Annotated in this window: 46 protein-coding genes, 3 rRNA genes and 1 pseudogene (2 of these 50 cut by a window edge); 26 read left to right on the plus strand and 24 right to left on the minus strand. The window is 46.4% G+C overall.

The genetic code is table 11. The features are described 5' to 3' along the window. On the minus strand, positions 1 to 266 hold the 5' portion of the coding sequence (gene lptF / locus FXV75_RS01620; protein ID WP_148830877.1) for an LPS export ABC transporter permease LptF. It extends 856 nt beyond the left edge of the window; the window shows 266 of its 1,122 coding nt (coding positions 1–266); the start codon lies at positions 264 to 266; its stop codon lies beyond the left edge, outside the window. A gap of 129 nt (positions 267 to 395) precedes the next feature. Between lptF and FXV75_RS01625 the strand changes: the two genes are divergently transcribed. The 4 genes from FXV75_RS01625 (at position 396) to FXV75_RS01640 (ending at position 5,835) form a co-directional block, all read left to right on the plus strand. Continuing rightward, entirely contained in the window at positions 396 to 1,859 is a 1,464-nt protein-coding gene (locus tag FXV75_RS01625; RefSeq protein ID WP_148830878.1) for a leucyl aminopeptidase, read from the plus strand. A gap of 255 nt (positions 1,860 to 2,114) precedes the next feature. Next, positions 2,115 to 2,603 (plus strand): hypothetical protein, encoded by a 489-nt coding sequence (locus FXV75_RS01630; protein WP_148830879.1) that lies wholly within the window; start codon positions 2,115 to 2,117, stop codon positions 2,601 to 2,603. A 91-nt stretch (positions 2,604 to 2,694) separates the two neighbouring features. Continuing rightward, entirely contained in the window at positions 2,695 to 5,478 is a 2,784-nt protein-coding gene (locus tag FXV75_RS01635; RefSeq protein ID WP_148830880.1) for a valine--tRNA ligase, read from the plus strand. Positions 5,479 to 5,577: 99 nt separating this feature from the next. Continuing rightward, complete coding sequence (locus tag FXV75_RS01640) at positions 5,578 to 5,835, plus strand: cold-shock protein (RefSeq protein ID WP_148830881.1); 258 nt, start codon at positions 5,578 to 5,580, stop codon at positions 5,833 to 5,835. A 7-nt stretch (positions 5,836 to 5,842) separates the two neighbouring features. Here FXV75_RS01640 and FXV75_RS01645 read toward each other — a convergent pair whose 3' ends face one another. Beyond that, positions 5,843 to 6,265: a CBS domain-containing protein gene (locus tag FXV75_RS01645; RefSeq protein ID WP_148830882.1), complete on the minus strand. Its 423-nt coding sequence runs from the start codon at positions 6,263 to 6,265 to the stop codon at positions 5,843 to 5,845. A 176-nt stretch (positions 6,266 to 6,441) separates the two neighbouring features. Here FXV75_RS01645 and tadA point away from each other — a divergent pair, with 176 nt between their 5' ends. After that, positions 6,442 to 6,930 carry a tRNA adenosine(34) deaminase TadA gene (gene tadA / locus FXV75_RS01650; RefSeq protein WP_148830883.1) on the plus strand — a complete coding sequence of 163 codons (489 nt, stop codon included), beginning with the start codon at positions 6,442 to 6,444 and terminating at the stop codon, positions 6,928 to 6,930. 116 nt (positions 6,931 to 7,046) lie between these two features. Next, the gene (purL, locus tag FXV75_RS01655) at positions 7,047 to 10,946 is read left to right on the plus strand and encodes a phosphoribosylformylglycinamidine synthase (RefSeq protein ID WP_148830884.1); all 3,900 of its coding nucleotides are present in this window, start codon (positions 7,047 to 7,049) and stop codon (positions 10,944 to 10,946) included. Positions 10,947 to 11,006: 60 nt separating this feature from the next. Here purL and FXV75_RS01660 read toward each other — a convergent pair whose 3' ends face one another. Further along, positions 11,007 to 11,867, minus strand: coding sequence for a LysR family transcriptional regulator (locus FXV75_RS01660; RefSeq protein WP_148830885.1), 861 nt, complete (start codon positions 11,865 to 11,867; stop codon positions 11,007 to 11,009). A 106-nt stretch (positions 11,868 to 11,973) separates the two neighbouring features. On the opposite strand from FXV75_RS01660, the gene FXV75_RS01665 reads away from it, so the two are divergent. From FXV75_RS01665 to rrf, 4 genes are all read left to right on the plus strand, one after another. After that, complete coding sequence (locus tag FXV75_RS01665) at positions 11,974 to 12,837, plus strand: urea carboxylase-associated family protein (protein WP_148830886.1); 864 nt, start codon at positions 11,974 to 11,976, stop codon at positions 12,835 to 12,837. 418 nt (positions 12,838 to 13,255) lie between these two features. Beyond that, positions 13,256 to 14,797, plus strand: a 16S ribosomal RNA gene (locus FXV75_RS01670). Between the two features lie 374 nt (positions 14,798 to 15,171). Next, positions 15,172 to 18,082: ribosomal RNA gene (locus tag FXV75_RS01675) — 23S ribosomal RNA — on the plus strand. A 183-nt stretch (positions 18,083 to 18,265) separates the two neighbouring features. Then, positions 18,266 to 18,380 (plus strand): 5S ribosomal RNA (rrf, locus tag FXV75_RS01680). Together the 16S, 23S and 5S rRNA genes form the textbook arrangement of a ribosomal RNA operon. 223 nt (positions 18,381 to 18,603) lie before the next feature. Here the strand turns inward: rrf and trxC are convergent. The 4 genes from trxC to FXV75_RS01700 form a co-directional block, all read right to left on the minus strand. Further along, positions 18,604 to 18,993: a thioredoxin TrxC gene (trxC, locus tag FXV75_RS01685; RefSeq protein WP_148830887.1), complete on the minus strand. Its 390-nt coding sequence runs from the start codon at positions 18,991 to 18,993 to the stop codon at positions 18,604 to 18,606. Between the two features lie 17 nt (positions 18,994 to 19,010). After that, entirely contained in the window at positions 19,011 to 21,227 is a 2,217-nt protein-coding gene (gene ppk1 / locus FXV75_RS01690) for a polyphosphate kinase 1 (protein WP_148830888.1), read from the minus strand. Positions 21,228 to 21,378: 151 nt separating this feature from the next. Continuing rightward, positions 21,379 to 22,377: a porphobilinogen synthase gene (hemB, locus tag FXV75_RS01695; protein WP_148830889.1), complete on the minus strand. Its 999-nt coding sequence runs from the start codon at positions 22,375 to 22,377 to the stop codon at positions 21,379 to 21,381. Between the two features lie 78 nt (positions 22,378 to 22,455). Further along, positions 22,456 to 24,381, minus strand: coding sequence for an ABC-F family ATP-binding cassette domain-containing protein (locus tag FXV75_RS01700; protein WP_148830890.1), 1,926 nt, complete (start codon positions 24,379 to 24,381; stop codon positions 22,456 to 22,458). Positions 24,382 to 24,637: 256 nt separating this feature from the next. Here FXV75_RS01700 and hslO point away from each other — a divergent pair, with 256 nt between their 5' ends. Next, positions 24,638 to 25,513, plus strand: coding sequence for an Hsp33 family molecular chaperone HslO (gene hslO, locus FXV75_RS01705; protein WP_148830891.1), 876 nt, complete (start codon positions 24,638 to 24,640; stop codon positions 25,511 to 25,513). Between the two features lies 1 nt (position 25,514). Here the strand turns inward: hslO and FXV75_RS01710 are convergent, their stop codons facing one another. After that, entirely contained in the window at positions 25,515 to 25,916 is a 402-nt protein-coding gene (locus FXV75_RS01710; RefSeq protein WP_148830892.1) for a CBS domain-containing protein, read from the minus strand. Positions 25,917 to 26,314: 398 nt separating this feature from the next. Here FXV75_RS01710 and mqo point away from each other — a divergent pair, with 398 nt between their 5' ends. Then, positions 26,315 to 27,811 (plus strand): malate dehydrogenase (quinone), encoded by a 1,497-nt coding sequence (mqo, locus tag FXV75_RS01715; protein WP_148830893.1) that lies wholly within the window; start codon positions 26,315 to 26,317, stop codon positions 27,809 to 27,811. A 102-nt stretch (positions 27,812 to 27,913) separates the two neighbouring features. Next, positions 27,914 to 28,186, plus strand: coding sequence for a hypothetical protein (locus FXV75_RS01720; RefSeq protein ID WP_148830894.1), 273 nt, complete (start codon positions 27,914 to 27,916; stop codon positions 28,184 to 28,186). An 89-nt stretch (positions 28,187 to 28,275) separates the two neighbouring features. Here FXV75_RS01720 and FXV75_RS01725 read toward each other — a convergent pair whose 3' ends face one another. Beyond that, positions 28,276 to 29,004: an NAD(P)H-flavin reductase gene (locus FXV75_RS01725; RefSeq protein ID WP_148830895.1), complete on the minus strand. Its 729-nt coding sequence runs from the start codon at positions 29,002 to 29,004 to the stop codon at positions 28,276 to 28,278. Positions 29,005 to 29,126: 122 nt separating this feature from the next. Next, a complete protein-coding gene (gene rho, locus FXV75_RS01730) occupies positions 29,127 to 30,392 on the minus strand; it encodes a transcription termination factor Rho (RefSeq protein ID WP_148830896.1) in 1,266 nt (421 codons plus the stop codon). A gap of 524 nt (positions 30,393 to 30,916) precedes the next feature. Here rho and ppx point away from each other — a divergent pair. Then, positions 30,917 to 32,434: an exopolyphosphatase gene (ppx, locus tag FXV75_RS01735; protein WP_148830897.1), complete on the plus strand. Its 1,518-nt coding sequence runs from the start codon at positions 30,917 to 30,919 to the stop codon at positions 32,432 to 32,434. Between the two features lie 12 nt (positions 32,435 to 32,446). On the opposite strand, the gene FXV75_RS01740 is transcribed toward ppx, so the two are convergent. The 9 genes and pseudogenes from FXV75_RS01740 to FXV75_RS16690 form a co-directional block, all read right to left on the minus strand. Next, on the minus strand, positions 32,447 to 32,692 hold the full coding sequence (locus FXV75_RS01740) for a hypothetical protein (protein WP_148830898.1): 246 nt from the start codon (positions 32,690 to 32,692) through the stop codon (positions 32,447 to 32,449). A gap of 174 nt (positions 32,693 to 32,866) precedes the next feature. Continuing rightward, the gene (locus tag FXV75_RS01745) at positions 32,867 to 33,235 is read right to left on the minus strand and encodes a Na+/H+ antiporter subunit G (protein WP_148830899.1); all 369 of its coding nucleotides are present in this window, start codon (positions 33,233 to 33,235) and stop codon (positions 32,867 to 32,869) included. A 9-nt stretch (positions 33,236 to 33,244) separates the two neighbouring features. Beyond that, on the minus strand, positions 33,245 to 33,514 hold the full coding sequence (locus FXV75_RS01750) for a K+/H+ antiporter subunit F (RefSeq protein WP_148830900.1): 270 nt from the start codon (positions 33,512 to 33,514) through the stop codon (positions 33,245 to 33,247). Next, positions 33,508 to 33,993: a Na+/H+ antiporter subunit E gene (locus tag FXV75_RS01755; protein WP_148830901.1), complete on the minus strand. Its 486-nt coding sequence runs from the start codon at positions 33,991 to 33,993 to the stop codon at positions 33,508 to 33,510. Before FXV75_RS01755 ends, FXV75_RS01750 begins: the two co-directional genes overlap by 7 nt. Further along, positions 33,990 to 35,501: a monovalent cation/H+ antiporter subunit D gene (locus tag FXV75_RS01760; protein ID WP_148830902.1), complete on the minus strand. Its 1,512-nt coding sequence runs from the start codon at positions 35,499 to 35,501 to the stop codon at positions 33,990 to 33,992. Before FXV75_RS01760 ends, FXV75_RS01755 begins: the two co-directional genes overlap by 4 nt. Next, complete coding sequence (locus tag FXV75_RS01765) at positions 35,502 to 35,867, minus strand: Na+/H+ antiporter subunit C (protein WP_148830903.1); 366 nt, start codon at positions 35,865 to 35,867, stop codon at positions 35,502 to 35,504. Next, positions 35,867 to 38,665, minus strand: a complete 2,799-nt coding sequence (locus FXV75_RS01770; RefSeq protein ID WP_148830904.1) for a monovalent cation/H+ antiporter subunit A — start codon at positions 38,663 to 38,665, stop codon at positions 35,867 to 35,869. The genes FXV75_RS01765 and FXV75_RS01770 overlap by 1 nt, the downstream gene beginning before the upstream one ends. Positions 38,666 to 38,995: 330 nt before the next feature. Continuing rightward, entirely contained in the window at positions 38,996 to 39,442 is a 447-nt protein-coding gene (locus FXV75_RS16685; RefSeq protein ID WP_410428249.1) for a CZB domain-containing protein, read from the minus strand. Further along, a pseudogene (locus FXV75_RS16690) lies at positions 39,422 to 40,087 on the minus strand (methyl-accepting chemotaxis protein); the annotation flags it as partial. The gene FXV75_RS16685 and the pseudogene FXV75_RS16690, both read right to left, overlap by 21 nt. Positions 40,088 to 40,307: 220 nt before the next feature. Here FXV75_RS16690 and FXV75_RS01780 point away from each other — a divergent pair. The 6 genes from FXV75_RS01780 to FXV75_RS01805 all read left to right on the plus strand — a co-directional run bounded on the left by FXV75_RS01780 (position 40,308) and on the right by FXV75_RS01805 (position 46,388). Then, positions 40,308 to 41,069: an EAL domain-containing protein gene (locus FXV75_RS01780; protein WP_148830906.1), complete on the plus strand. Its 762-nt coding sequence runs from the start codon at positions 40,308 to 40,310 to the stop codon at positions 41,067 to 41,069. Positions 41,070 to 41,222: 153 nt separating this feature from the next. Next, positions 41,223 to 42,308 carry a TRAP transporter substrate-binding protein gene (locus FXV75_RS01785; protein ID WP_148830907.1) on the plus strand — a complete coding sequence of 362 codons (1,086 nt, stop codon included), beginning with the start codon at positions 41,223 to 41,225 and terminating at the stop codon, positions 42,306 to 42,308. A 57-nt stretch (positions 42,309 to 42,365) separates the two neighbouring features. Beyond that, on the plus strand, positions 42,366 to 42,905 hold the full coding sequence (locus tag FXV75_RS01790) for a TRAP transporter small permease subunit (RefSeq protein WP_148830908.1): 540 nt from the start codon (positions 42,366 to 42,368) through the stop codon (positions 42,903 to 42,905). Between the two features lie 33 nt (positions 42,906 to 42,938). Further along, positions 42,939 to 44,228, plus strand: coding sequence for a TRAP transporter large permease subunit (locus FXV75_RS01795; RefSeq protein WP_148830909.1), 1,290 nt, complete (start codon positions 42,939 to 42,941; stop codon positions 44,226 to 44,228). Positions 44,229 to 44,375: 147 nt separating this feature from the next. Then, complete coding sequence (locus FXV75_RS01800) at positions 44,376 to 45,731, plus strand: cache domain-containing protein (RefSeq protein WP_148830910.1); 1,356 nt, start codon at positions 44,376 to 44,378, stop codon at positions 45,729 to 45,731. Between the two features lie 24 nt (positions 45,732 to 45,755). Next, complete coding sequence (locus FXV75_RS01805) at positions 45,756 to 46,388, plus strand: response regulator transcription factor (protein ID WP_148830911.1); 633 nt, start codon at positions 45,756 to 45,758, stop codon at positions 46,386 to 46,388. A 31-nt stretch (positions 46,389 to 46,419) separates the two neighbouring features. Here the strand turns inward: FXV75_RS01805 and gntR are convergent, their stop codons facing one another. The 5 genes from gntR to FXV75_RS01830 all read right to left on the minus strand — a co-directional run bounded on the left by gntR (position 46,420) and on the right by FXV75_RS01830 (position 51,200). Continuing rightward, positions 46,420 to 47,442 carry a gluconate operon transcriptional repressor GntR gene (gntR, locus tag FXV75_RS01810; RefSeq protein ID WP_410428250.1) on the minus strand — a complete coding sequence of 341 codons (1,023 nt, stop codon included), beginning with the start codon at positions 47,440 to 47,442 and terminating at the stop codon, positions 46,420 to 46,422. 197 nt (positions 47,443 to 47,639) lie between these two features. After that, positions 47,640 to 48,131 carry a gluconokinase gene (locus FXV75_RS01815; RefSeq protein ID WP_148830912.1) on the minus strand — a complete coding sequence of 164 codons (492 nt, stop codon included), beginning with the start codon at positions 48,129 to 48,131 and terminating at the stop codon, positions 47,640 to 47,642. Between the two features lie 83 nt (positions 48,132 to 48,214). Then, on the minus strand, positions 48,215 to 49,531 hold the full coding sequence (locus FXV75_RS01820) for a TRAP transporter large permease subunit (RefSeq protein WP_148830913.1): 1,317 nt from the start codon (positions 49,529 to 49,531) through the stop codon (positions 48,215 to 48,217). After that, the gene (locus FXV75_RS01825; protein ID WP_148830914.1) at positions 49,524 to 50,081 is read right to left on the minus strand and encodes a TRAP transporter small permease subunit; all 558 of its coding nucleotides are present in this window, start codon (positions 50,079 to 50,081) and stop codon (positions 49,524 to 49,526) included. The genes FXV75_RS01820 and FXV75_RS01825 overlap by 8 nt, the downstream gene beginning before the upstream one ends. Before the next feature lie 102 nt (positions 50,082 to 50,183). Beyond that, on the minus strand, positions 50,184 to 51,200 hold the full coding sequence (locus tag FXV75_RS01830) for a TRAP transporter substrate-binding protein (protein ID WP_148830915.1): 1,017 nt from the start codon (positions 51,198 to 51,200) through the stop codon (positions 50,184 to 50,186). Positions 51,201 to 51,504: 304 nt separating this feature from the next. On the opposite strand from FXV75_RS01830, the gene siaA reads away from it, so the two are divergent. The 6 genes in view from siaA to FXV75_RS01860 are tightly spaced (at most 57 nt apart) and all read left to right on the plus strand, a layout consistent with a single transcriptional unit that may run on beyond the window. Then, entirely contained in the window at positions 51,505 to 53,508 is a 2,004-nt protein-coding gene (siaA, locus tag FXV75_RS01835; protein ID WP_148830916.1) for a biofilm regulation protein phosphatase SiaA, read from the plus strand. Positions 53,509 to 53,516: 8 nt separating this feature from the next. Then, positions 53,517 to 54,053, plus strand: coding sequence for a biofilm regulation protein kinase SiaB (gene siaB / locus FXV75_RS01840; RefSeq protein WP_148830917.1), 537 nt, complete (start codon positions 53,517 to 53,519; stop codon positions 54,051 to 54,053). Between the two features lie 10 nt (positions 54,054 to 54,063). After that, positions 54,064 to 54,438, plus strand: a complete 375-nt coding sequence (gene siaC / locus FXV75_RS01845) for a biofilm regulation phosphoprotein SiaC (RefSeq protein WP_148830918.1) — start codon at positions 54,064 to 54,066, stop codon at positions 54,436 to 54,438. Beyond that, complete coding sequence (locus FXV75_RS01850) at positions 54,439 to 55,242, plus strand: diguanylate cyclase domain-containing protein (protein WP_148830919.1); 804 nt, start codon at positions 54,439 to 54,441, stop codon at positions 55,240 to 55,242. Between the two features lie 57 nt (positions 55,243 to 55,299). Next, on the plus strand, positions 55,300 to 57,165 hold the full coding sequence (locus tag FXV75_RS01855) for a DUF294 nucleotidyltransferase-like domain-containing protein (protein ID WP_148830920.1): 1,866 nt from the start codon (positions 55,300 to 55,302) through the stop codon (positions 57,163 to 57,165). Positions 57,166 to 57,168: 3 nt separating this feature from the next. After that, positions 57,169 to 57,671 carry the 5' portion of a 3'-5' exonuclease gene (locus tag FXV75_RS01860; protein ID WP_148830921.1) on the plus strand. It continues 160 nt past the right edge of the window, so the window shows 503 of its 663 coding nt (coding positions 1–503); the start codon lies at positions 57,169 to 57,171; its stop codon lies off the right edge, out of view.

Consider the following 57,671-nt stretch of genomic DNA (forward strand, 5'->3'; position numbering starts at 1 on the left):
AACAGAACGGCCATTTCGTTTTCAATATACAAACGCCCGAATGCCAATAGCAGTGCCAAGAAAAACGCCAGAGGCAGGATCATTTGTACAAAACTGGGAATATGATAACCAAGGATAATAAACAGAAATTCGAAGGTCATCTTGCCCTCCGCAATACGCCCTAAGTAATTAGAAAGGCGGCCGCTTAGAATAACAAGCAGGAGAATTAGCGTCACGCCGGCGGTTGACACCAGCACTTCTTTCGCTAAATATCTGAATAGTCTCAAAGTTACCTCTGGATGAACGCCGCCTTTGTAAAGCGTGGAGTTGATTACGTGTCTAAAGCCCCCATTATCTCGTGGTAAGAAGGACATTATCCAGTTTTTTTTAAAAAGTTATTGCTTGAGGGTTTTTTCATGAATATGGCGTTATTTGATCGTTTCTCTACCGTGCAAGCCGACTTGCTTGTGGCGTTTGTTCCGAGTGAAGGGGCATTTTTTGAATCGACTGCTTGGATTGACGAGAACGCCCATGGGCATCTCTCTCAGTTACGCGAAACCGGTGTTTTTAAAGGCGGCGTAGCGCAAACCTTGCTGTTGCCTGGCGTGTCTCAAGAGTTTGCCCACGCGGTGTTGCTGGTGGGGATTGGTAAAAACGCCGTATTGAGTGACATGCAAGCGCGCAAAGTAATGGCGGCGGTGGCGGCACAGATCAAAAGCTTACCGTTCGAGTCAGTAGCGATTGCCAGTGCAGAACTTGCGTTAAAAGATCGTTCGCACAGTGAGGTGTTGGCGTTGGTTGCTCAGTGGATCAACGAAGGCTTTTATAACTTCCTTGGTTTCAAACAAGACGATGCTGAAAAAGCGACAAAGGTGACAAGCATTCAATTGCAAGGTACCGATGCCGCTGCATTGGCGATTGGTACCGCGACCGCAGAAGGTTCTGCGTTTGCTCGTCAGTTGGGTAATTTACCAGGCAATGTGTGTACGCCAAGTTATTTGGCGTCTAAAGCGCAGCAGTTAGGGGAAGACTACCATATCGACGTTGAATTGTTAGACGAAGCTAAGATGGACGAATTGGGCATGCATTGTCTGTTGTCTGTCGGTCATGGTAGCGCGCAACCCAGTTACTTAATTGTGATGCATTACCGTGGCGGTGAAGAAGGCGATGCGCCCCACGTGTTGCTTGGTAAAGGCATTACCTTTGACACGGGCGGCATTTCGTTGAAGCCTGGCGCGAAAATGGATGAAATGAAGTACGACATGTGTGGCGCGGCCAGTGTGTTTGGTACTATGAAGGCCATTTGCGAATTGAAGCCGAAAGTGAATTTTACGGCGGTGATTGCAGCGGCTGAAAATATGCCAAGCAGCCGTGCTACGAAGCCTGGTGACATTGTGAAAACCATGTCGGGTCAAACGGTGGAGATCTTGAATACTGACGCCGAAGGGCGCTTGGTATTGTGTGATGCGTTGACCTACATTGAGCGCTTTAAGCCAAAATCCGTCGTGGATATTGCCACACTAACGGGCGCGTGTGTTGTTGCCTTGGGCAGCGTGAACTCAGGTATGTACGCCAATAATGATGATTTGGCGGCCGAGCTGAAAGTGGCTAGCCAAACGTCGGCCGATAAAATTTGGCAAATGCCATTAGACGAAGAGTATCAGCAGCAGTTAGACAGCAACTTTGCGGACATTGGTAACATCGGTGGCCCAGAAGCCGGATCGGTGACCGCGGCCTGTTTCTTGTCTCGCTTTACTGGCTCTTACCCTTGGGCGCATTTGGACATTGCCGGTACCGCATGGGCGGGTGGCGCAGCGAAAGGGGCCAGTGGTCGCCCTGTCGCCTTGTTAACGCGTTATTTGTTGAGTAAAAATGCATAACGCAATGTATTAAACAGCGTTTTTTCGTTAAAGAATGAGCGATGTTAATAAAGTAAAATGACAAGGCAGCGGTTTTTGATCGCTGCTTTTTTTGTGTTGTTGTTCGGTTTTAAGCAAAATAACGTTTTCCCCTCTTTTATAGAGGGTAGACTTTTGTGTTCTTCAATGCGAAAGTGAGGCGTTATAGAGTGATAGATTGAATTTAATTGTCTGTCAGGTGCTTGTGTTTTTATCTTTTTATTATTGGTTTTTCCTATGTCAGATCTAGCCACTTCACAGGACGACGGTATTTTCGAGCCAGATGAAGAGACCTTGATGTCCGCGTTGCGCAATCAGGATGATATCCCCATTTTGATGGATATTGTGAGCGATGCTGACGCGTTCACAAGCCGCCAAGAAGCGTACTTACGTCAATCGTTTGACGACAATGCACCGGATAAGCCGCTTCCGTTGGAAGCACATCTTGCCCCAAGTTTGCCAACGTCCATATCAAATGAGCCAAGCCGAGAAAATGAGGTTGAAAGTGTCAGTAAAGACACGGTTTCGGTACCAACGCTTGCCGTATCTCAAGATCAAGTTGCCAGCGCCATCACGGCGGCATTAGAAAGACGCTTGCCAATTTTTATGGCTGAACTGGTAGCAGAAGTGATGCAGGATTTGCATGCTCCTTCGCTGCCTGTACAGCCTGCTGCGACTCAGGAAAACCCCGCACACAACACCGATACGCAGACTCAAACGCCTTAATTATGAGGCGGTTGTTCTTTATCTTGTGCTGACACGTTATAATTTCTTGTACTAAACATTGACCGCTACCTAAGAGCCTAAAGACATCATAATGGAAAAGACCTACCAACCTCAAAGCATCGAACAACCTATTTATCAACGTTGGGAAGAGGGTGGTTATTTCACACCTCAAGGCAACGGCACGCCTTTTTCGATCATGATTCCGCCTCCGAATGTCACCGGCAGTTTGCACATGGGGCATGCGTTTCAGCATACCTTAATGGACTCCATTATTCGCCGTGAACGCATGAAAGGCAGCCGCACACTTTGGCAGCCGGGCAGCGACCATGCGGGTATCGCGACACAAATGGTGGTAGAGCGTCAGCTTGCCGCACAAAATATCACGCGCCATGACTTAGGCCGTGAGAAGTTTCTAGAAAAAGTGTGGGAGTGGAAAGGCCAATCTGGCGGCACCATTTCTGATCAAATGCGCGTATTGGGTGATTCAGTCGATTGGGAGAAAGAGCGCTTTACTATGGACCCAGGCATGTCGGCCGCGGTGCAAGAGGTGTTCGTTCGCTTGTACGATGAAGGCATTATTTACCGCGGGCAACGCTTGGTAAACTGGGATCCTGTACTACACACGGCGATTTCTGACCTTGAAGTGGTGTCTGAAGAAGAAAATGGTTTTATGTGGTACTTCCGCTACCCTCTTGCTGATGGCGTCAAAACAGCCGATGGCAAGGATCACATTGTTGTTGCAACGACACGACCTGAAACTATGTTTGGTGATGCCGCCGTAGCGGTCGCGTTAGATGACGAACGCTTTACCAATCTGGTCGGAAAATTCGTCGAGTTACCCCTTGTTGGTCGTCGTATCCCGATTGTGGCGGATGAATACGTCGATAAAGAATTTGGTACCGGTTGCGTAAAAATCACCCCTGCGCACGATTTTAATGACTATGAAGTCGGCAAACGTCACGACATGCCCTTGATCAATATCTTCAACGACGACGCCGCGGTAAACGATGTTGCGCCAGAAAAGTACCGTGGTATGGATCGCTTTGTCGCTCGTAAAGCGGTAGTAGCGGATTTTGAAGCGCTGGGCTTGTTGGAAAAAGTTGCCGACCACAAACTAAAAGTGCCTCGTGGTGAGCGTGGCAATACCGTGATTGAGCCTTATTTGACACAACAATGGTATGTGGCAGTGGAATCGCTGGCGAAACCTGCTATTGAAGCCGTCGAAAACGGTGATATTCAGTTTGTGCCAAAACAATGGGAAAACACCTATTTTGCCTGGATGCGCGACTTAAACGACTGGTGTATTTCACGTCAACTTTGGTGGGGACACCAAATTCCCGCTTGGTACGACGCCGACGGCAAATTCTACGTGGGCAAAGATGAAGCGGACGTGCGCACTAAGTACAATTTAGCCGCTGATATGGCGCTGACTCAAGACGAAGACGTATTAGACACCTGGTTCTCTTCGGCGTTGTGGACCTTTGCCACGCAAGGTTGGCCGGAAGAAACGCAAGACTTTGCCGAATTCAGTGAGTCGGATGTGTTGGTAACGGGTTTCGATATCATCTTTTTCTGGGTCGCCAGAATGATCATGATGACGTTGAAATTCACTGATAAAGTCCCGTTCAAAACGGTTTACATTACGGGGCTGATTCGAGATGAGCGCGGCGATAAGATGTCGAAATCCAAAGGTAACGTGATTGACCCGTTGGATTTGATCAATGGTATTGATCTTGAGTCTTTGGTCGCCAAACGTACCTACGGCATGATGCAGCCACGCCTTGCTGAGAAAGTTGAAAAGAACACTCGCGACACTTACCCAGAGGGTATTCAAGCTTACGGCACCGATGCCTTACGCTTTACTTTATGCTCTTTGGCGTCGGGTGGCCGTGATATCAAGTTCGATTTGAATCGCTTGGAAGGCTATCGTAACTTCTGTAACAAAATTTGGAACGCGACCCGTTATGTGTTGATGAACACCGAAGATCAGGATTGTGGACAACACGGCGCTGACGTTGAATTGTCATTGGCGGATAAGTGGATTGTTTCACGCTTGCAGCACGCTGAAGACGCGGTGAACCGTGCGTTTGATACTCATCGTTTTGACTTGGCCGCGCAGGCGTTATATGAGTTTATGTGGCACGAATACTGTGATTGGTATTTGGAGTTGTCTAAGCCCGTGCTTTGGGACGAAAATGCCACCACGGCACAGCTTACTGGCACTCGTCGCACCTTGGTTCGTGTATTGGAAGCTTTTTTGCGCCTTGCGCATCCGATGATGCCGTTCCTGACCGAAGAAATTTGGCAGCGAGTTAAACCATTGGCTGGCGTGGAAGGCGACACCATTATGCTGAGTCAGTACCCTGTTGCGGATGAAAGTAGAAAAGACGAACAGGCCGAAGCCGATGTAGAATGGTTAAAAGGCGTAATCGAAGGCATTCGTAATATTCGTGGCGAGATGAACATTGCGCCGTCTAAGCCGCTGACGATTTTGTTGCGCAACGGCGCCGAGCAAGACAAAGCGCGTTTAGCAGCGAACGTGACCTTCTTGCAAACCTTAGCAAAACTAGAATCGGTGACTTGGTTAAATCCAGGCGACGAAGCGCCTATGTCAGCCACCGCTCTTGTCGGTGATATGGAAGTCTTGGTGCCAATGGCGGGATTGATCGATAAAGACGCGGAGTTGGCACGTTTACAGAAAGAAATCGACAAAGCCTCCAAAGACTTGCAACGTATACAAGGCAAATTGTCTAACGACAGCTTTGTTGCAAAAGCTCCTGCGGATGTGGTCGAGAAAGAGCGTGCGAAATGCGACGATTTGCAATTAGCCGTAAGTAAACTAGAAGAGCAAAAAATCAGCATCGCATCCTTGTAATTTAAAGTGCAAGAATGCAACAAGACAAAAGCCAGCCGTCTATTCGAACGTCTGGCTTTGCGCTTACTTTAAATAAAAATAAAAAAAGAGGCGACTATAATGGAAAGATTAAGTGGTAAGGTGAAGTGGTTTAACGACGCGAAAGGCGTGGGTTTTATTCAACGTGAAGAGGACTGTGATGTGTTTGTGCATTACAAATCGATTGTGTCTGATGGGCATAAAACGTTAAGAAAAGGCCAAGTCGTCAGCTTTGAACTGACGGATACGGATTTTGGAGTGCAAGCCATTGGTATTCAATTAGAGAAAGAGACTAAACCCGTCATCCCTTACTCTAATAAGCAGCGAGTCAATGCGTAAGCGGATACTAGGCGGTTTGGTTGAGCATGGTATGAGCCAATTTCACAAAATCTACCGGTGTTAAAATACCGACAAGCTTGTCATCTTGTGTCACTGGCAAGCAGCCATATTTGTTTTCAATGAAAAACTCAGCGGCCATGTCTAAATCTGTCTCTGGACTTAGGGTTAAGATGTCTTTGTTCATGGCGTGGCTGATAGGGGTTTGTTGCTCTTTTTTAGACATGAGTTGCGTGCCAAACTGGCTAACTAGATGAAAGGCATAACGCAAATATTCGCGTTGTGTCAGCATGCCTACGCATCGACCCTCGTCGTCTGTGATGGGGATGTTTCTGATGTTTCTTTCCTGCATGAGTTCTTTGGCTTTGGCTAAAGAGTCGTGTTCTTTTAAGGTCACCAAATTCGTTACCATTAAGTCTGCCACAGTGCGCATAAATGAGTCCTCTTGTGTGTGCAATATACAGTGTGCATTGTTTTTTAAACTAATAGCCAGTTTGTTACTATTAATTGTACTGCGATTAATCATATTGCTATTAAGTGTAGAGCGGAACCTATTCTAAAGGCAATCCTGTATTTTAGTCAGTATGGCTGTGTCGAGGTAGATCAGGAATGACAGATGAAAAATGGATGGCCAGGGCCATTGAATTGGCCGCCGAAGCAGGCCACAAAAGCGAAATTCCAGTCGGTGCGATTGTAGTCCTGAACGGTGAAATCATCGGCGAAGGTTATAATGCCCCCATTTCTTTGTGTGATCCGACGGCGCACGCTGAAATTCAAGCGATTCGCATGGCGTGTCAAAACACCCATAATTATCGACTCCCCGGTGCGACGTTATATGTGACTTTGGAGCCTTGCTCTATGTGCGCGGGCGCCATGGTTCATTCTCGTATTGAGCGTGTGGTCTATGGGGCGACGGAACCTAAAAGCGGTGTGGTGGAAAGTCAGGCGCGCTTTTTTGATGCGCCTTTTTTAAACCATAAGGTCGATGTTGTATCGGGCGTATTGGCTGAAATAGCCTCTGTGCAGCTCACACAATTCTTCCAATATCGTCGTGAACAAAAGAAGAAGCTTAAAGAGCAGGCGAAAAAGTCGATTTGATCCACTTATTCGCTCATTTTGTGTAGAAAATTCATACTCTGCTGGCCTCTATTTGCTTCCTTGATTTAAAATACCCCACCATTTCCCCAAAACTACCAAGTGAGGCAATACTCAACATGCTAACTCTGCATGGTTCCGCGGCGCTTTCTGCGTTTCGCAAGGCAAAATTATTAGCCAATATGACCGCATCGGTTGCGTCTGTGACGGACGTAGATGCGCAATTTCTCCATTTTGTGGAGCTGGCTGATGATCAAATGCTCACCGCCGAACAGGATTCTGTTCTTCAACGTGTGCTGGCCTATGGTCCTAAATCCTCCCAAGTCAGTTCATCGGATCAAAGTGTGCTGGTGGTTCCGCGTTTAGGAACGATCTCGCCTTGGTCTTCGAAAGCAACCGATATTCTTCATAACTGTGGCCTTGCGCCAGTGTCTCGAGTGGAGCGTGGCGTGGAATATTTTATCCACAGTTCTGCGTCGTTGAGCCTTGAAGAATTAGATATTTTGTCTGAGATGTTGCATGACCGCATGACAGAAAGCGTGCTTCCGGCATTGAGCGACGCGTCTGACATGTTTTCACACGCTGAGCCTGCACCGATGACATCAGTCGATGTATTAGGCGGTGGCCGAGCGGCCTTAGTTGAGGCAAACCAAACGCTAGGACTTGCGCTGGCTGAAGATGAAATCGACTATTTGGTTGAGTCTTTCATCGAGTTGGGGCGTAACCCCATTGACATCGAGCTGATGATGTTTGCGCAAGCCAACTCTGAGCATTGTCGTCATAAAATCTTTAATGCGTCTTGGACTATTGATGGCGAAGAGCAAGAACGCTCTTTGTTCAAAATGATCAAGAACACCCATGAACACAACCCAGATGGTACCTTGTCGGCGTACAAAGACAACGCGGCGGTGATGGAAGGCAGTGTTGCAGGGCGCTTTTTCCCAGCCCCTGGAACCTGTGAATACGATTTCAGCCAAGAAAATATCGACATCTTGATGAAAGTGGAAACACACAACCACCCGACCGCTATTTCGCCATTTTCTGGCGCGGCGACAGGCTCAGGCGGTGAAATTCGTGACGAAGGCGCAACGGGTATTGGTTCAAAACCCAAAGCGGGTCTGAGTGGTTACACGGTGTCTGATCTTAAGATCCCAGGTTTTGAGCAGCCGTGGGAAAGCTACTACGGCAAGCCGTCTCGCATTGTCACCCCGTTGGACATCATGATCGAAGGTCCTATTGGGGGTGCAGCATTTAACAACGAATTTGGTCGCCCGAACTTATTGGGATATTTCCGTACGTACGAACAAAAAATTCAGGGCGCGACAAAAGAAGAAGTCCGTGGTTACCACAAGCCCATTATGTTGGCGGGTGGTTTGGGCAATATTCGTCGTGAACACGTTGAGAAAAAAGAAATCAAAGTTGGCGCTAAGCTGATCGTGTTGGGTGGCCCAGCCATGTTGATCGGTTTGGGTGGCGGCGCGGCGTCTTCTATGGCGTCGGCAGACGGTAACGAAGATCTAGACTTTGCCTCTGTACAGCGCGGCAATCCAGAAATGGAGCGTCGTTGTCAGGAAGTGATCGATCGCTGCTGGCAGCTTGGTGACAATAACCCAATCAGCTTTATTCACGATGTGGGCGCGGGCGGTTTGTCCAATGCTTTGCCAGAATTGGTAAAAGACGGTGAGCGTGGCGGTAACTTTGATTTGCGCAAAGTGCTGAACGACGAACCCGGCATGTCGCCATTAGAAATTTGGTGTAACGAATCCCAAGAACGTTACGTGATGGCGGTATCGCCCGAGCGCATTGAAGAATTTACCGCCATTTGTGAGCGTGAGCGTTGCCCGTTTGCGATTGTGGGTGATGCCAAAGAAGCGCTTCATTTAGAAGTGGCTGATCCGCATTTTGGTAATAAACCTGTAGATCTACCTATGTCAGTTCTTTTCGGGAAAGCGCCGAAAATGCACCGTGAAGCGACCAAAGCAGTGATTGCAGGGGATGACTTTACGGCGGTTGATGTCGATTTGGCCGAGGCGGCGAACCGTGTGTTAAGTTTGCCAACCGTAGCGAGCAAAAACTTTTTGATCACCATTGGTGATCGCTCAATTACGGGTATGGTCGCTCGTGATCAAATGGTCGGTCCTTGGCAAGTACCTGTGGCGGATGTGGCGGTTACCACCTCGTCATTAGACAGCTATGCCGGTGAAGCCATGACCATGGGCGAGCGTACACCAATCGCCTTATTGGACGCTCCAGCTTCCGGTCGTATGGCAGTCGGTGAAGCTCTGACTAATTTAGCCGCAGCGCAAATTACTAAGCGTAAGCACATTAAGTTGTCCGCTAACTGGATGGCTGCAGCGGGTCATGAAGGCGAAGACGAAAAACTGTATCAAACCGTAAAAGCGGTGGGGATGGAGTTGTGTCCAGCATTGGATATTGCGATTCCAGTGGGCAAAGATTCCATGTCGATGAAGACAGTGTGGAAAGAAGGTGGCGAAGAAAAAGCCGTAACCTCTCCTTTGTCTTTGGTGATTACGGCGTTTGCTCCTGTGGCGGATGCACGTAAAACATTGACGCCTGAGTTACAAAACAAAGCGGATACGAGTTTGTTGCTTATCGACTTGGGTGCAGGTCAGAATCGCTTAGGCGGCTCTGTTATTGCTCAGGTTTACAATAAACTGGGTCAAACCGCACCGGATGTAGACGACGCTGCGGCGTTGGCAGGGTTCTTTGATACCACTCAAGCCTTAAATGCTGCCGGTAAATTGCTAGCCTATCATGACCGCTCTGATGGTGGTGTGTTTGCGACCTTGACAGAAATGTCTTTCGCCAGCCATTTGGGTTTGAATATTGATTTAGATGCGGTTGCTTCTGGTCGTGCACAGGTCGCTCCTGCTCTGTTCAGTGAAGAGCTGGGTGCGGTGATTCAGGTGAACAATAGTGATGTGGCGGACATTATTGCGGCTTACGAAAAAGTGAGCGTTAAGGTTGCATCAATTGCGACTCTATCCGGTGATGACAGCATTCGTGTGCGTTTTGCCGGTGAAATTCTTCTGGAAGAGCCCCGAATTAACTGGCAGCGTGTTTGGTCTGAAACCAGTTACCGTATACAAGCATTGCGTGATAATCCAGAGTCTGCGCAGCAAGAGTTTGATAACTTGTTAGATGCAAAAGACCCAGGGCTTGCAGCACAAGTAAGTTTCGACCAAAACGAAGACATAGTGGCTGCCTTTATTGCTTCTGGCGTGAAACCTAAGATCGCTGTATTGCGTGAACAGGGTGTGAATGGTCAAGTGGAAATGGCGGCGGCGTTTCATAAAGCGGGCTTTACGCCTGTTGATGTACACATGAGCGACATTTTATCAGGGCGTGTTACGTTGGACGGCTTTAGCGGTCTAGTGGCTTGTGGGGGATTCTCCTACGGTGATGTATTGGGTGCCGGTGAAGGTTGGGCGAAATCTATCCTGTTCAATCCAGTAGCCCGCGAGCAGTTCGAAGCTTTTTTCAATCGTCCTGATACATTCACCCTTGGTGTGTGTAACGGTTGTCAGATGTTGTCTAACTTACACGAGCTTATTCCGGGGGCGGGTCATTGGCCGAAATTTGTTCGTAACCAATCGGCTCAGTTTGAAGCTCGCCTTGTACAAGTAGAAGTTCAGAAGTCGAACTCGATCTTACTGGCTGGAATGGAAGGCTCGCGTATGCCGATTGCGGTTGCTCATGGTGAAGGTCAGACGGAATACCGTGATGACCAAGACATGGCGGCGCTCGCGGCAGCGAACCAAATCGCATTGCGCTATGTTGATAACTACGGACAAGCAACGGAGCGTTATCCATTTAATCCGAATGGTTCTGCAAGCGGCGTGACGGGGTTAACATCAGAAGATGGTCGAGTGACTATTATGATGCCTCACCCAGAGCGTGTTTATCGTACGGTTCAACACAGCTGGCACCCGAGCGAATGGCAAGAGCAAGCGCCTTGGTTGCGATTGTTTCAAAATGCAAGGAAGTGGTTAGGTTAATCGATTAGATTAATGCCTCTTTTTGATGAAAGCCCTCTAACGTAAGTTAGGGGGCTTTTTTTATGCTTGATCAAGACCAAGATGGTCGATCAACAAGCGAACATTGGAATGGGCGTAACGGTTTTGCTCTATTGCATAGTAGCGACCTATGTTGCCTTTTTGCGAGGATAGTGCGATGAGTGCGCCGCTTTTTAGGTCTTGTTGAATCAATATTTCTGGGCAAAGTGCAACGCCTTGTGCGGCAAGAGTGGCCATTTTTAACAAATGAAAGTCTTCATATAAGACTTTTGAGGAAGGTGGTGCGCTGAGGCCTTGCTTTAAAAACCAGTCGAACCAACTTGTTTCTGAATGGTCGTGTAATAGGTCGGCTTTTCGTAAGAGGCGTTCATCGGACAGTTCTGCGTGTTGGCTTAAATAAATGGGGCTGCAGACAGGGATGGTTTCGGCCGAAAAGAGAGTGTGTGTGAGATAAGGTGAATGGCTCTCTTTTTCATGGCTGCCGATTCTTAGGCAATGCTCATCTAAATAGTCTGGGGAAGAGGAGTGATAGCGAATAATCAAATTGTATTCTGGATAGTGTTGCTTGAACGTCAGTAATTTGGGGAGTAACCAGAGCTCTATTAAAGAAGGTAGACAATAAATGGTAATGGTGTTGTGTGCTTGCCTTTTAGTGTTTGAAAGCGTTTGGTCAATATGATCAAACGGGTGGGCTAGCTCCTGTGCAAGATGGGTTCCCTCTGGTGTGGTTTTAAGTTGTCTGCCTGATTTATAAAAAAGAGCGTAGCCCAATTGCGCTTCTAGACGTTTTATTTGATGGCTAACTGCGGATTCGGTTAAGTTTAAATGGTCTGCGGTTTGCTTTAGATTGCCAAACCGGACGGCGAGGTGAAAGGTGTGTAATGCAGTGTAGGGAAGACTCATAACGTCACTCTTAAATTTTTGTCATGTATTGAATATAAAAGTCTATTTTTTTCAGTGTTTGCTTTTTTTACTCTAAGTCAAACGGAAATACAATCTGGAGAGAAATATGGCCAATATAGAAGCGGCGTACAGGTCGGGTGAGGGGTCAGCACTTGCTGTCAATAAAGTATTTTATGATTCGTTAAAAGAAGGTGGTGCCAAACGTACTTTAGTTGAAACGGTTAAGGTTCCTATGCGTTCAGGGTTGGCGTGGAAGGTACCCGCAGGGCATGTGTTTCGTATCCGTGTTTCGGAAGGGCCGCAAGTAGGGGATTTCAATATGTGGAACTTGCATGACCCAAGAGAAAGAATGTGGGCGTCGCGCACTCGTCAATTGCAGCGTGCCCATGTGAGTACCTATGACAGATTATGGTCGACATTGCCTTTCTTGCGCCCTATGGCCACCATTATTGAAGATACTTTGGAAGATTATGGAAAGGATGAAGACGGCGGACGAGTACATGATTTATTAGGTACTCGTTGTGATCCATATATTAATTACCTACTTACAGGGGAAGATTTTGACTTCCATTGTCATTCAAACTTGGTTAGAGCCGTTCTTCCTCATGGTTTAACGGAGTTTGATGTGCATGACGTTTTGAATGTTTTTCAGTGTACCGGTCTAAATAATGACGATCAGTACTTTATGAAGCCATGCCCTGCTCAAAAAGGTGATTATCTCGAATTTTTTGCGGAGATCGATTTGTTATGCGCGATGTCTTGTTGTCCTGGGGGGGACTTGTCGGTCGATTTTCTTGGTCGGGATGGGGTGGATCCTCTTTCTACCTGTCATCCGCTTGAGGTGGATATCTACAAATTAGAGTCTGCTGCTTTGGTGCAATGGCAATCGCCAAAAAGTCCTGACTATAAAGGGCGCCATGGTTTACAGTCGCCTGCAACAGATTGGGAGAGCGCCAAACGAGGCTTGTGAGCCTCGTTTTGTTTGTTAAATGAGCAAAACGACATTGATTTGTTTGAAATTTGATCAGATATGATGGTTTTTCTATTATTTTGAAAAATTATTCGAAAAAGGGTTGCACAAAATCTGTAGATCCTTAATATATGCCCTCGCTGACACGGACAGGGCTTCACTCTCACAGAGAAATGAAGTGGCTTAAGTGTAACGGCAACGCTCTTTAAAATAGATAATCAGATAATTTGTGTGGGCGCTCGCTGGAGGCTTCAGAAGATTGACATGGTTGCTTAGTTTACTAAGTGGTTGTGAGCGATCAAAAAAATTGAAGTCTTACGAGAGTCTACAAGCAATCGCTTTATGTTGGTTTGTTGTCTTAGGATGATGGACTGATTAAGTTAAATTGTTAGTGTAAAGATTTGAGTGAGCAAACTTTTAACTGAAGAGTTTGATCATGGCTCAGATTGAACGCTGGCGGCAGGCTTAACACATGCAAGTCGAGCGGAAACGAAGGTAGCTTGCTACCAGGCGTCGAGCGGCGGACGGGTGAGTAACGCGTAGGAATCTGCCTAGTAGAGGGGGACAACATGTGGAAACGCATGCTAATACCGCATACGCCCTGAGGGGGAAAGGAGGGGATCACTTGTGACCTTCCGCTATTAGATGAGCCTGCGTGAGATTAGCTAGTTGGTAGGGTAAAGGCCTACCAAGGCGACGATCTCTAACTGGTCTGAGAGGATGACCAGTCACACTGGGACTGAGACACGGCCCAGACTCCTACGGGAGGCAGCAGTGGGGAATATTGGACAATGGGCGCAAGCCTGATCCAGCCATGCCGCGTGTGTGAAGAAGGCCTTAGGGTTGTAAAGCACTTTCAGGGGTGAGGAAGGGTGAGTCGCTAATATCGACTTATCTTGACGTTAGCCCCAGAAGAAGCACCGGCTAACTCTGTGCCAGCAGCCGCGGTAATACAGAGGGTGCAAGCGTTAATCGGAATTACTGGGCGTAAAGCGCGCGTAGGTGGTTTGTTAAGTCTGATGTGAAATCCCAGGGCTCAACCTTGGAATGGCACCGGATACTGGCTAGCTAGAGTATGGTAGAGGGGTGTGGAATTTCCTGTGTAGCGGTGAAATGCGTAGATATAGGAAGGAACATCAGTGGCGAAGGCGACACCCTGGACTAATACTGACACTGAGGTGCGAAAGCGTGGGGAGCAAACAGGATTAGATACCCTGGTAGTCCACGCCGTAAACGATGTCTACTAGCCGTTGGGTTGTAATGACTTAGTGGCGCAGCTAACGCAATAAGTAGACCGCCTGGGGAGTACGGCCGCAAGGTTAAAACTCAAATGAATTGACGGGGGCCCGCACAAGCGGTGGAGCATGTGGTTTAATTCGACGCAACGCGAAGAACCTTACCTACTCTTGACATCCACAGAAGCCGAAAGAGATTTTGGTGTGCCTTCGGGAACTGTGAGACAGGTGCTGCATGGCTGTCGTCAGCTCGTGTTGTGAAATGTTGGGTTAAGTCCCGTAACGAGCGCAACCCTTATCCTTATTTGCCAGCACTTCGGGTGGGAACTTTAAGGAGACTGCCGGTGACAAACCGGAGGAAGGTGGGGACGACGTCAAGTCATCATGGCCCTTACGAGTAGGGCTACACACGTGCTACAATGGCGTATACAGAGGGCGGCGAGCTAGCGATAGTGAGCGAATCCCAGAAAGTACGTCGTAGTCCGGATTGGAGTCTGCAACTCGACTCCATGAAGTCGGAATCGCTAGTAATCGTGGATCAGAATGCCACGGTGAATACGTTCCCGGGCCTTGTACACACCGCCCGTCACACCATGGGAGTTGATTGCTCCAGAAGTAGCTAGCTTAACCCTTCGGGGATGGCGGTTACCACGGAGTGGTCAATGACTGGGGTGAAGTCGTAACAAGGTAGCCCTAGGGGAACCTGGGGCTGGATCACCTCCTTAAACGATAGAAACCTCTGGTGAGCGTTCACACAAATTATCTGATGATACTCTTGATGAATGGTCTTATTCATCAGCCTGTATGATATCTATTTAAAGATTAGGATAGAGTCCTAAGCAAGACACTACGTCATCTTACGCCTTCGGTGTTGGGTGATTTTTAGTCTCTGACTTAGTGCTTTGCACTAAACTTGCTCTTTAACAATTCGAATTTTGAAATAACGATAAATCAAGCGTTAAACCGGTGGAAGCTCACTTTAACCTAGTGACTTCTATTATCGTAAATCCAGAGGGGTACAAAAGCCCTTTGGTATGTGATTCTAAAATACATAAGAACAAACCTTGTTTGATTTTATGAAAACTATTTTGGGTTATATGGTCAAGTGACCAAGCGTGCACGGTGGATGCCTTGGCAGTCAGAGGCGATGAAGGACGTGGTAATCTGCGAAAAGCTTGGGGGAGTCGATAAACAGACTGTGATCCCAAGATGTCCGAATGGGGAAACCCACTCTACTTGTAGAGTATCCCACAGTGAATACATAGCTGTGTGGAGGCGAACCCGGGGAACTGAAACATCTAAGTACCCGGAGGAAAAGAAATCAACCGAGATTCCCTAAGTAGCGGCGAGCGAAAGGGGATTAGCCCTTAAGTGGTTTTGGTGTTAGTAGAAGGCTCTGGAAAGAGTCGCCGTAGAGGGTGATAGCCCCGTATACGAAAACACCTTAATCATGAAAACGAGTAGGACGGGACACGTGTTATCCTGTCTGAATATGGGGGGACCATCCTCCAAGGCTAAATACTCCTGACTGACCGATAGTGAACCAGTACCGTGAGGGAAAGGCGAAAAGAACCCCTGTGAGGGGAGTGAAATAGATCCTGAAACCGTGTACGTACAAGCAGTGGGAGCGGACTTGTTCCGTGACTGCGTACCTTTTGTATAATGGGTCAACGACTTATTTTCAGTAGCAAGGTTAAGCATGTAGTGGAGCCGTAGGGAAACCGAGTCTTAATAGGGCGTTTAGTTGCTGGGAATAGACCCGAAACCGGGCGATCTATCCATGAGCAGGTTGAAGGTTGGGTAACACTAACTGGAGGACCGAACCCACATCCGTTGAAAAGGCTGGGGATGACTTGTGGATAGGAGTGAAAGGCTAATCAAGCTCGGAGATAGCTGGTTCTCCTCGAAAGCTATTTAGGTAGCGCCTCGTATCTCACCATTGGGGGTAGAGCACTGTTTGGGCTAGGGGGTCATCCCGACTTACCAACCCCATGCAAACTCCGAATACCAATGAGTGCAATTACGGGAGACACACAGCGGGTGCTAACGTCCGTTGTGGAAAGGGAAACAACCCAGACCGTCAGCTAAGGTCCCAAAGTTACAGTTAAGTGGGAAACGATGTGGGAAGGCTTAGACAGCTAGGAGGTTGGCTTAGAAGCAGCCATCCTTTAAAGAAAGCGTAATAGCTCACTAGTCGAGTCGGCCTGCGCGGAAGATATAACGGGGCTAAAACTGTACACCGAAGCTACGGATGCTTAATTGCTGTTTACAGTAATGGGCATGGTAGAGGAGCGTTCTGTAAGCCGTTGAAGGTCAAGCTGTAAGGCAGGCTGGAGGTATCAGAAGTGCGAATGTTGACATGAGTAACGATAAGGGGAGTGAAAAACTCCCCCGCCGGAAGACCAAGGTTTCCTGTCCCATGTTAATCAGGGCAGGGTGAGTCGGCCCCTAAGGCGAGGCAGAAATGCGTAGTCGATGGGAAACAGGTTAATATTCCTGTACTCGTGCATATTGCGATGGAGAGACGGAGAAGGCTAGGCCAGCACAGCGATGGTTGTCTGTGTTTAAGGCGGTAGGTTGGGTGCTTAGGCAAATCCGGGCACCCCCCTTTAGTGGGAAGACCGAGAACTGACGACGAGCCCTCTTTTGGGTGAAGTGGTTGATGCCATGCTTCCAGGAAAAACTTCTAAGCTTCAGATATGCAGGAACCGTACCCCAAACCGACACAGGTGGTCAGGTAGAGAATACCAAGGCGCTTGAGAGAACTCGGGTGAAGGAACTAGGCAAAATGGTACCGTAACTTCGGGAGAAGGTACGCCGGTTAGTGTGAAGGACTTGCTCCGTAAGCATTGATCGGTCGAAGATACCAGGTGGCTGCGACTGTTTATTAAAAACACAGCACTCTGCAAACACGAAAGTGGACGTATAGGGTGTGACGCCTGCCCGGTGCTTGAAGGTTAATTGATGGGGTTAGCGCAAGCGAAGCTCTTGATCGAAGCCCAAGTAAACGGCGGCCGTAACTATAACGGTCCTAAGGTAGCGAAATTCCTTGTCGGGTAAGTTCCGACCTGCACGAATGGCGTAACGATGGCCACACTGTCTCCACCCGAGACTCAGTGAAATTGAAATCGCAGTGAAGATGCTGTGTATCCGCGGCTAGACGGAAAGACCCCGTGAACCTTTACTATAGCTTCACAGTGAACTTTGAACCTACTTGTGTAGGATAGGTGGGAGGCTTTGAAGCGGTGACGCCAGTTACCGTGGAGCCACTCTTGAAATACCACCCTGGTATGTTTGAGGTTCTAACTCAGGTCCCTTATCGGGATCGAGGACACTGTGTGGTGGGTAGTTTGACTGGGGCGGTCTCCTCCCAAAGAGTAACGGAGGAGCACGAAGGTGTGCTCAGCATGGTCGGAAATCATGCATAGAGTGTAAAGGCAAAAGCACGCTTAACTGCGAGACAGACACGTCGAGCAGGTACGAAAGTAGGTCTTAGTGATCCGGTGGTTCTGTATGGAAGGGCCATCGCTCAACGGATAAAAGGTACTCCGGGGATAACAGGCTGATACCGCCCAAGAGTTCACATCGACGGCGGTGTTTGGCACCTCGATGTCGGCTCATCACATCCTGGGGCTGAAGCCGGTCCCAAGGGTATGGCTGTTCGCCATTTAAAGTGGTACGCGAGCTGGGTTTAGAACGTCGTGAGACAGTTCGGTCCCTATCTGCCGTGGACGTTTGAGATTTGAGAGGAGCTGCTCCTAGTACGAGAGGACCGGAGTGGACGAACCTCTGGTGTTCCGGTTGTCACGCCAGTGGCATTGCCGGGTAGCTATGTTCGGACGGGATAACCGCTGAAAGCATCTAAGCGGGAAGCCTCCCTTAAGATAAGATCTCACTGGGACATAAGTCCCCTAAAGAGCCGTTCGAGACTAGGACGTTGATAGGTTGGGTGTGTAAGTGCTGTGAGGCATTGAGCTAACCAATACTAATTGCTCGTGAGGCTTGACCATATAACACCAAAGTGGTTTTTAGATGAGAAGAGAAAAAAAACTCAAATCATCAGAATGAGACACATAGAATTGCGATAAAGCATCAACCATGATGAACATCGGTTTAACCTTGATTACGTTATTTCAAAACAAGAATTGTTGAAGATCAAGCATCCTATTCGCGTGAAAACGCAAACAGAATTGCTTGACGATCATAGAGGCGTTGAACCACCTGATCCCATCCCGAACTCAGAAGTGAAAAGCGCCATCGCCGATGGTAGTGTGGGAGATCCCATGTGAGAGTAGGTCGTCGTCAAGCTTTAAACACAAAGAAGCCCCATACAGCCAGCGTTGTGTGGGGTTTTTTTATGCCTGCGATTTAGTCATGACGGCTTGATGCTGACCACTCAAAACTCAAAACTCAGAATACAAAGGGTAATGCATGTGCACAGCGTCTTGCTCTGCGCCTGTCTCCCACCGTTTATGAGCAAGGGCAAGGTAAGTAGAAATCAAGACTATGAATGAGTCGGGTTGTTTGTCGTTTATATGATGTTTTGGTTTATCCACTGCTCGAGTTGGTTTTCTGGCAATGCACCGCTTAGACGATTTATCTCTTTGCCGTTTTTGAGCACGATGAGCGTGGGTATGCTGCGAATGTTAAACCGACTGCTGATGTTTTGACATTGCTCTGTGTTCACTTTTGCAAATACGGCTTTTTTAGAGCGAGCGGCTAGGCGAGAAAAAATAGGGCCCATTGTTTTGCAAGGGCCGCACCACTCTGCCCAGAAGTCGATAATGATGGGTAAGTCGTTGTTGTTGGTATATTGACTGAATGTTTGTTCGGTTAAATTAACCGGCTCTATGGTGTGGAGCGGATGTTTGCATTTTCCGCCTACGTGAAGCAAAAAACCTACTTTAATTGCGTTAATCAAAGTAGATCTTTTTAGGGCTAGCGTGTGTTGTCAGCGAGTTCACTGAGTAAGACCCGTTGTGCGCTGCGGTATTCGCCTTTGCGTGGCTTAGACAGCTGATAAGAGCCGTCGCTTTGCAGTATCCAGCTTTGGGTGTTATCGGTTAGGTAGTATTCAAGTTCTTTTTTGACTCGACGAGTCTGTTTATAGTCTTGCAGTGGAAAAGCAACTTCGATACGGTTGTTTAAGTTCCGGTCCATTCCGTCAGCACTTGATAGGTAAACTTTTGGGCTGCGATTATTATAAAAGTAGTAAACGCGAGTATGCTCTAGGAAACGACCAATAATGCTACGGACTTTGATATTAGATGAAATGCCTTTTATTCCAGGGCGCAGCGTGCATATCCCTCGAACGATGAGATCTATTTTTACGCCAGCCTGAGAGGCTCTATACAATGCTTGTACAAGCCTTTGTTCTGTCAAAGAGTTTACCTTTATGATGATGCGTGACGGTTCACCATTTTGAGCATTTTCCGCTTCATGGTTGATCATTTCCAGTAAACGATCGCGAAGTGTAAAAGGAGCATGGAGCAGTTTTTTAACTTTTAGCTCTTTGCTCATCCCAGTAAGTTGCTGGAAAACGCGGTGAACATCGTCACCAATTTCTTTATCACAGGTCATAAAGCTGTAGTCGGTATAAAGGCGGGCGTTGCCAGCATGATAATTTCCCGTACCTAAATGGACATACCGCGTAAGATCAGCGCCTTCACGACGAACAATAAGGATCATTTTTGCATGAGTTTTGTGTCTCACGACACCGTAAACAACAATCGCGCCGGCGTCTTGTAAACGACTTGCTAATGCGAGGTTTTCTGCTTCGTCGAATCGGGCACGTAGTTCGATTACAACGGTAACTTCTTTGCCATTACGAGCTGCTTCAACCAGCGCGTTGGCAATGGGTGATCGTGCTCCTGTACGGTAAAGGGTTTGACGTATCGCCACAACACTGGGGTCTTTTGCGGCTTCGCTGAGTAGATCAATCACAGGCGAGAAGCTTTCAAAAGGGTGCATCAACAGATAATCTCGTTGACGAATGGCTTCGAATAAGCCTCCCGAGCTGGCCAATTTTCTTGGTAGCCCTGGTGAAAATGGAGGATACATCAGGTCAGGACGGTCGACGAGTTCAAGCACGGCCATGAGTCGACTTAAATTTACTGGACCATCAATGCGATAGAGGTCTTGTTGTTCCAGATCGAATTGTTTTAACAGTGAATCAACAATATGAAGTGGGCAGTTATCAGCGATTTCTAAGCGAACTGAGCTGCCGTAATGGCGGCTTTGTAATTCTGTGCGTAATGCACCAGCAAGATCGACCCCGATGTCATCTGAATCCACTTCTAAATCAGCGTTACGCGTTAGTCGAAATTGGAAACAGCCTTTTACTATCATCCCGGGGAATAACTGATCAGCGTGTGCATGGATGATAGAAGACAAAAAGACAAGGTTATCCCCACCTTCACACACATCATCAGGCAGTTTTACTAAACGAGGCAGTGAACTAGGCGCCGGTACAATTGCGAGCCCATTTTCACGCCCAAAAGCATCACGTCCTTCGAGTTCAACCACGAAGTTAAAGGTTTTGTTCGCGAGGCGCGGAAATGGGTGCGCCGGGTCAAGCCCAATAGGGCTGATGATCGGCAGCACGTTATCTCGAAAATAACGTTTTACCCATGCTGCTTGTTTTTCCGTCCAAACGGTGCGACGAATGAACTTCACGTTTACGTTTTCCAGTTTAGGAAAAATAATATCGTTAAGAATGCGGTATTGGCGACGGACTAATTTGTGAGCGTGTTCGCTGATAAGGCTAAGCACTTTCTTGGGGTGCATGCCGTCGGGACCATTTTTTTCACGGCTGTATTCTAGTTGGCTTTTTAAACCGGCGACACGAATCTCAAAAAACTCGTCCATGTTTGAGCTAAAAATACACAAAAACATAAGACGGTTCAAAATAGGATGATTCTCATCCATTGCTTGCTCGAGAACCCGTGCATTGAACTGCAAGTGGCTGAGTTCGCGGTTGAAATAGAGTTCTGGGTCGGCCAAATCAATGGCTTCTGGCAAGCGCTCTTCGATCGCCACTTTGTTAGGATCTTGTGGTTGCTCTGGAATGGGCTCAAGTATTAACTCAGCATCTAATATTGGCTGGTTTGTGTTTAGTTCTTTTTTTTCTAATGCGTTCGCAGACTGCTCAGACATGTGCTTCTCTTATTTCTTAATACCGTTTTGTTTATTGTGGGTATTTTGTTTCTTTGCTTACGTTGTGTAAGCATATGCTAACAAATTACACCAACGCAGCCTGCGGGTCACCGATTGTATGTGCTTATTTTTTGAATGTATGTGATTCAAATTATAAGCTAGGTGTTTTGAGCAGGCGTGCGGCTTCTTTTGCAAAATACGTTAAAATCCCATCCGCCCCTGCGCGTTTAAAAGCCAGTAAGGATTCCATCATAACGCTGTCTTTGTCTAACCATCCGTTTTGAAATGCGGCCATGTGCATAGCGTATTCACCACTTACTTGATAGGCGAAAGTTGGGACTTCGAGTTCGGTTTTAACCCGGCGCACAATATCGAGATACGGCATGCCGGGTTTGACCATGACCATATCAGCGCCTTCTTCGATGTCGAGCATGACTTCGCGAATGGCCTCATTTGAGTTGGCAGGGTCGATTTGGTAAGTGAACTTGTTGCCTTTGCCAAGATTGCCACTAGAGCCAATCGCATCACGGAACGGCCCATAATAGGCGGAGGCAAATTTTGCGGCATACGCCATAATTAACGTATTCACAAAGCCTTCATCTTCGAGTCCTTCACGAATCTCGCCAATACGACCATCCATCATGTCGGAAGGTGCAACAACATCGGCACCCGCTTGTGCGTGAGATAATGCTTGTTTTACGAGTGTCTCAACGGTGATGTCATTTAAAACATACCCTTCATCATCAATGATGCCGTCTTGACCGTGTGTGGTGTAAGGGTCTAGCGCGACATCGGTTAATACGCCAAGTTCTGGAAAAGCCTTTTTTAAAGCACGCACGGCGCGTTGAACCAAGCCGTTGGGGTTGTAGGCTTCTTCTGCGAGCAAGCTCTTTTTATCAAGCGCAATCACTGGGAACAATGCAATGGTAGGAATGCCAAGTTCGACCAGTTCTTTTGCCTCTTGCAACAGTAGGTCAATAGAAAGGCGTTCAATGTTGGGCATAGAGGGAATAGATTCGCGTGTGCTTTCCCCTTCGAGAATAAACATGGGGTAAATCAAATCATCGACGGTTAAATGATGCTCACGCATCAGGCGACGAGAAAAATCATTTTTACGCATACGGCGCATACGAGTGTAGGGGAATGTCATCCAGTCGCTCTCTATTTTACTAAGGTTAAATGTACTTTGGTATTGTTACCATAATATGACAGTGTTTAACAATTGGCCTCATTCTAACAGCGTTTCGGCTTCTTCAAGCTCTTCTTGGGCGTCAAACCAGGCCTCTTCACTGTCAGCCTGTGCTTTTTTCCATTTTGCCTCATCACTCAGTAAACTTTGTAATTTGCTTCTTTGGTCTGCCTCGTAAAGACTTGAATCGGCCATTGCTTCAGAAATACGATCAAGGTGTTCTTGCGCGGTTTGCACCGCTTTTTCGAACTGCGCTATTTTTTTATGTAAAGGGCGTAGTTTTTCACGTAGGTCAGCGGCTTTTCGACGTTCCTCTTTGCGGTCTACTTTGTCGGCTTTATCGCTCAGTTGTTCGCCTTTTTCCTGTTGCGCTGCGTTGGCTTGTCTTGCTTGTAGCCAAGCGTGATACATAGGCAAATCGCCATCGAAGGCTTGAATTTGGTGATCGGCCACCAGATAGAATTCATCAACGGTGCTGTTAAGCAAATGACGATCGTGGGACACCAGCAAGATGGCCCCCGGAAACGCTTGCAACGCTTCGGTAAGGGCTTGACGCATTTCGATGTCTAAATGGTTGGTCGGCTCATCGAGAACCAATAAATTCGGTCTCGTCCAGGAAATAAGAGACAGCGCCAAGCGGGCTTTTTCTCCGCCAGAGAAGCCTTTGACCGCGCGTAAGGCATCGTCACCGATAAAGCCAAACCCACCCAAATAACGGCGAATATCACTTTCAAGGACTTTTGGTGACAAACGCTGAATGTGCAGTAATGGCGAGGCTTCTAGGTCCAGCGCACTTAACTGATGCTGTGAAAAGTAACCGATTTTTAGGTTTTCACCACAAACTCGGTCGCCCGCTAATAGGGTGATTTCTTCGACGATGGATTTAATGAGGGTGGATTTGCCCGCGCCATTGGGTCCTAACAAACCAATGCGCTGACCGTCCCGTAATGCGAAGTTAGCCTGGCCGAGCTGAACGGTTTGAGTGCCCGATCCCGAGGTGTAGCCTAAGTCGGCCTGAGATAGGCTGATGAGTAACTGTGAAGTTTTTTCGGCAACCGGTATAGAAAATTCAAATTGTGAGTCGATGTGTGCCGGGCCAATGATTTCCATTTTCTCGAGCATTTTGAGACGACTTTGTGCCTGCTTGGCTTTATCGGCTTTAAAGCGAAAACGGTCTACATATTGCTGCAAGTGAGCGCGTTTCTCTTGCTGTTTTTCATAGTTAGCTTGTTGTTGCGCGAGATGTTCAGCGCGCTGACGTTCGTAGTCTGAGTAGTTGCCTTTGTACAGCACGAGTTTTTTCTGATAAAGGTGAACAATGTGGCTGCAAATACCGTCGAGAAAATCTCGGTCATGGGAAATCAGCAAGAGGGTGCCGGGGTATTGACGAAGCCAGTTTTCAAGCCACATGACCGCATCAAGGTCCAAGTGGTTGGTTGGCTCGTCGAGCAGCAAGACGTCGGACGGGCACATTAGGGCTTTGGCTAGGTTCAAACGGATGCGCCAACCACCAGAAAAATCCGCCACAGGGCGCTGCATGTCGGTCATTTTGAAACCAAGGCCTTGCAGCAGTGTTTCGCCGCGCGATTGGGCGGTATAGCCGTGCGCACTTTCAAATTCGCCTAACCAGCTTGCGTGGGCATTGTCGTCACCGTTGGCTTGGGCTGTTGCAATGTGTTGTTCAATGTTTCGGAGGCGATCGTCACCATCAAGACAATAATCTAATGCGCTGCGCTGGGTCTCTTCGACTTCTTGCGCCATGAAGGCGATGCGCCGCTGACCAGGTAAAATAACATCGCCGGTATCGGCGTGTAGCTCACCTTTTATCATGGCAAATAATGACGACTTACCCGCGCCGTTGGCGCCAATTAAACCGACTTTTTGACCTTCAAAGATGGTCAAGTCGGTTTCCTCAAGTAGGAATTGTGTGCCGCGCTGTAAGCTTACTTGTAAAAATTGGATCATAAAACTGGGCGTCTCTTATCTCACAAGGGAGATGGGTCATGAACCGCGCTTTCTAAAACGCCGCTCTTTAAAACAGAATGCCGAATATTTTAAAGCCCTGCCAGAGGAAACGAAATAGCCAGCGTGTATATTCCCATTAGATATCCCCAGTTTCTGACGGTTTTAAAGTGGATGATTGATCCGCTCAAGGGTAAAATAACGACATATATTGATATGAACTTTTTAGTCAAGCGTTTGCTTGAGCAAGGTGTGATACGTGAACAATGTAACCTTAAATGAAATACAGCGTTTTTCTTTTGATAACAGTAACGTTCGTGGCGAACGTGTTCTTTTAAACGAGGCATATCAAGAGATTATTAAACGTAAAGAATACCCTGTAGCGCTGGAAAAATTGCTTGGCGAATTCGTTGCGGCCATTGCGCTGTTGAGAGACATTATTAAAATTGACGGGGTGTTATCGATTCAAGCAAAAGGCTACGGCTTTTTGTCGACCTTGATGACGGAGTGCGACGAGCATCAAAATTTGCGTGGTATCGCGCAGTGGGATGAAAGCCAAACCATACCGGATACGATTTCTTTAAAAAACGCGTTAGAGGGAGGCTATTTGGCGATTACGATTCAACCGCGTAATGGTCAGCGTTATCAGGGTATTGTTGAGTTGGTCGGCGATACCTTGGCAGAATGTTTAGAACAGTACTTCTCTCAATCTGAGCAGCTTCCTAGCCGAGTTTGGTTGGCGGCCAATGGTGCACAATGTGGCGGTTTGTTTTTGCAACGTTTGCCAGAGGAACAAGCAAAAGAAAACGATGAAGACGCATGGGAACGCCTGACACATTTAGCGTCTACGGTAAAAGAAGACGAGCTATTAGGTTTGGAAACCAGCGCATTGCTGCACCGTTTATATCACGAAGAAGCGGTACGCTTATACGATACGAAAACGATGCAATTTGGCTGTTCTTGTTCGCGTCAGCGCACGCTAGACGCGGTGATGTCGCTTGGTTCAGAAGAGCTGCGAGAACTATTGATTGAACAAGGCAGTGTTAATGTTGATTGTCAGTTTTGTGCCGAACAATACGTCTTCACCGAAAGCGACTTGGAAAGCTTATTAGGTGACCAAGCCAAAACCCATTAAGCTAAAACGTGGCATGAGTAATGAGATCACGCCACGAAATGATGCCTATCACATGCTCTTCTTCATCAATCACGGGTAGGCATGAAATATCCACGCGTTTAAACCAAGCAAGAATCTCTTCTATTGGGGTGTCTGCTTTTACTGTAATAGGTTGGCGAGTCATGGCTTGGTGAGCGGCTCGGTTTAGCGTGTCTAAGTCTCTAGGTTGTTCAGATACGCTGTTTATGAAAGGGCTAATGAGCCGAAGTAGGTCTCTGTCAGAAATAATACCGACGAGTTTATCTTTATCGGTAACAGGAAGATGATGAAAGTTATTGGTCTCCATCAATTCTCTTACATCGGGTAGGCGTTCATCTACATCCACACAAATGACATTGGTTACCATGATATCGCATGCTTGCATTGTCGTTCTCCCCAGTATGTTGAGTGGAGGATTTCGTCTGTTTATATTGAATATTGTAATTTTAATATAGCAGATAATTTCGTGTCTATTCTTTACTAATGTAGATAACATCGCCTTTCTTGTCGCTAAAGTCAATAAAATGCGCGATAAGTTAGCAGTTGACTACATCATATCTAGGTGGCACTTATACTAAGGTCTCAAGACATTATGGATAAAATACGTATAATCAAATGACACCTGCTCAGAGTCCTTTAAAGTCTGATTATTCAGCGTACGAGCAAAGGCGTTCTGAGGAGAGGGTGAAGAAAATAACCTAGTGTTTACTTGGTGTGCATTAACTTGGTAAAGACTATCGGCCAAAAGCCTTTTCTACTCCACTCTCACATTTACAATTGGCTATGACACGGCGAAATCATATGACCTCAAAATCGGTAGACGTTTTACTCGTTGGGGGGGGTGCCATGAGCACTACCTTGGGCGTGTTACTAAAACAATTAGATCCAAGCATGACCATGTTAATGGTTGAGCGTTTGGGCAGCATCGCAAAAGAAAGCACTGACGGATGGAATAATGCAGGGACAGGCCATGCAGCGTATTGCGAGCTAAATTATACCTCTGAAAATGAAGACGGTTCGGTCAACATAGACAAAGCGGTGGCCATAAATGCGGCTTTTGAAATCAGCCTTCAGTTTTGGTCCTATTTGGTTGAACAGGGTTTAATGCCTGCGCCCAAAGAGTTTATTCATCGCGTGCCCCATCAAAGCTTTGTCTGGGGCGAACAAAACGTCAACATGCTCAAAGCGCGTCATGCTGCGATGAGTGCTCACCCCGCGTTCAAAGAAATGCAATTTACACAAGACCCTGCAAAAATGAAAGAGTGGATGCCGCTTGTGATGAACAATCGTGACAGCCAACAGCCCGTTGCCGCAACGCGAATAGAACATGGTGCTGATGTCAATTTTGGTGCGATTGCTCGAAACATGACCAAACACCTAGAAAGCTTAGACCATTTTGAACTACGTTTAAACTGCGATGTTAAGGCATTAAAAAAACGCTCAGATGGCCGTTGGGATGTAGACATTGTACAGAATGGTTCGCGCAGCACGGTGAATGCAAAATTTGTCTTTTTAGGTGCTGGTGGTGGGGCTTTACCTTTATTGCAAAAGGCGGAAGTAGAAGAGGGCAAGGGTTTTGGTGGTTTCCCTGTCAGTGGTCAATGGCTCGTATGTGAAAAGCCGGCATTGGTTGATCAGCATTTTGCTAAGGTGTACGGTGCTGCACCCATTGGTGCGCCACCTATGTCAGTACCGCATTTAGACACACGAATTATTGACGGAAAAAAAGCCATTCTATTTGGCCCGTTTGCCGGTTTTACCACCAAATTCTTGAAAACAGGTTCTTTCTGGGATCTGCCGAAAAGCGTCAAATTCAGCAACATTAAACCCATGTTGAGCGTTGGTAAGAACAACATGGATTTAACCCGTTACTTGATCAGTGAAGTTATGCAGTCTCACAAGGATCGTTGTGAGTCATTGCGTCAGTTTTTTCCCGATGCGAAAGATGAAGATTGGACGCTTGCTTACGCGGGTCAGCGTGTTCAAATTATCAAAAAAGATGATAAGTTGGGTGGTAAGCTTGAGTTTGGAACCGAAGCTATTACCACCAAAGATGGCTCACTGGCGGCGCTACTTGGGGCTTCACCTGGCGCATCCACCACGGTCAATACCATGATAGGCATTATGGAGCGTTGTTTCAAAGAGCGCTTTACTACGTCGGATTGGCAAACAAAAATGAAGGTGATGGTGCCATCTTACGGCGAATCTTTAGTGAGTAATACGGACTTACTGGTGTCTGTTCGTGCACATACGCTGGAAACACTGAATTTAAAGCCTTAAACTAGAACAACTTGATCGATCATAAAAAGCTGGGATTATGTCCTGGCTTTTTTATTGTTAGATCGTAACTTGTAGACCCCTCATTCAATGGCGAGACCCACTATGACAATGACTTTTGCTGAGCGTGCAGACCAGCTATGCGACACGCTTCGAGACATGGAACATAATGCAGAAGAAGGTGATCATCTTTTTTATTGCGCTTATCTTCTAGGGCTACTAGGGCTTTACAGCAGCACCGAGGGAGAAGGTGAGGCCGCCTTTGATGAAGGTTTTGGCGCTGTTTTGAAAGAAACACTCATCGCGGAAGGAGTAGAAGACACAGATCAGCTCAATATAACGGCGTTATGGCAAGCCGTTTGCACACAAGCGGCATGATTACTATGTGATATTTTACCGTCATTTAAACGTTAAACCATAAGGGAGTAGGATGCATCATCCTCTCCCTTTGGTATTTAATGTACGTACTAAAGCTCTGGTTTTTTTGGGTGAGGTGCATAGGCAAATACATCGGAATAACAATGAGCTTTGTTAAGGCCTTTTGGCTCCAACTGGTCAAGTGTACCGTATACCATGCCGACCGAACCGCTTATAAAAGCCGCATACCCACTCAAATCTGGGTGATCATTCAATATGGCTTCGTATAGCCAGCCATTTTTACCATGCCAATGGTCGCTCTTTTCATTCACAACAATGTCTAATGTAAAAGGTGAATACTTATGAGCTTCTTCAAGCCATTCGTTGGCAAAAATATCTTCTGCGGTTCGTAGTCCCCAATAGAAAGAGACGTTTCCTGTGTAGTTTTGTTCTACTAGGCTACTAAATACGCTTTTGATTTGCGCAAAGCCAGTGCCGCCGGCAATCAATAAAAGGTGCTTAGGCTCAGATGCCAGTACACCATTTTGGATATGACAGTCGCCGCCTGGTGCTTTGATTGATATTTGGTCATTGGATTGAATATGCTCCACTACCTTGTGAGCCAAAGAGGTGGTGTCTGACACTAATACATACAGTATTAAATTGGGCAATTCGTGTGGTGCGCTGCCGATAGAATAAGGAACCTGCTCTCCAGTAGGCAGCATGATCATGATGTATTGGCCTGCATGAAAGGTTAAGTCGTCCACTTGCAGAATAATGCGATACACGTTGTGATTTATTTGCTCGACAGAATCAACCTGTGCAGTAATCTCTTTCATTTTTATGTCTCCGTTTGACGCCACCTCTTTTTTGAGAAAACCAGTGGCGGCGACGTCACTTTGCTATTTTGTATGAAAAAAAACCACTTCGTGAAGTGGTTTTTTACAGCAGAATACCCTGCTTACTTATTTTTGCCTTTCATCGACTCGAAAAACTCGTCATTGGTTTGGGTGACTTTCAATCGATCGATCAGAAACTCTGTCGCGGCAACATCTTCCATTGGATTGAGAAGCTTGCGTAAGATCCACATGCGTTGAAGTTCGTCTTCCGAAGTCAGTAGATCTTCACGACGAGTACCAGAACGACGAATGTTAATCGCAGGAAAAGTACGTTTTTCCGCAATTTTACGGTCTAAATGAAGCTCTGAGTTGCCCGTTCCTTTGAATTCTTCAAAGATAACTTCGTCCATTTTAGAACCTGTATCAACAAGAGCCGTGGCAATAATGGTTAGACTGCCACCTTCTTCGATATTACGTGCCGCACCAAAGAAGCGTTTTGGGCGTTCTAGTGCGTTGGCATCCACACCACCGGTTAATACTTTCCCAGAGGAAGGAATCACGGTGTTGTAAGCGCGTGCCAGACGAGTAATGGAGTCTAAAAGAATCACCACGTCGCGCTTGTGCTCGACAAGGCGCTTGGCTTTTTCGATGACCATTTCAGCGACTTGAACATGACGCGCTGGTGGCTCATCAAAGGTAGACGCAACGACTTCACCACGAACCGTACGAGACATCTCGGTCACTTCTTCAGGACGTTCATCGATCAATAAAACAATCAGATGGCATTCTGGGTTGTTGCGTGTGATGGCGTTGGCGATATTTTGCAACATGAACGTCTTACCAGCTTTTGGTGGTGAAACCACTAAAGCACGCTGGCCTTTACCCATTGGGGCAACCAAATCGATGATTCGGGACGTGACATCTTCCGTTGAGCCGTTGCCAGCTTCCATCAATAAACGTTCATCAGGGAAAAGCGGGGTTAAATTTTCAAAAAGAATCTTATTACGAACGCTTTCAGGTTTATCGAAGTTGATTTCGCTGACTTTTAACAGTGCAAAATAACGCTCACCGTCTTTGGGGGGACGGATTTTACCGGCAATGGTGTCACCGGTACGCAAATTAAAACGTCTAATTTGGCTCGGAGACACATAAATATCGTCTGGACCCGCTAGATACGAGCTATCAGGCGATCGTAAGAAGCCAAAGCCATCTTGAAGAATCTCTAATATACCATCGCCGTGAATGTCTTCCCCACCTTTCGCGTGACGCTTCAGGATAGAAAAAATAACATCTTGTTTGCGAGAACGAGCCATATTTTCTAGGCCAATTTCTGCAGCGATTTCTAAAAGTTCGTGTACTGATTTCTGTTTTAAGTCGGTAAGGTTCATAAACGGGTTTTGTACTAGCTCATTAGAGGGAAAATGACGGAATTAGCGTTAATCAATAACAATAATTTATGTCTGGAAGTATTTAACAACAATATCAACTATTCGGCATAAGAAACGCAAAACAAGAAGGTTAAATTTTGTTTTGCTTTAAAACAGCCCGGATAGGGCATAGCCAATACAGCGCGAAACAATTTGATTGGGATCTTAATGCGACGTATTAAACTATAACGTCGTATTGTAGACAATTCATACTATAGTGGTACTTAAACGTGAGGTCTATAGTCAAGTCCAGTAAAAAAACATTTTATGGCTATTTTTTTGATCAAACTCACGTTTTCATCATCTACCAACGTGACTTGGAGACCACAGCAGGGGCCAACTGAGTGGATTTTTTTAAACGAAGGTTGTTTTAATAAAAATTCATTCAATACTCCTTTGTTAATCGTGTTTTGTTCGCAATGACATCGTAAAGTAACTGATATACTCTTGGCACTATCAAGACGTCTGCTGAGTAAGGCTTTTTAATGCAATCACTTTTTTTGCAACAATCTCACGATTTTCCTTTTGAAAAAATTGCTGCCATCGATTTGGGATCCAACAGTTTCCATATGGTTATTGCGCAAGTGACTCACGGTCAGTTGCGTATAACAGGAGAGTTTGGTGAAAAAGTACAATTGGCTGCCGGTCTGGTGAATGGTCACCTAGATGATGCTTCACAACAGCGTGGTTTAGATTGTTTGGCCCAATTTGCACAAGTGATCGAAGATATGCCGCAAGGCTCGGTTCGTGTGGTAGGAACGAATGCTTTAAGGGTAGCTAAAAATCGTTATGATTTTATTGGTAAGGCCATGGACATCATGAGCCATCCAGTCGAAATCATCGCAGGGCGCGAAGAAGCTCGTTTAATATACATGGGGGTGTCGCGAACCATGGATCACGGAGACGCAAAACGTCTGGTGGTGGATATTGGTGGCGGCAGTACCGAATTTGTTATTGGTCAACAACTTGAGCCAATATTGACAGAAAGTCTTCATATGGGCTGTGTCAGTTTCAAACAACGATTTTTTGACGACGGTACTATCAATAAGTCTAATTTTCAAAAAGCGGTGACGGCGGCGCGTTTAGAGTTACTCAGCATACAAGACGATTATTTGGATGAAACCTGGGATGTAGCTATAGGCTCGTCGGGTACGGCCAAAGCGGCGTTTAATATTGTTAAGGAAAACAATTGGAGCAAAAAAGGCATCACCGCTAAATCGCTCAAGCAAATTCAGAAAGCGTTATTTGCGGCGGGCCATGCGGACAATCTTGAGTTGCCTGGGCTGAAGCCAGAAAGAAAAAGTACCTTTGCTGCCGGTATTGCGATTTTAACCGCGGTGTTTGAGTGTTTTGATATTAAGCAAATGGACTTTTCAAATGGTGCGTTAAGAGAAGGTGTGTTGTACGACATTATGGGGCGTTATGCCGAAACTGATACCCGTGAGCGAACCGTTAACTACATGTTGAACCAATACCACATTGATATGGAGCAAGCCAAGCTGGTGACACACACGGCGCTGTCTGCGTTGGCTCAAGTCAAAGATGACTGGAATTTGAATAGCATTTCAAGTGAAGATCTATTGCGCTGGGCGGGGCTTTTGCATGAAGTCGGCGCGGGTATTTCTCATAGTCGTTATCATAAACATGGCGCCTACATTATTCGAGAGTCCGACATGCCAGGCTTTTCTCAGCAGGAACAGCAGGCTCTCGCCAACCTTATTTTACGTCATAGGCGAAAGTTTACTCAATCACTGGACTATCGCTTTACTAAAAGTGATCAGCAAGATTTAGATCGCTTGTCTATTTTGTTACGTTTGTCTATTTTATTGCACAACGATCGCAAAGAAGGCGATATGGCTATTTTTACGCTAAAAGCAGACAGTAAGAACTTGCATGCCGAGTTTTTGCCTGACTGGTTAGACAGCAGGCCTCTCACGTTAGCAAGCCTACAAAGAGAGGCTGAATCGTTGTTAATAGACGGATACAGCCTAACAATAAGTTAGGTGTCTATGGATTTAAGTAAGATTATCAATGGATCTATAAAGGGCCGCGACTTCTTCTCTGTGCAATCCAGACACCCGACTGAGGCGGCCTATACTGGAAGAGATTTGCACCGACTCTTTGCCCAATTCGTCTTCTTTTGCCTCTTCTCGTTTAAGCTGATCGGTTAGCATCTGTTTAGCGCGATCTGACAAGTGAACAGAGTCTCGGAAAGCGTCAGTATTTGGGCGTGAGTTAGTGTCGGCCTGCGATGTAGGCATGGGCTGATACCCAATACTGCTTGACACTGATGATACCGACAAAGCGATCACCTCATATAATGGAAATACTCCCCATAGAATAGTATAAAAAACGATCCAAGTGAACGCGCTTAACTCTGTTTGTGGTTTTTACGTTAAGTCGTTACCTTCACGCAGTACGTTAGGCGCAAAGTTTTAGCGCGTGGTGTCTGACGATTCTCGATCTCTTATGACTTCCATTAATTCTTGGTTGCGCGTTTTTTCTAACGCCTTAGTGCGCTGATGTAAGGCGGTTTTGGCGATCATATTGGCCGCAACTGGTGCTGTAATTAAGAGAAATAAGGTGATCAATAGCTCTTGAATAGAGAGAAAGCCTTTTAAATGACTTTGAAAAACCATTGAAGCCACTAGTACGCCAGTAATCCCCAAAGTAGACGCTTTTGTGGGGCTGTGTAAGCGCATGTAAATGTCAGGTAAACGCACAAGACCATATGAACCGATCAGCAAAAAAGTTGCGCCAATCAACAGAGATACGCTGATGATGATTTCGAGATAAAATGGCATAAGGAGTCCTTATTCAATGATGTCGCCGCGGAGTAAGTATTTACACAACGCCGCGGTACTGACAAATCCAAGCATGGCAATTAATAAAGCGGCTTCGAAATACAGCGCACTTTTAACATAAATGCCGTACAGCAATATCAAAGCAATAGCATTGATGTACATGGTATCCAATGCCAATATTCGATCAGACACAGACGGGCCTTTGAGTAACCGCCAGAGGTTCAGAATGAGTGCAATACAAATGCACACAGCGACGATAACGATGGTCCAATTTAGCATCCGAAAATCTCCTTAACTGGTGCTTCGTAACGTTGTTTAATAGATGCAATTAATTCCGCTTCGTTACCCACATGGAGCGCATGAACATAGAGCCATGCTTTGTCCTTTGACACCTCGGCACTGACCGTTCCCGGTGTAAGTGACACCGTACTGGCCAAAATGGTGATGCCTAAATCTGAATTAATATTGATCGGAATCGCCACAAATCCAGGCTCCAGTTTTTTAATAGGTCCAACAATCAACAGAGCGACTTCGACGTTAGCCGTTAAAATATCTTTCATCACCATCAGCACATAACGTACGGCAAGCCAAGGTCTGCGGATTTTAGGATGTTTATCTCGCATTCCATCCACCAACCAAGGAATGGTAATGGCAAAGAAAGTAGCAAGCACAATGTGTCCAGCACTCACAGAGTTGTTAAGTAATAGCCAAACTACAAACAGCAACAGGCTGTGAAACGGCATAGGAAATAACATCAAGGCGTTCCTCCTGGTAACAGGCCATAAGCCGATGCTTGAATGTCATGCAAATATTGAGCGGCTTGTTGCGTATAGTGTGTGATGTCACCACCCAAAAGCACCAACACGGGAGCCGCCAACAGCAGCAGAGCAATACTGATGATTTCATTGGTTTTTGCCGGCTCAGCGTCAGAGGCTACGGTGCCATTGTGGCGCCAGAACAAGGTAGTTCCTGCTCTGGAAAAAGTAATCAACGCCGCCAAGCTGCCGATGAGTATTAATGGCCAAACCCACATGGTTTGGGCATTAGACTGAGTCGCTTGTAATATCATTATTTTACCAACAAAGCCTGACAGGGGCGGCATACCGACCAGCGTAAGGGCCGACATGGCAAACGCAAACCCCAGTAATCTAGGCTGTACAAAAGGGCGAGACCGCACAAAGCGATCTTCTGCTTTGCCTCGTTGGCGAGCCATTACGTCGGCCAGTAAAAATAACCCTGCCGACGCTAACGTGCTGTGAACCATGTAATACAGTGCCGCTGACGTAGCGGCTTCAGAATTGATGGCCGCGCAGGCCAGTAAGCTCCCGCTAGATACAATGACTAAATTAGCGCTCAACGTTTTAATGCCAGGGCTGGCAAATACACCAACAGTACCAACAGTGATGGTGAGCAAAGCCAGTGGCCATAGCCAAGGTGTGGCGATGTTGGCTAACTCGCCGGCATTTTCACCAAAAATCACGGTATAAACGCGGAAAATACTGTAAATACCGACTTTCGTCATGATGGCAAATAAGGCCGCGACAGGGGCGCTGGCGCTGGCATACGTTCTTGGTAGCCAAAAATGCATGGGCAGCATGGCGGCTTTTAAGCCAAAAACCACCAATAACAACAGTGCGCCGGTCTTTGCCAGTGTCGCTGTCTCACCTTCAAGTTGCCCTACTTTGACCGCCATATCTGCCATATTCAGCGTACCGAGCGTGCCATACAAAATGCCCAGTCCAAACAAGAACAAGCTCGAACCCACGAGGTTCAAAATGACATAATGCAACGCCGCTTGTGTTTTTTGCTTACCGCCAGCATGGATGAGCAGAGCGTAAGAAGCGATCAACAACACTTCAAAAAAGACGAATAAATTGAATATATCGCCCGTCAAAAATGCCCCATTGATGCCCATGATTTGAAACATGAACAATGGGTGGAAGTAGGCGCCCCCTTTGTCTTGCCCAGAAACCGCATACAGCATGACACAAAACGCTAAGAATCCCGTTAACAGAACCAGTAGGCTAGAGACCTTGTCTGCAATCAATGCAATACCAAACGGCGGTTGCCAACCACCTAAGGCATAAAGTTGTACCCCACTCTGATTTACTTGATAAAGTAAAAGTGCAGAAGAAATAAGCAAAAACAAGGTGCCAATCACCGAGGCAATACGCTGAAAGCTTATGTCTCTTGAAATAGGTGGCAGTAGCATGATGGCGCCAAACAACAGCGGAATCAGAATAGGAAAAATGCTTAAATGCTGCATTTATTGATTGCCTCCTGATTTCTGTGTCGTATCGCCTGGTCGAGCTGGCAGGGTGCCGTCTACGTGATCGTTGCCTAAGTCTGCTCTTGCTCGCATGGCCAAAATAACGGCAAAGGCTGTCATGGCGAAACCGATTACGATGGCCGTCAGGACCAATGCTTGTGGCAGTGGATCACTGTATTGTTCTGATTCTCCTAATACCGCCGCTGCATTGAGTTTGAGTCGGCCACTGGCAAACAGAAATAAATTCACCGCATAGGACAAGAGCGTTAAGCCAATAACGACAGAAAAAGTACGGCCACGCAGCGCGAGAAAAATGCCACACGCGGTGAGTAAACCAACACAAAAGGCGTATAAACCTTCCATTAATCATGCTCCTTTTGAATCGGACGCTCGCTGGTGGTCAGCTGACCAAGATTGGCAAGAATCAACATGGTTGCTCCTACCACAGTGAGGAAAACACCAAGATCAAAAATCATGGCACTGGCGAGCTCGAATTTACCGATAACGGGCAGATAAAAATAATCGAACCAAGACGACAAGAAAGTATGCCCAAATACCCAGCTGCCTAAGCCACTGAGTGTGGCGATCCCAATACCGGAGCCTATCATAATTTGGTAATCCAGTTTTACGCGTGTTTTGATCCATAACACACCGTGTGCAACATATTGTTGGATAATCGCTACCGAAGTGATGAGGCCTGCAATGAACCCGCCCCCTGGCATGTTGTGTCCGCGTAAGAAAATATAAGCAGATACCAGCAGCGCCAGTGGCAAGAGACTTTGAGAAATAACGCTCAACAAAATGGGGTGACGATCTTCTGACCAGGCTAAGCCTTTATCATCGCTGGATGGCATGTAGAGACGCATTCTAGCGATGAGTTTATAGATCCCCAATGCAGCAATACCCAATACGGTGATTTCCCCTAGGGTATCGAACCCTCGAAAATCGACCAAGATGACATTGACAATGTTTGTGCCACCGCCACCGGTTTTACTGTTTTCGGTAAAAAACGTCGAGATGGTGTCGAGTGGTCGGGTCATCAAGGCATAACAAATCGTGCCAACGACTCCTCCAATTAAAGACGCCAACCCCAAGTCGCGTACGACTCGTCTAGGTGATGACTCTTTTGGGGTTTTTTGAGGTAAAAAGAACAGGGCTAAGATCAACAAAATAACCGTAACGACTTCCACCGACAATTGTGTCAACGCCAAGTCCGGCGCAGAAAATTGCGCGAAGGCGAGGGATACAATAAGCCCAACAACCGATAAAGTAAGCAGTGCGACAATGCGCCGTCTATGCCATATCACGGTTGCCAAGGCGGAAATACACAACAAAACAGCACAGGTAATAGACAAAGCATCCAGTGGGATTTCAGGACGCTGGCCGGCGGTTGTATTGAGCTTCATCAAAGAAGACGCCGTCATGATGACAGCAAAACTTAGCGTGAAGAAAATATAACGCTGTAAAGAGCCATTTTCTGTTACCGCAATGAGCTTAGAGGTTTTATTGACTAAATACTGAACTGTGCTTTCGAACACTAATTTGGGATCGCTGGCAGGAAATTGTGCTTGGAATTTAAATAAGTGCGAACGATTGTAATACATGAATAAACCGCCGATTAAGGCAATGACGCTCATTAAAAGAGGGAAGTTAAACCCATGCCAAATAGCCAAGCTGTAGCTTGGCGCAGGGCCGTTTAATGTCGCGCTGGCCGCTGCGAGCAATAAATCCCCGACAACTAGACTTGGGAAAATCCCCACTAATAGACACAGAGCAACCAAAATCTCGACTGGGACGCGCATGTAACGTGGTGGTTCATGCGGTGTTTTCGGCAAGTTAACCGGCTCACCATTAAAAAATACATCGTGAATGAAGCGCGTCGAATAGGCAACAGCGAATACGCCGCCCAGTGTGGCCAGCACAGGAATAAACCAAGATAACGAACCTAAAGACGCTTGATGAAGTGTCTCGGTAAAAAACATTTCTTTTGATAAAAAGCCGTTCATTAAGGGCACGCCAGCCATTGATGCCGAGGCCACCATGGCCAGCGTGGCCGTATAAGGCATATATTTCCACAAACCATTAAGCTGTCGCATATCGCGCGATCCGGACTCGTGATCAATAATGCCCGCCGCCATAAACAAAGATGCTTTAAATATGGCGTGGTTAATAATATGAAAAATAGCCGCGACGGCCGCTAAGTCGGTCCCCATGCCGAGTAACAAAGTAATTAACCCTAGGTGACTGATCGTAGAGTTGGCCAAAAGCCCTTTTAAATCGTGTTGAAAAAGCGCGATATACGCCCCGACTAAAAACGTGGCTAAGCCGGTTAAACTGACAATTAAGAACCATAAATTGGTGTCCGCTAACGCAGGATAAAAACGCGCCATTAAGAAAATGCCGGCTTTTACCATAGTGGCAGAGTGTAAGTAAGCACTGACTGGTGTCGGCGCGGCCATGGCGTTTGGTAGCCAAAAATGAAAAGGAAACTGTGCCGACTTGGTAAACGCGCCGAGTAACACCAGCACAACGATAATCGGGTAGTTTGCACTTGCTTTAATCAAGTCGCCATTATCTAGTACGTCTTGTAGGTTAAAACTGCCTACGGTATTGCCCAAAATCAATAGCCCTGCAAGAAGTGCTAAGCCGCCCGCACCGGTCACTGTTAGCGCCATACGAGCGCCTTTTCTGGCTTCGGTTTTGTGCCCCCAAAAGCTGATCAGCAAAAATGAACTGATGCTGGTTAATTCCCAAAAAAACCACAACTGAATTAGGTTATCAGACAACACCACACCTAACATGGCGAACATGAATAAGATCAAATACGCGTAAAACTTCCCAATGGAATCTTGGGTGGACAGATAATAGCGAGCATACAAGATAACCAGTAAACCGATACCAAGAATCAAAATAGAAAAAAGCAGTGCCAAACCATCAAGACGAAAGGCAAGTTCTAACCCAATCGCAGGAATCCAGGGTAAAGCGGCCTGAAAGCGCTCACCATTAAAAATGTCTCCCGAGTGGGACAGCACCAAAAAGAGAGTCAATGCTGGCAAGGCGGCGGTCATAAAGGCGCAAGCCGTACGACTGAGGCGCGCCGTTAAAAGCGGCACTAATGTGCCCAGCAGGGGTAAAAAGGGCAGCCAGATAAGGGAGCTCAAAGAAAAGCCTCCTGTGCTGTGATGGACAATATAGTTTTAACAAACTGTCTGAACATGGTGGTGATCCTAACAATGGGCCTGCGTTAAATGACAATATGTCCAGTCAGTAAACGACCAAAATAACAAGTGTACAAGCATAGCCTTTTCATAATTGAATCAATAGCCTAAAAAAACGTCTGCGAACAAAAAAGTATGGTCAGGGGGCAAAGTCTGGCAACAAAATCAGAGTATGGATGGGGTAAAAAGTTCCTAACAACGCACTTTTTACCCCATAATTTCATGCGAGGGTAATGAGCCTAGCAAGGTAAAAGTGTCACAGAAAAGACACACTTAAAACCGCTTTACTTCATTCATGAGCCCATCAATCTGGATCACTACCTGTAAGCTGGCCGACTCCATGGTATCGAGGTGTTGAAGCATCGCTTTTACGTTATCGGCTTGCGCCGCTTGCAATGCAAAACGTCCTGACTCATGCACCACCTTATGCGGCGCTTCAATGGCTTTAAAGCTAGGCGATGACTGGAAATGACGCGCGCCATAGCCTTCGTAATACCACTTTCCCAGTCGGCACTCTGTGTGCAAGTTGACTTTGCTGTCGAACGTTTTTTTATTGATACGATCGTATACGTCGTTTTTCCACACGGCATGATCGAGTTTTACCGTATTCAAGAACGAGTGTGTCGCGGCCACGTTAATCACGGCCTGCATATGATCTGAACGGGAAATGACATGATCAACAACTTGGTCAATTTGAACAGACGAGGCAGAAATGTCCATGGCGCTGTCTTTGTTTTGATTGACCATGTTTTTGATTTGTTCAGTTTGAGAGATAACTTGTTTTACCAAGGTTTCCACTTGCTCGCTGGCACTGTGGGTTTTGCCGGCTAGGTTTCTGACTTCATCAGCCACCACCGCAAATCCCCTCCCCGCGGTGCCTGCTCTGGCCGCTTCTATTGCCGCGTTGAGGGCAAGCAGGTTTGTTTGTGAAGAGATTTCTTGAATGCTGGACACCAGTTTGCTGATGTCATTGGCGGTTTTATCGAGCACGTTCGCCGCGCCCATGCTGTCGGTGGCCTGAGTGTTAATAAGCCCAGCACGCTCACTTAAGCGTTGTAAAGCGATTCTGGTTTCATCAAAAATATCTTCTAGCTGTGACATGCTAACGCGCTCTTCAATAAGATTTTCAGCGCTGTCAGCCAGGCCAAAACGAATCGAGTTGAGCATTTCCCCACCACGAAGCTGGTAATGAATAAGGTTTCGGTCGTTTCCTGTGGGGTTGTTTTTTAAGTGTTCTAGCGCGTTTTGTAACACCCTTAACTCAGTGTTAAGGGTTTCTGATGTTTGCTTGTGAGCCGCCCGCTCTTGTTCTAGCTGTAGTGTTAGTGCCGTTATTTGTTGTTTTAATTCAGTATTGAAAAACATAATGAGGGTCCAGTGTAAGCCTTAAATAAACCCAATGACGAATTGGGTAAACACAGGTGTCTTTGTGCTAAATAGCGACATCAAAAATGAAACGTCACTATAATTGTTAAGTTATGTAATCTTCAAGTAAAACAGACAAAAAAATCGTATCCTTAATGTTTTTTAAAGTAGATAAATTACGTCAAATCAGTACCTGTAAAGTTGGGTAATGGGAGTCAATATGCAGCAAAAAGATTTCCGAAAGTTAGGGTGCGCTGAATGCGCTTCTGGGAGTGATTTAGGGTTCGATTTCACCATGGCTTTTCAACCGATTGTCGATGTTCAAACTAAGCGCATTTTCGCCCAAGAAGCGTTAGTGAGAGGGCGGCGTGGAGAGAGCGCTTTTCATGTTTTTCAGCAGGTTAATGAGACAAATCGCTATCGCTTCGACCAAAGCTGTCGAGTTAAGGCCATTAAGTTGGCCGCCGAGCTAAACATTGCCCAAGACAGCTTTTTGAGCATTAATTTTTTACCTAATGCAGTGTATAAGCCAGAGCTTTGTATTCGGACTACGTTAAACGCCGCTGAGACATTTCAATTTCCCAAAGAGAAAATCATTTTTGAATTTACAGAGAATGAGCAAATTACCGACAGCCAGCATTTAGAATCGATTATTACACATTATCAGCAACAAGGTTTTTTAACCGCAACGGATGATTTTGGTTCAGGTTTTAATGGTCTGAATCAATTAGCAGATTTAAAAACAGATATGGCAAAAATCGACATGGTGTTAATACGCCACATTGATCAAGATCAAAAGCGACGCATTATTGTTCGCAATCTGGTGCGTTTGTTTAGCGATCTCGACATGACCCTTATTGCTGAAGGCGTTGAAACGCAAAATGAATTTCATGTACTTCGAGATATGGGGGTGCGCTTGTTTCAGGGGTATTATTTTGCTAAGCCCTGTTTTGAATCGCTGGCACCTGTTCATTGGGGGTGATCTTTTTGTACGTAATAATACGTATGTGTGTGCGTAGTCACCGCTAAGCAGGTTCGGTATTCGTACGAATTGTTTACACATTGTTAATCGTTCATCATTGATCCTCGTTCATTTTACCCATCAAATAAACAAAGATACAGGATGATAAAAACAATGAAATCCTTAAAATTTACAACGTTAATTGCGGCTACAACCGTAACAATAGGGGCCATGTCTCTTCCTGCTTTTGCAGCAGACAAAGTGTACAAGTTAACTATGGCAGAAACATGGGCGTCTAACTTCCCTATTTTCGGTGAAGCGCCACGTAACATGGCTCGTATCGCTGATGAAATGTCTAATGGACGTTTGAAAATCACGATCGATTCAGCTAACAAACACAAAGCACCATTGGGTATTTTTGATATGGTGCGCTCTGGCCAATACGATATGGGGCACTCTGCTTCTTATTATTGGAAAGGTAAAGTGCCAAACACTTTGTACTTTACAACCATGCCTTTTGGTATGATCACGCCTGAGCAATATGGTTGGTTCTACCACGGTGGTGGTATGGAACTGATGCAAAAAGTGTATCAACCCTTTGGATTGTTGTCTTTCCCTGGTGGTAACACAGGCAATCAAATGGGTGGCTGGTTTCAAAAAGAAATCAACTCACTGGATGATCTTCAAGGTCTGAAAATGCGTATTCCTGGTTTTGCAGGCGAAGTGTTAGCGAAATTAGGTGCAAAACCTACTAACATTGCTTCTGGCGAGCTTTACACAGCGCTTGAACGTCGCACAATTGATGCGCTTGAGTGGGTAGGGCCTTCACTTGACTTGCGTATGGGCTTCCACAAAATTGCTCCATATTACTACACAGGTTGGCATGAGCCAGCAACAGAGCTTCAATTCCTTGTGAATGAACGTTCATGGAAAAAACTTCCAGATGATTTACGCGAAATTCTTCGTGTGTCTATGAAGTTAGCCTCTTACGACATGTACATTCAGTCCTACCATGAAAGCGCAGAAAACTGGGCGACCATGAAAACAGAATACCCGAATGTACAGGTGAAAACCTTCCCGAAAGACGTTCTTGTGGCTATGAAACAAGCGAACCAAGAGCTGTTGGCTGAAAAAGCAGCGGAAGATCCATTGGCGAAAGAAATTTTAGAATCACAAGCCGATTACTTGAAAAAAGTACGCGTTTGGACCAATATTTCTGACCGCGCCTACCTTGATAGTGTTGATAGTTTAGCGGAATAAAACCTCTAAGCATGGCGAGCAAGGTTTGTTCGTCATGCTTTTTTCTAGGAGCTTGTTATGTCTTTAATACACCTAGAACGAGGGATTACTCGTTTCTCTAATCTACTTGGTGTTGTTTCAACCATCTTATTTCTCGCCTTACTCTGCAATGTTTTCTACGACGTTTTAATGCGTTACGCTTTCAATGATGTGTCTATTGGTATGCAAGAATTAGAGTGGCATCTGTATGCGGCGATCTTTTTGTTGGGCATTCCATACGGCATTCAACACGGTGGCCACGTTCGAGTTGACTTGATTTACGAAAATTTATCGATCCGTGGAAAAGCGTGGATTGATTTATTTGGTTGTGTGTTCTTTTTAATACCTTTTACCCTGTTAGTCGGCTATTACGGTGTGGGATTCGCCCACGAGGCTTTCGTACTTGGCGAAACCAGTGGTGACCCAGGTGGCTTACCTTATCGTTGGATTATTAAAGCCGTTATTCCCGTCGCTTTTTTCTCTATGACAATCAGTGGTTTAGGTATGCTTATTCGCTGTATTAATGTGTTGCGCGGCGTAAGCGAAGAGGGTTTTTCACACCCTCCTATCCAGCATTGATTCTTGCCTCAATTTTAAGTCTATAGGTTTTTTATGATTGGAATAATCATGTTTTTTGTTGCCCTAGTGTTGCTTTTACTAGGGTTCCCGGTAGCGTTTACCTTTGGTGGTATCGCCCTGATATTCGGCGTGTTCGCTGAAGGCTTTGATATGTTTGCCTTTATGCCGTTCCGCATACAAAGCTACATGGAAAATACCGTTATGATGGCGGTGCCTTTGTTTGTGTTTATGGGCATTGTGTTGCAGAAAACCAGACTGGCTGAGCAGCTGTTAGAAGCCATGGGTAAGTTGTTTGGTGGTGTTCGGGGTGGTTTGGCTATTTCGACGATTTTAGTCGGCGCTTTGTTAGCGGCGTCTACTGGAGTAGTAGGGGCAAGCGTTGTTGCAATGGGGCTTATCTCTTTGCCTGTCATGCTTAAGTACAACTACGACAAGTCTCTTGCCTGCGGTACCATTTGTGCTTCTGGTACGCTAGGGCAAATTATCCCACCATCGATTATTCTGATTATTTTGGGTGATGTCCTGGGGATTCCAGTAGGGGATCTATTCCAAGCGGCTTTGTTTCCAGGCATGATTTTGATTGGTTGCTACATCGTTTATATTTTGATTTTGACTTTTTTGAAGCCAGAAATGGCGCCAGCGATGCCTCAAGATTTAGACAATGAAACGCGAGCTCAGCAAATTGTGAGCGCACTTAAAGCGATCATTCCGCCTCTCGCGCTTGTTTTAATTGTTTTAGGGTCTATATTTACCGGCATTGCTACGCCGACTGAATCCTCTGCACTTGGTGGGGTCGGAGCGGTTATCTTGGCGCTAATCTATCGCCAGTTTAGTTGGAAAATGCTCTACGACAGTGGTTTAGAGACCGTTAAAGTCACCGCCATGGTGTTTGCCATTTTGATGGGCGCGACCGCATTCTCGATGGCGTTTAGTTATACCGGTGGCGACTACATCGTTGAAGAAGTGTTATTGAATTTGCCTGGCGAAAAATGGGGCTTCATCATTTTAGCAATGATTGCCATTTTGATTTTGGGCTTCTTTATCGACTTCGTTGAAATCGCGTTTATCATAGTGCCAATATTGGCGCCAGTGGCTGAAATGCTCGGCATCAACATGGTGTGGTTTGCTATCTTAATTGCGATGAACTTACAGACGTCATTTTTAACGCCGCCCTTTGGATTCAGTCTATTCTATTTAAAAGGCGTTGCTCCCAGTTCAATACGCACCACAGACATTTATAAAGGTGTGATGCCCTTCATTTTGATTCAGATTTTGGTGTTGGTCAGTATTATGGTCTTCCCTGCTTGGTATGGAATGGGCTAATCTCATCGCGGTCAGATGTTGATAGACTGAGCAGGTAATGAAACAAAAAGCGGAGATGTCTCCGCTTTTTTTATTGATTTTATGGGTGTCTAAAGGCATGTTCAGACGAGGCAAAATGCGTCACATTGTTAGAAAAGGTCGTCCATTGTGGGTTTAAAAAGTAAAATCATTCTACTGGCGGTTGCGCCACTGATTGTCGCCACGACGATCATTACGTATTTAGGGCTGCAATCAGCCCGTGATCTTGCGGCGCAAGAGTTGTCTATTTATGAATACAATCTGGTCAATGCCAAGAAGCAAGCTTTAAAGAACCACGTCAATATCGCCATGTCGGCGATTCGTCCGATCATCGAAAACACGCAGCTAGAGGACGCCGACGCTCAAGCGCAAGTAAAAAAAATATTGGCGGGATTGAGCTATGAGGACGATGGGTATTTTTTTGCCTATGAAATGTCGGGTGTGAATTTGGTTCACCCCACTCAGCCTGATTTTGTGGGTAAAAATTTATGGGACTTTCAAGACAGAACAGGGAATTATTTGATTCAGGGTCTGATTCGTGCCGCGCAAGCGGGTGGTGGTTATCATAGATACATTTGGGAAAAGCCCCCTCAGATGAGGCAAGAAGACAAACTGGGCTATGTGATTGCGGTGGATCGTTGGAATTGGATCATGGGCACAGGACTGTACTTGGATGACATTTATCGTGAGTTGGCGAAAACAAAAGCCACCATGAATGACAATATCCAACGCAGTTTTTTTGCCGTCATCGAAGTGGTCGTGGTGACGGTGATTTTAGTGATTTTGCTGGGTCTGGCGATCAATCTTCATGAGCATAAATTAGCCGATTCACGTCTTAAAGAAATGGCACAACGCTTTATGCGTTTGCAAGTCAGTGAACGCCGGGGCTTTTCACGAGAGTTGCACGATGGTATTAATCAGCTACTGGTCAGCTGTAAGTTTCGGATTGAGTTGGCCGAAAAAAAACTCAATCGCGACCATGAAAAAAGTATTATTCAGCAAGAGCTTTATAAAGCGGGGGATCTTATTAATCAGACGATCAGTGAAGTTCGTCAAATTTCCCATAACTTACGTCCAACTATTTTAGACGATTTAGGGCTGAATACGGCCTTAAATGCCTTGATTAACCAATTTACTGAGCGCACTGGAATTCAAGTGACCTATCGTTTCGACGTCACGTCAACGTTGCCTGATGAAATTGAGATCACCGTCTACCGTTTGACTCAAGAGTCATTAACGAATATTGAAAAGCACGCGAATGCCAAACAGATTTCATTATTGGTGATACAGTCTCCTCGTAATGTCATGTTTGAATGCAAAGACGATGGTGAAGGCTTCTCATCAAAGGCGGCTTTGTCTTCCGGCATAGGTTTGATCAATATGCGGGAGCGATTGGAATTGATTGGGGGGGATTTTATGCTGGAGTCTCAACGAGGTAAGGGCACGAAAGTGCATGCATTACTTCCGCTTAAACAGCGTCTTTAAGCCGTATTTAAAAGAGGAACCACAATGATAAAAAAAATCCGCGTTCTCTTAGTCGATGATCACATGTTAGTCCTCGATGGCCTTCAAGCTCGTTTAGAATTGGAGGGCAATATCGATATTATAGCGACCGCTTCCAATGGGCTTGAAGCCTTAGAAAAAGCCAAAGTGACACGGCCTGATCTAGTCTTAATGGATGTCTCCATGCCCGTATTAAATGGCCTTGAAGCGACAAAACGTTTTAAGGTTGAGCAGCCTAACGTGAAAATACTCATGTTGAGCATGCACAATGACAAAGAGTATATTCTGTCGTTAATTCAGTCTGGTGCAAATGGCTACGTGCTTAAAGATGTGTCTTCTGAAGAGCTGGTGCAGGCAATCAATACGGTCTATCAAGGCGGGACCTATTTCAGTTCTGGCGCGTCGGATGCGTTATTTTCAACCGTTGCAGTGCCTAAGCAATGCGATGAGCTAACCAAGCGAGAAATTGCGGTCTTAAAAGAAGTGGCCGTAGGCTTATCAAACAAAGAGATTGCTCAATTACTCAGCATTAGCGTTAGAACCGTAGAAACGCATCGTCAAAATTTAAAAAACAAATTAGACATTCACACCTCAGCAGGCCTTATCAAGTACGCCTTAGCGCATCATTTAATAGACTGATGCGCTAACAATACTAACGTTTGTAAGAACATTAAATACTCTCGCCTACCTCAATCTCAAATGGCAAATCAATAATTCTTTGTGACACCGGATTGCCTTGCAAACGAGATAATAAGTGCTCGGCGGCTAGGCGTCCCATTGTTTCACGAGGTGTGTTCACTGTGGCCAATAATGGCACCATGGCACGGGAAATGTCGTGACCATGAAAGCCGGCAATGCTCATATCGTGTGGAATGCTTAACCCCGCTTTTTGGCAGGCATACAGGGCGCCGATGGCTAAGTCATCATTGGTGCAAAAGATCCCATCGGTATCTGGCTGTTGAGCTAATGCTTGCTTAAGGAACGTGGCCCCGAGCGTAAACGAAGAGGCGCTGTTGGTTTTTAAGCATAAAGGCGTCAGTCCATGATCTCGCATAGCCGTTTCGTATCCCTGTATTTTCAACAAGGTACGATGATCCATTCGTGCGGCAAAGTAGACAATTTTTTGTCGGCCACGTTGAATCATAACGTCGGTCATGGCGTAAGCGGCGGCTTGGTTATTGATGCCGATGGCTTGTTCTATGGGAGGTGACACAGAATCCATGATTTCAATCACAGGAATTCCCGCCACTGCGAGCATTCTACGAACACGTTCCGTATGGTAGCTTTCAGAAATGATTAACCCATCGACGCTGTACGAGAGCAGCGTCGCAATGCGAGTTTCTTCGGCTTCTTGACTGTAGCCGTAATGGGCCAGCATGGTTTGGTAGCCAGCAGGCTCAAGCACGGACTCAATACCCCGTATCACTTCACCAAACACCTGGTTCGTCAAAGAAGGCAGCAATACCCCAATGGCGTGGCTTTTTGATTTAGATAAAATGTCCGGCGCGCGGTTTGGTATGTAACCTAGCTCGTCCAATGCGGCCGCGATGCTTACTTGCAACGGCTTAGAAACCTGATTTGGGTTCTTAAGAAAACGACTAACGGTCATTTTCGTGATGCCCACTAGATCAGCGACATCCTGTAGGGTAGGGCGTTTCTTTTTTATACCTGAGCGGCTCATGATAAGAGACATATCCAAAAATTGTTACCTGTAACATTAGCATAAGCGGCCCATGTCAAGAAACAAAAAATAGACGATCATGGCAGGGACATACACGATTAAAGAGAGGATATAGAAAACATGTAGAAAAAATAAAGAGAGAATATCCGTCGTAAGTCGTTTTGGTTGTTCCGTTAGGGGCACCGCTTTCGGCTTGTGCCCCGGATGACTTATTGGGCCGACAAAAGAGAAAGTGCTTGGTTTAACACCGCGTTCGCGTCTTGAGAAATATCAATCACCAGAGCCTCCTCTTGAGTGGGTTCTACTAGGGTTGCAAATTGGCTTTCTAGCATGTCACGCCCATTAAAGTAATGCCCATCGCGCTTTTGGTGACGTTGCCAAATGGTATCGATGTTGCCCTTCAAGTAAATCATTGTCACGTCGTTTAGACCGTTGCGCAACATAGCACGATATTCAGGCTTTAAGCCGGAGCAAGCAATCACCGCTGAGGTGTTGTTTTTGAGAATCGAGTTTAAAGTGGCCAGCCAGCCAGTACGATCGTCGTCTGTGAGTGGGATACCTTGGCGCATTTTATCCACGTTGGCTTGACTGTGGAAGTCATCACCGTCGAAAAAACGATACCCCAGAGTGTCGGCAATACTTTTGCCGATCAATGATTTCCCTGAACCTGACACGCCCAGTACTACAATTTTCTTTGTCATCTTCTTAAATCCTTGTCACCTTGCCTTATTCAGCAAGGTGGTGTCGTTCACAGAACCGTATTGAACGGCATGGTCTCAATGGGCTATTTCCACCAAAGGGCCAGCTCAGGAAAGAAAATAACCAGAGCAAGAACCGCGATTTGTAGACCAATAAAGGGCAACAAAGAACTGAATATTTCCCCTAAGCTGATGTCTTTTGGTGCCACCGATTTAAGGTAAAACGCCGCAGGGCCAAATGGAGGAGATAGGAATGACACCTGCATGTTCAGACAGAACACCACACCAAACCAGATAGGGTCTAAGCCAAGGCCGGTAATAATGGGCACGAAAATGGGCATGGTTAAAAGCGCAACACCGACCCAGTCTAGGAACATACCCAGTACTAACAAGATCAGCATCATGATCATGATGGTGCCCATAACACTGCCACCACTGAGAGCAAGAATGGTCTCTTCGACGAAATCAATACCGCCCATTAGGTTGTATACACCAACCAGTGCGGTGGCACCGATGCCGATCCAAATGATCATGCCGCAGGTGCTCATGGTGGCTTTTGCGCTGTCTTTGAGCATAGAGAAGTTTAATTCACCACGAATCGCTGCACTGATCACGATGCCCACAACGCCTAACGCAGAGGCTTCAGTGACCGAGGCCACTCCTGTATAAATACTGCCTAGCACCATCATGACCGTGAGCAATGGAAAAAGCAGCGCTTTGAAATAGTTAACATCACTCTCAGCGGCCAGCTCCTCTTCACTGGGCAAAGGCGCGTATTCTGGATGAATTCGGCAGATAATCAGCACGTAAGCCATGTAAGCAAAGGCTAAAATAAACGCCGGTAAAAATGCGGCTTTAAAGAGATCACCAATGGATACGCTGGCGGTCAAACCATAAATGATCAAGACAATGCTGGGCGGTAACATGGTGCCTAATGCACCACCGGCACAGGTCACGCCAATCGCCAGTTTGCGGTTGTAACCTAGGCGCAACATTTGCGGCAGGGCTAAAATACCCAACAGCACGGTTTCACCCCCGATGACGCCAGACATGGACGCGAGAACAATAGCGACTAATAACGTTTGTACGGCCACGCCGCCACGTAGTTTACGACCGAAGACCTTCATGGCGTCAAAGAGATCTCGGGCGATACCGGATCGATCTAAAAGGGCGGCCATTAAGACAAACATGGGCACCGCTAAAAACACATAGCTTCCGACAAACGCGTACAAGCGACTGGTGATCAGCGGCAGCGCGCCCACGCCAAACCAACCGATTGCAAACACCAACGCGACCAAGGCGGTTACAAACGCCAATTGCATGCCAGTAAGCAGTAACACAATCATGGAGCCGAGCATTAATAAACTGCCGTAGCCGATGCCCATCGCGGATAAATCAAACATGGTTGCGTTTCCTTAGGCCATTTATTTCTTGAATTAGGTGCAAAGCAAACTGCACAAACATGACGCTTAGTGTCATGAAAATCATGCCTTTTACTAAGGCGGGGAAAGCCGGGTTCCATGCGGATCCGGAGGTCTCTAAACGCACATCACCAAATGGCGTAAACCAAGAATCTTGTACCATTTGATAAGCGGCCCAGCTTAATAAACCTGAAAAAAACAGCCCCATAATATGATGGAAAATATTCAACCAGCGGCGAGTTCGGTCAGACACAATGTCATAAATAAGCACGACGCGAACATGCTTATTAATAGACAGCGCATAAATGCCGCCGTACACAAACAGACAGCCACCTAAAAAAGACGCGGTTTCATGCACCCAAATAGTCGGAGCGTTAAACACATAGCGCATAACGACTTCATAAAAAGAAATGGCAACAGTGAAAAGAAACAATAGGCTCAAGCCATTGCCAACCGTAAAAATAGCGCGATCTAGGCCGTTTTTTGGTTGCTCTGAATGGTCGGGTGCTTGCGAGTGAAGGTCGTCTTTCATGATCATAATCCAATGAAAAACAGGCGTTTAACCATAAACGCCTGTTTTTTGTCGCTTAAAGGATGGGCGGTTTAAAAAACGGATAGTAAGCGAATGGGACGCTTACAGAAGGCCGTTTGCTTCTAAATAAGTGGTAATAGAATCGTACACTTTTTGTGCATTTTCAGACCCTTTGGCAAACTCTTCCCACTGTGTACGAGCAATCGCACGGAACTTTTTACGTTCGTCCGCTGACCAGTCGTGGATCGTGATGTTTGGGTCTGCTTTCGCTGCTTTTACGGCCGCTTGGTCAGCAATGCGCAATTGTGTGGTGATATCTTCTGCAAAGTCACGTACTGACACGGTCAAAATAGACTGAATGTCCGCAGGCAGTTGGTCCCATTTTTTCTTATTCATTGAAACATCGATCAATGGTAAAGAGTGAAAACCAGGCTGAACGGGGTGTGTCGCAATGTCGTTCATGCCGGCTTTTTGGTTGGTTGAGAAAACCGTGTAATCCGCTGCGTCGATAACGCCTTTACTCAGCCCCGTGAACACTTCAGAACCCGGTAGGTTAACGGGTGCGGCGCCGGCTGCAGCAAATACGCGCTGAACCAATCCTTCAGGGGCACGCAATTTTAAACCTTTAAGATCGTCAACGCCGTTTAAAGGAACACGAGACACAAAAGATTCCACGCCGGTTGTCGAGCCACCAATGAATTTCACACCGTAAGGGGCGTAAAGTTCGTTCATAAGCTCGTAACCGCCACCGTAATTAATGTATTGCAGAAGTTGTTGAGTATTTGACCACGCACCGACGGTATTACCGATTAAACCAAAAGCAGGGTCTTTACCGGAGAAGAATTCTGTCGCTGTAATTTGACCATCCAAGATGCCCATTTTGATGCCGTCTAAGGTTTCTGTGTGCTTGAAAATACTGCCAACAGGAAGTAAGTTGATTTTCACGCGGCCATTGGTCATGGCTTCAACACGGTTAGCCCATTCTTTTTGCACTTGAAAGTTTTTATCGCCCGCTGGATCAGAAGATTGGAACTTGAAGTTGTAATCAGCAGCGATGGCAGACGTTGATAAAACGCCAGCCATTGCGGCGGTCAGTAGCGTGGTGCTTAATTTACTCATAATTGTGCTTCCCATTATTTTTTTTTGAAAAAGCCATTGTTCAGAACGACTTTTAGGAAATGTGCTTATCGTTTACGGCAGATGTTACCGGTAACTAACGGCGATGTTACCGATAACATTTCACTGTCGTCAAGAGGGCGTACTCAAGAAAGTGACTTTTGAGCCATGTCATGAGGGTAGATGATTGATATCCATAGTGTTTATTTTTGATATTTTTTAGAGAATCATAGCGTGAATACGAGTAAGCTCCCTTTTTAGTCGATACAAAGCGTTACATAGACCATTCTAAAAAGGACATTCAAGCATGGCTCGTTGGGGGTTACGTGGTAAGTCGCTGTTTGCTTTGGCCAGCAGTTGTGTGTTTGCGTTGTTGATCATTGCGGTGATCGGCTGGTCTTTTATCCAAAAGGGGCAGGAATACGCAGCAGAAAACTACGCCAATAGCGTTACACAATTAAATTATCAGCGTATTTTGACGCCGATATCGAGAGAAGTGGCCTTGGCGGAGCGTTTTGCCAATGCTGTGGTGGTCAGGCGCTGGTTATCCAATCCAGAGGATTCTTTTCTAGCCAAGCAGTGGCGTGAGGAAGCTCAGGGGTATCTTGATACGTTTCAGAATCATGCGTTGTTTATTGTGAATGATGTGACGCGTCACTATTACTTTGCCGATGCCGACACACCTTTGTCCACGGTACCGATTTATACTCTCGACGAGACGAAAAAAGCCGATCAATGGTATTTTTCCACCGCCTCTAGGGACGCGACTTTCCGCATTAATGTCAATTACGATGAAGTGCTAAAAGCGATGAAAGTCTGGATTAACGTACCAGTTCGAGAGCAAGGCGATTTTATTGGGTTGGCGGGGACCGGGTTTTCGTTAGGGCGCTTCACGACGCAATTTCTTGAAAGCCACGTTCAGGGTGTGACACCGTTCATTATTAACGCCCGCGGCGGTATTGAGGTTCATCGCGATACCGCACTGATCGCATATCATGCACAACAAAGCGGCAACAAGACAGGGTCCATTTACGCTTTACTGGATAATGACGTGTCTAAGGGGCTGGTCGAAGACGCGTTGACCCGTGCACAGCAAAGCGAGGGGCAAGTTGTGACGGTGAAAGTACAGCAAGGTGGCCGCAAACAACTGATGTCGTTTGTGTATTTTCCCTTGCTGGATTGGTTTGTCGTGAGCAATATTGATCTGGCCAATGTCCGTCTTTTTGATTCTGGCCTGGTGTTGCCAGCGGTCAGTGTGTTTGTGTTGTTACTGATTATTCTATTGATTGTATTTGGCTTTGTGGTGGAGCGTTTGTTGATCACCCCGATTCGACATCTGCAGTTGTCTGCTCGTGCGATTTCTAGTGGTTCTTATAATATTGCCCTTACGGCTGACAGCAATGATGAAATTGGTGATTTAAGCAAAACCTTCAATAAAATGGCTCGCCAAGTAAGGCACCATACCCAAGAACTGGAAGAGAAAGTGCAGGTGCGTACGGCAGAGCTAAAAAAAGCCCATGAAAAAGTCGTCGAAGCGCACGACAAAATGGAAGCGTCAATCGACTACGCCAGTTTGATTCAGAAATCCATTTTGCCGGATCGTCAGATGCGACAGTTTTTAGGGGAAGATCACAGCGTGATTTGGCGCCCTAGAGACGTGGTTGGAGGCGATTTCTATGTTTTTCACACCCGTGACGAAGGCTGTTTATTGGGGGTGGTGGATTGCGCTGGGCACGGCGTACCGGGCGCCTTGATGACCATGTTAATGCGCGCCGCGATTGATTATTCGATTGCTCGAGTCGGGCTAACCGATCCGGCGGCTTTGCTGAGTGTCATCGATGAAACATTGCGTTCGATGTTAAGTGAAGAGGTGAGTGCCAATAAGGTGGCGACCAACGCCGATGTCGGCTTGGTTTATGTGCCAAAAGACGGCAGCGATATGTGTTTTTCTGGGGCTAAAATTGCCCTGTATGCGAGCAATGGCGATGCGTGTATTAAGTACGACTCTGGTCGACGCTCGTTGGGTGATCGGCGTCGTGGTGAATACGAAAATAGGCATTTACCCATGGCGGGCTGGACATATTACATGGCGACCGATGGCTTTTTAGACCAGTCAGGCGGTGCGAAGAATTTTGGTTTTGGTAATAAACGGTTTGAAGCGCTGCTTAAAAGCCACGCCTCGTTGTCGCTGAAGGAGCAAGCGGCGTCTTTTGAAAATGCGCTTGACCAATACATGGGCAATCAACCGCAACGAGATGACATTACTTTGCTGTCTTTTCGATTTGATGCCAGCCATAAATCGTTATTATAGGAGATAAAATGAGTTCACCGGATTTATATGAACTGAGGGAGCGCTTTGAAGCGGATACCATTTTATTGTGTTTCAATGGTCCTATTTCTCGTAGCTTAATTGAAGAAATTGGTCACGCCCTGAAAAACTACCTGAAGTCGGAACAATTATCACCCGCGTCCGCTTTGGATGTCTTTGCGGCCTATATTGAGCTCACACAAAATATTCGTCATTACGCGACCGCGTCATCATTACCTGGTGCTGACACGGCCACGGTGATCGTGAGCCACTACCAAGGCTGTTATCGTGTGGCGGCTGGCAATATCGTTAAACTTGATGATGGCAATCAATTGGTGGCACGTATTGAATCGCTTGCTAAAATGGATAAAGTAGAACTAAAAGCCGCTTATAAAGCGCAGCTGCGTAAACCGAGAGACGAAAGTGCGGTGACGGGAGCTGGGCTTGGGTTAATCGACATGGCTCGAAAATCTTCCCAGCCGATGAAGGCAACACTTAAATATATCGGTAATGGCACGGCGTATTTTAGTTTAAGCATACAAATTTGAGTACATAACTATGAAAGACTTACTAATAGAAGGAACGGCGTCGTCTCCAGCGGTAAGAGGGGAGTGGCAGCACGGCGTCTTGTATATGGAGGGGGACTCTTACCCAGAAAACTCCTATGAATTATATCGTACTCTTGTGGCTTGGATTGCGAGTTACCTCAAAGAGTCGTCCGAATCACTGACCCTTGAATTGACCTTGTTGTATCTTAATACCAGCAGCATCAAGGTGATGATGGATATATTTGATGACATGGAAGCCAGTTTTCAGCAAGGCCGTCAGGTGGCGGTAAATTGGTATTTTGATGAAGAAAACGAGCGTGTTGCCGAGTTAGCAGAAGAATTTAAAGAAGACTGTACTTTTCCATTTAGCATTATAGGCAAATAAATGAAGACGGATGTGACGGAGCTTGAGCAAACCATTGAGCATATTTTGGCCACAACCGAGTATCAGGCGCACCCAGCTTACCAAGCATTGAGTCAACTTTGGGAGGTGACCCAATTTCAATGGGAGCGTATGGACCGTTTGACGCGCCTGTCGGATTCGTATCAAGATATGATGATTCAGCGTGAGAAAAGCCTTAGCGAGCGTTTCGACAAGCATTTGCGACAGCTAGAAAAAATAACCCGTATTTCAGACCGATATCAACGTAGCTTACGCCAGCTCAATACCGAATTAGAAAAAACGGCCTCAATGGATCCACTTACTGACTTACCGAACCGTCGTTTGATGATGAAACAGTTATCTCAAGCGTTCTATCAACAAGGCGATACGTCAGCGCACAAAAAATCAGTGGATCCCCTTTGTATTGCGATGATCGACATTGATTATTTTAAGCAAGTAAACGATGACTTTGGCCACCAAGTGGGTGACGATGTGCTCATCGCATTGGGTCAGTTAATGCAAAATGTGGTGGAGCGCCATGGCGTGATTGGTCGTTGGGGCGGTGAGGAATTTTTAGTCATTCTAACGTCTTGTCCACTCCATGAAGCCATGGCACTGATGGAGTTACTGCGTACTAAAGTGAGTGAGTTTTCTTTGAGCGTCGATGAGAGCCAGGTAACGACCAGCGTCAGTATTGGGGTGGTGGAATATCAGCCGGTCGATTCGATGGACTCTTTGTTGTTCAGAGCTGACAGTGCGTTGTATTCGGTGAAGTCCAAAGGGCGCAACAGTGTGATGGCCGGCTAATAGTCTTTCTATTGGCTTTTTGACTCGATAAAGCACGTTTATCATGAGAACCCTATTATGGCGGCGATAGACATTCCAGAAGTCCACAAATTCATTGAAACGATACCTCCTTTTGCCAGCTTATCTTTAGCTGAACGTAAGCAAATGCTGACAGGGGTGTCCATGTTGTATGTGCGTCAAGGGCAAACGTTAGCCTTAAAAGACGAGGCGGCTACGGTGCATCTTATTCGACGCGGGGCGTGTGAAATCCGCACACCCAAAGGGGGGCTGGTGGATCAAATCGCCGATGGCGAGTGTTTTGGCGTGTCGAGTGTATTAGCGCAAAACCCAGATGGTTTGCAAGTGGTCGCAATGGAAGACAGCTTGGTGTATCGCTTTGAAAAAATACATTTTATTGAGATGCTTAAAAAAAACGATGCGTTTGGTTTGTTTTTTGAGCACACGCAACATCATCGTTTGCGCAAACTTTCTCGCAGCCAAAGTAATGAACTCGCCACCCCCGCTCTGCAATTATCGACCCCTGTCGCCAACATAATGACGCGTCAGCTTGTTTTGGCGTCGCCAGAAGAAAGCGTACAAACCATTGCGATTCGTATGACGGAAGCGCGAGTGAGCTCGATTTTGGTCGTGGAAAACGAACGCTTGTTAGGGATTGTGACAGATCGAGATTTGCGTTCGCGTATTCTCGCATTAGGCGGTTCTTCCAGTGCCTTGGTTAGAGATACCATGACAGCGGATCCCGTCAGTTTATTGCCCACGGCGTTGGTCATGCAGGCACAAACCTTGATGAGTGAAAGCAATATTCACCACCTACCCATTGTAGACGAAGATCAACATGCGGTGGGTATGTTGACCGCGGCGGACTTATTGCGCCATCAAGAGCTGAGCCCATTGTTGTTGATTAATCAAATTCATCGTCAACAATCCATCAGCCGCCTCGCGCAGGTTTGTAAGCAGTGGCCAACTTTGATTATTAATTTAATTGTGACCGACATGAAACCTGCCGACGTGGGCAACGTGCTGGCAACCATCAGTGATAATTTAACACGGCGAGTGATTGAATTGGCTCTGGAACAAGTGGGCCCTGCACCGATGGATTTTCAGTTCATGGTATTTGGTTCTCAAGCCAGACGAGACCAATCACTTGGCAGCGATCAAGACAATGGTTTAATGCTAGAGCGTGAGCCCACTACAGAAGAAAGTACGTATTTTGCGGCCTTGTCTGAGTGTATTTGCCAAGGTTTGGCGCAATGCGGTATTCGTCTTTGTCCGGGTAATATTATGGCCAGCAACCCGGAATGGCGCCGCACACAGTCGGGTTGGCAGCAAGCCTTTTCAAACTGGGTCAAAAGCAGTGCGCCAAGCGCTTTGCTGCATGCCAGCATCTTTTTTGATATTCGTTGCGTGTATGGCAACAACGAGCCTGTGGACCAATTGATCAAGGGGTTACAGCTTGAGATCAGTAAAAACAGTGTATTTTTGGCGACCTTAACACGCAGCGCTCTTGTAACGAAGCCACCGTTGGGCTTCTTTCGGCATTTTCTTTTAGAGTCGTCTGGAGAGCACAAAAATCAACTGGATCTTAAACACCAAGGTTTGGCGTTGATTAACGATCTCGCTCGATTGTATGGCTTGTCGTGTCGTACTTACCGAGCCGGTACCTTGGGGCGTATTGAGCAAGCTATTAGAGAAAAACTCATCAGTGTCGACACTGGGCGCAATTTAATCGACGCCTGGGACAGTTTAAATGGCTTGCGTTTAGAAGCCCAAAGCCGACATTGGCAAGCCACAGGCAGCGCCAGCGCGTATCTTGATCCAAAGGCATTAAGCCCCTTAGAGCGTAAGCATCTGAAAAGTACTTTTGGCATTATCAGTGATGTTCAAGACGTGGCGCAGCAGCGTTTTTTACGAGGCTACAGCTAAACGATGGCTTGGAATATAGTACGAGCATTGACGGCATGGCGCGAGTCTCAGCAATCGATGAAATGCCCTTGGGAAGAGCGAGATTATTTGGTTTTGGACATAGAAACGTCGGGACTGGATGCCAAACAAGACCAGATCGTCAGCGTTGGCTGGGTGTGTATTCACCATGGTGTCATTGAATTAGACAGTGCCCGCCACATTGTGCTGGAAAACGCGGACATAGGGCACAGTGTTGGTATTCACATGATTACCGACGCGGATGTGCTGGAGCACGGAAAAAAACAACAAAGTGTATTGCGCTATTTACGGCACCTGTTGCGGCATCGAATTTTAGTGATGCATCATGCGCCATTGGAGCTCAGCTTTTTAAAACAGGTGTGGCAAACAGAAAAACTCCCAAGTTTTTCGATACGCTGGCTAGACACGTTAGCGATTGAGCGTGCAAAAGCCGCTCGCTCCCAGCAGCCAATCCAAGAAGGGGGCTTTCGCCTAGGGGCGTGTCGAGA

The sequence above is a fragment of the Marinomonas sp. IMCC 4694 genome, from assembly GCF_008122525.1.
GTDB lineage: Bacteria > Pseudomonadota > Gammaproteobacteria > Pseudomonadales > Marinomonadaceae > Marinomonas.

What these genes read in the sequence shown, in the direction of transcription:
- FXV75_RS01725 (WP_148830895.1), bottom strand. Translation starts at nt 29,004, where the DNA reads ATGAAAGAGATTACTGCACAGGTTGATTCTGTCGAGCAAATAAATCAC.
- FXV75_RS01855 (WP_148830920.1), top strand. Translation starts at nt 55,300, where the DNA reads ATGGCGGCGATAGACATTCCAGAAGTCCACAAATTCATTGAAACGATA.
- FXV75_RS01700 (WP_148830890.1), bottom strand. Translation starts at nt 24,381, where the DNA reads ATGATCCAATTTTTACAAGTAAGCTTACAGCGCGGCACACAATTCCTA.
- FXV75_RS01750 (WP_148830900.1), bottom strand. Translation starts at nt 33,514, where the DNA reads ATGCTAAATTGGACCATCGTTATCGTCGCTGTGTGCATTTGTATTGCA.
- rho (WP_148830896.1), bottom strand. Translation starts at nt 30,392, where the DNA reads ATGAACCTTACCGACTTAAAACAGAAATCAGTACACGAACTTTTAGAA.
- FXV75_RS01790 (WP_148830908.1), top strand. Translation starts at nt 42,366, where the DNA reads ATGTCTTTAATACACCTAGAACGAGGGATTACTCGTTTCTCTAATCTA.
- ppk1 (WP_148830888.1), bottom strand. Translation starts at nt 21,227, where the DNA reads ATGTCTGAGCAGTCTGCGAACGCATTAGAAAAAAAAGAACTAAACACA.
- FXV75_RS01850 (WP_148830919.1), top strand. Translation starts at nt 54,439, where the DNA reads ATGAAGACGGATGTGACGGAGCTTGAGCAAACCATTGAGCATATTTTG.
- tadA (WP_148830883.1), top strand. Translation starts at nt 6,442, where the DNA reads ATGACAGATGAAAAATGGATGGCCAGGGCCATTGAATTGGCCGCCGAA.
- FXV75_RS16685 (WP_410428249.1), bottom strand. Translation starts at nt 39,442, where the DNA reads ATGGACATTTCTGCCTCGTCTGTTCAAATTGACCAAGTTGTTGATCAT.
- FXV75_RS01630 (WP_148830879.1), top strand. Translation starts at nt 2,115, where the DNA reads ATGTCAGATCTAGCCACTTCACAGGACGACGGTATTTTCGAGCCAGAT.
- FXV75_RS01820 (WP_148830913.1), bottom strand. Translation starts at nt 49,531, where the DNA reads ATGTTTGATTTATCCGCGATGGGCATCGGCTACGGCAGTTTATTAATG.
- FXV75_RS01795 (WP_148830909.1), top strand. Translation starts at nt 42,939, where the DNA reads ATGATTGGAATAATCATGTTTTTTGTTGCCCTAGTGTTGCTTTTACTA.
- FXV75_RS01805 (WP_148830911.1), top strand. Translation starts at nt 45,756, where the DNA reads ATGATAAAAAAAATCCGCGTTCTCTTAGTCGATGATCACATGTTAGTC.
- mqo (WP_148830893.1), top strand. Translation starts at nt 26,315, where the DNA reads ATGACACGGCGAAATCATATGACCTCAAAATCGGTAGACGTTTTACTC.
- FXV75_RS01660 (WP_148830885.1), bottom strand. Translation starts at nt 11,867, where the DNA reads ATGAGTCTTCCCTACACTGCATTACACACCTTTCACCTCGCCGTCCGG.
- FXV75_RS01635 (WP_148830880.1), top strand. Translation starts at nt 2,695, where the DNA reads ATGGAAAAGACCTACCAACCTCAAAGCATCGAACAACCTATTTATCAA.
- FXV75_RS01640 (WP_148830881.1), top strand. Translation starts at nt 5,578, where the DNA reads ATGGAAAGATTAAGTGGTAAGGTGAAGTGGTTTAACGACGCGAAAGGC.
- purL (WP_148830884.1), top strand. Translation starts at nt 7,047, where the DNA reads ATGCTAACTCTGCATGGTTCCGCGGCGCTTTCTGCGTTTCGCAAGGCA.
- FXV75_RS01760 (WP_148830902.1), bottom strand. Translation starts at nt 35,501, where the DNA reads ATGCAGCATTTAAGCATTTTTCCTATTCTGATTCCGCTGTTGTTTGGC.
- FXV75_RS01720 (WP_148830894.1), top strand. Translation starts at nt 27,914, where the DNA reads ATGACAATGACTTTTGCTGAGCGTGCAGACCAGCTATGCGACACGCTT.
- FXV75_RS01710 (WP_148830892.1), bottom strand. Translation starts at nt 25,916, where the DNA reads ATGCAAGCATGCGATATCATGGTAACCAATGTCATTTGTGTGGATGTA.
- siaC (WP_148830918.1), top strand. Translation starts at nt 54,064, where the DNA reads ATGAAAGACTTACTAATAGAAGGAACGGCGTCGTCTCCAGCGGTAAGA.
- siaB (WP_148830917.1), top strand. Translation starts at nt 53,517, where the DNA reads ATGAGTTCACCGGATTTATATGAACTGAGGGAGCGCTTTGAAGCGGAT.
- gntR (WP_410428250.1), bottom strand. Translation starts at nt 47,442, where the DNA reads ATGTCTCTTATCATGAGCCGCTCAGGTATAAAAAAGAAACGCCCTACC.
- FXV75_RS01745 (WP_148830899.1), bottom strand. Translation starts at nt 33,235, where the DNA reads ATGCCATTTTATCTCGAAATCATCATCAGCGTATCTCTGTTGATTGGC.
- FXV75_RS01780 (WP_148830906.1), top strand. Translation starts at nt 40,308, where the DNA reads ATGCAGCAAAAAGATTTCCGAAAGTTAGGGTGCGCTGAATGCGCTTCT.
- FXV75_RS01625 (WP_148830878.1), top strand. Translation starts at nt 396, where the DNA reads ATGAATATGGCGTTATTTGATCGTTTCTCTACCGTGCAAGCCGACTTG.
- siaA (WP_148830916.1), top strand. Translation starts at nt 51,505, where the DNA reads ATGGCTCGTTGGGGGTTACGTGGTAAGTCGCTGTTTGCTTTGGCCAGC.
- FXV75_RS01785 (WP_148830907.1), top strand. Translation starts at nt 41,223, where the DNA reads ATGAAATCCTTAAAATTTACAACGTTAATTGCGGCTACAACCGTAACA.
- FXV75_RS01645 (WP_148830882.1), bottom strand. Translation starts at nt 6,265, where the DNA reads ATGCGCACTGTGGCAGACTTAATGGTAACGAATTTGGTGACCTTAAAA.
- FXV75_RS01665 (WP_148830886.1), top strand. Translation starts at nt 11,974, where the DNA reads ATGGCCAATATAGAAGCGGCGTACAGGTCGGGTGAGGGGTCAGCACTT.
- FXV75_RS01740 (WP_148830898.1), bottom strand. Translation starts at nt 32,692, where the DNA reads ATGCCTACATCGCAGGCCGACACTAACTCACGCCCAAATACTGACGCT.
- ppx (WP_148830897.1), top strand. Translation starts at nt 30,917, where the DNA reads ATGCAATCACTTTTTTTGCAACAATCTCACGATTTTCCTTTTGAAAAA.
- hemB (WP_148830889.1), bottom strand. Translation starts at nt 22,377, where the DNA reads ATGACATTCCCCTACACTCGTATGCGCCGTATGCGTAAAAATGATTTT.
- FXV75_RS01825 (WP_148830914.1), bottom strand. Translation starts at nt 50,081, where the DNA reads ATGAAAGACGACCTTCACTCGCAAGCACCCGACCATTCAGAGCAACCA.
- FXV75_RS01765 (WP_148830903.1), bottom strand. Translation starts at nt 35,867, where the DNA reads ATGGAAGGTTTATACGCCTTTTGTGTTGGTTTACTCACCGCGTGTGGC.
- FXV75_RS01830 (WP_148830915.1), bottom strand. Translation starts at nt 51,200, where the DNA reads ATGAGTAAATTAAGCACCACGCTACTGACCGCCGCAATGGCTGGCGTT.
- FXV75_RS01815 (WP_148830912.1), bottom strand. Translation starts at nt 48,131, where the DNA reads ATGACAAAGAAAATTGTAGTACTGGGCGTGTCAGGTTCAGGGAAATCA.